Here is a 56,581-nt window from a genome sequence, read left to right on the forward strand (position 1 = left end):
AGGCAAGGCGGAAAAACTCTATGCACGCAAGCAGCGGTACGGAGACGCACTCTGATGGCGAGTTGGAACCTGGACCCCGCCTATCACGAGTTGGCGCAAGACTTCGGCAGTCTGGAAGCGGTATTTTCCCTGCAGGGCGAGCATCTGACCCGGGACCCTCTGTCTGAGGTCATTCGGGTCAAGCGTGCCGGCGTCAATTACTACGTCAAGCGCTATACCGGTGCCGGCAAGAACCTGCGGCGCTACCTGGGCAAGCCCCGGGTCAAGTTCGAATGGCAGAACCTCAAGCGCTTCGCCAAGTGGAGCATTCCCACTGCCGATGTGGTGGCCTGGGGTCTGGAGCGTCGTGGCCTGGCCTATGCCAGGGGGGCGATGATCACACGCGAGCTGCCGCGCACCGAGGACCTGTCGGTGCTGGCCGACCGCAACGATCCGCGGCTCAAGGATCGGCGCTGGGTCGACGGGGTGAGTCGTCAGTTGGCGGCCTATACCCGGGTCATGCATGACCACCGCTTTACCCACAACGATTTGAAGTGGCGCAACCTGCTGATCGACGATCAGGATCGGTTGTACCTGATCGACTGTCCGAACGGCGATTTCTGGCGTGGATTCTGGCTCAAGTACCGGATCACCAAGGACCTGGCCTGCCTGGACAAGGTGGCCAAATATCATCTGTCGGCCACTCAGCGCCTGCGTTTCTATCTGCAGTATCGCCAGCGCGATCGCCTGAGTGCCGCCGACAAGGAGCGTATTCGCCACGTGGTGAGATTTTTCGAGGGGCGCGAATGACTGATTTTCTGGCGTCCGAGGAGCGTGCGCTACTGGAGCGTAACGGTCTCGGCACTTTTGACCAGTTGTGGACCACGCAATTGGATGCGGTGGATGAGCCCAATACCAGTCGCGGCGGCAGCAGCAGTGTCTTTCGCCTGGATGTGGAAGGGCAGGGGTTCTATCTCAAGCGACAGACCAACTACCTGACCCGGACCCTGCATCGGCCTTTCGGCGAACCGAGTTTCGCCCGGGAGTTTCGCAACATCCGGCGTTATCAGCAGTTGGGCATTCCTGCGTTGCAGGCGGTGTTCTTTGGCATGCGCAAGGTCAATGGCGAGTCCCGGGCCATACTCCTGACCCGGGCCCTGGATGGTTGGGACGACCTGGATGCGCTGCTGTTGCGTTGGGATGAACTCAGTGACCTTCAGCACCAGGCGGTGCTCAAGGCTTGTGGGCAACTGGCCCGGCAACTGCACAGTCTGCGTCAGGTGCATGGCTGCTTCTATCCCAAGCATATTTTCCTGCAAGGCCATGGCGAGGGGTATCAGGCGCAGTTGATCGACCTGGAGAAAACCCGGCCCTTGCTGTTCGGTCAGCGCGACCGGGTCAAGGACCTGGAACCTTTGCTGCGCCGGGCTTCGGTGTGGAGTGCCGACGAAGTGCGCTGCCTGTTGGCGGCCTATCTGGATCAACCCCCGGACAGCTCCCTGGTGGGCGCCTGGGCCGATCGCCTCAGTGCTCGCAGCAGTCACAAGGAATCTCGCTGATGCGTTTGTCCGAGCTGAAAAACAGCGGGCGCAGCCCGGCCCTGCCCCTGAGTCTGGAGCTGGCGGACGCCGCCGGCCCGGCACAGTTGCAGTTGCTGACCCTGCTGCGAGTGCTGCCGGGGCAGCGCTATGTTGGCGCCGGGGTCTGGCGTGGGCGTCCGGTGCTGGCCAAGTTGCTGGTGGGGCCCAAGGCTGCGCGGCATTTTCAGCGGGAATTGCAGGGCGTACGCCTGCTGGCGGAGCAGGGGCTGACTACGCCGCTGCTGCTGGCGGACGGCTTGCAGGAAGGCGAGGGCGGCTGGTTGCTCTTCGAGTTCCTGGAAGGGGCACAGAGCCTTGGCGATGCCTGGAAACAGGTGGAAAAGCTGCCGGTGCTGGCCGATGAGCAGGCTGCCGTGCTGGCTGAGGCGCTTGGGGCGATCGCCCTGCTGCACGCCAAGGGCCTGTGGCAGGAAGACCTGCACCTGGACAACCTGCTGCGTCATGGCGGCAAGCTGCACCTGATCGATGGCGCGGGGATCTGTGTCGAAGAGGCTGGCAAACCCCTGTCCCGGCAAAAGGTCCTGGAAAACCTGGGAGTGTTCTTCGCCCAGCTACCCAAGAGCCTGGAGCCCTTCACTGAAGAGTTGCTGGTGCATTACCTGCTGAGCAATGCCGAGCATGCCTTGCCCCTGGAAGCTTTGGAAAAGCAGGTGAGCAAGGTACGTGGATGGCGCCTGCGGGACTTTCTCAACAAGGTTGGCCGTGAGTGCACGCTGTTCAGCGTGCAGCGCGGACCTTTCGCCTTGCGGGCGATCCGTCGCGAGGAAGAGGCGGCGATGCTGCCTGTGCTGGAGCAGGCCGATGCCCTGCTGGAGCAGGGGCATCTGTACAAGACCGGTGGCGCCGCCAGCGTTGGTCGGGTCGAGGTCGCGGGGCGGACCCTGGTGGTCAAACGCTACAACATCAAGGGCTTGGCGCATTGGCTCAAGCGTTTCTGGCGCCCGAGCCGGGCTTGGCACTCCTGGCGTGAAGGCAATCGCCTGGAATTCCTGGGGATTGCCACGCCCAGGCCCCTGGCGGTGCTGGAGCAGCGTTTTCTGTGGTTGCGCCGTCGGGCCTATCTGGTGACCGAGTACCTGCCGGGGCCGGACATCATCGAGCGTTTTGCGCCGTTCGTGGGCAGCGGCGAGGCGCCTGAGTCGGAGTTGCTGGCGCTGGATCAGCTGTTTGCCCAGTTGATCAAGGAGCGCATCAGTCACGGCGACTTCAAGGGCCACAATCTGTTCTGGCAGGAAGATCGCTGGGCCCTGATCGATCTCGATTCCATGTGTCAGCACTCCAGTCTGAGCAGTTTTGCTCCGGCTTTTGCCCGAGACCGCGCACGTTTCATGCGCAACTGGCCCGAAAGCAGCAATTTGTATCAAGTGATTGATCAGCGGCTGCCCAAAACGGTCCATAGCGCCGAGGCCTGATCTGCGACCTATAGCCGCTGCTGCTGGCAGCGGCTGTGGGCCGTGGCGGATGCGGCGCCCTGGCTTGCCGCTTGCCGCTAGAGGCTTGCCCCTGCTTTTACGTTATAATCCCGCCCTTTCGTTGTTTCTCGCCCCTTTGCGAGCACACTTTATTTTCAAGGCGCACTGCGCCCGCATGCAGACTAAACGAGGCTAGACCCCTGTGGCATTGACGATTCTTGGCCTGTCCGGCGCCCTTAGCCATGATCCTTCAGCAGCCCTGTACATCGACGGCAAGCTGATTGCCGCCGCTGAAGAAGAGCGTTTCGTGCGCGACAAGCATGCAAAGAACCGCATGCCCTACGAGTCGGCGAAGTTCTGCCTGGAGCAGGCCGGGATCAAACCTTCCGACGTTGACGTGGTAGCGATCCCGTTCGCCCCTATCAGCCTGTTCGGCAAGGCGCGCTGGCACTACGCCAAGCGGTACTGGTATGCGCCGGACCGCGCCCTGGACGCGATCCTGATGGGCAACCGTCGCTACAAGCGCTATCGCAAGAAGATCGTCTGGTGCCTGGAGCAATTGGGTTTCGATCCGAAGAAGATCAAGATCGAGCCGGTGGAACACCACCTGGCTCACGCTTCCAGTGCCTATCACTGTTCGGGTTTCAAGGAGAAGACCGCGATCCTCGGGATCGACGGCAAGGGTGAGTACGCCACCACCTTCTTTGGCTACGGTGAAAACGGCAAGATCCACAAGATCAAGGAATTCTTCGACCCGGACTCCCTGGGTGGCCTGTATGGCGCTATCACCGAGTTCCTCGGCTTCGAGATGCTCGACGGCGAGTTCAAGGTCATGGGCATGGCGCCTTATGGCGATGCCAGCAAGTACGACTTCTCCCGTCTGGCCAGCTTTGAAAACGGCGAACTGGTGATCAACACTGACTACGCCAACGTCATTGGCCTGCGTCGCTACAAAGAGAAGGGCAAGGGGTTCTACTTCTCGCCAAAACTCATCGAGTGGCTGGGTCCCAAGCGCGAAGGCGACATCGCCGACGAGCCGTACATCCACTACGCCGCGAGCATGCAGGCGCTGTTCGAGAAACTGGCCCTGCAGATGATCGACCACTACCTGGGCGACGTCCTCAAGGAAACCGGCAAGCTGGCCTTCGCTGGCGGCTGCGCGCTGAACGTCAAGCTGAACCAGAAGATCATTGCCCGTCCTGAAGTCAAAGAGCTGTTCGTGCAGCCGGCTTCCGGCGACGCCGGCACTGCAGTGGGTGCTGCTGCGTACGTGTCCCATGCCCGTGGTGTGCCGGTAGAGAAGATGGAACACGTCTATCTCGGCCCGTCCTACAGCAACGAAGACGTGATCGCGGCCTGTGCCCGTCACCCGAACAAACCGGCCTGGCGGCAAATCGACAACACTCCGGAACGCATCGCCAAGATCATGGTGGATGGCAATCCGGTGGCCTGGTTCCAAGGCCGTATGGAGTTCGGTCCACGGGCCCTGGGCGGTCGCTCGATCATCGGTTGCCCGAGCGCCGCGGGTGTTGCCGACCGGATCAACGAGCAGATCAAATTCCGCGAGCGCTGGAGGCCTTTCTGCCCGTCGATGCTCGACACTGTCGGCCCGCAGATGATCAAGGTCGACCATCCGGCGCCATTCATGACCTTCACCTTCGAAGTGGCTGAAGAGTGGAAGACCCGGGTGCCGGAAGTGGTTCACGAAGACGGTACCTCCCGGGCTCAGGTGCTCAAGCGCGAATACAACCCGCGCTACTACGACATGATGAAAGCGTTGGAAGTCCTGACCGGTAACGGCGTGTCGCTGAACACCTCGTTGAACCGCCGTGGCGAGCCGATGATCTGCTCGCCGACCGACGCCCTGAACATGTTCTACGGTTCCGATCTGCAGTACCTGATCATGGAAGACATTTTGGTGGTCAAAGACGGCGTGGACCCTTATGACACGCTCGGCTGAACGCCATGTGCTGCAGTTCTGCCACGGCTATGACGGGCCGTTCCTGGACTGCGCTCGGCAATACGCCAACCTGTTCGCGGGCAGCGGCTATCGGGTGACCACGGTGTTTCTCACCGGGGCCGCCGATGCCGATGTGGCTGCCGGCTGTGCGTCCGATGAAGTGCTGTTCATGGAATACAGCTCCAAGGCCATTCGTGGCCTCAAGCTGGGTGCCATTCGTGACCTGCGCAAGATTGCCGCTTCGCGCAATTTCAGTTTTTGCATCGCTCATCGCTTCAAGCCGATCTATATCGCCTTGCTGGGGACCGCCTTGCCGGTGATCGGAGTTCATCACGCGTTTTCCGACTACAAGCGCCGTAGCCGGCAGATTTTCGCCGGGCTGTTTCGCAAGCGCCTGAGCCTGCTGGGGGTTTCCGACGCGGTACGTGACGACATGCGTGCCTGCCTGCCCAAATGGCCTGCGGCGCGAATCCAGACGTTGTACAACCGCATCGACCTGGACGCCTTGCAGGCCAGCCAGTTGGACGCGGCCCAGGCCCGCAGTGAGCTGGGTCTGTCCGCGGATGCCTGGATTGTCGGCAACGTCGGACGCCTGCACCCGGACAAGGATCAGGCCACTTTGCTGCGGGGCTTTGCCGCCGCCGTGCCGCAATTGCCTCAGCAGAGTCAGCTGGCAATTCTGGGGACCGGGCGCCTGGAGAAGGATCTGAAATCCCTGGCCCGTGAACTGGGTGTGGCTGATCGTGTGTTGTTCCTCGGGCAGGTGCCGGAGGCTCGGCGCTATTTCCGTGCGTTCGACGTATTTGCCTTGAGCTCCGATCACGAACCCTTTGGCATGGTCCTGCTGGAAGCCATGGCGGCCGGTGTGCCGTTGCTGGCCACCGCCTGTGGTGGTGCAAAGGAAGTGGTAGAGGGCGTGGGCATTCTGTTTCCTCTGGGAGACGCCGAGCATATGGCCCAAGGGCTGCAGCACCTGGCCGCGATGGATGATCATCAGCGCCGGGTCTGTGCCGAACTGATGCTCGACCGCCTGCGCGAGTGTTTCTCCGACCGTGCTGTACGCGATGTGTTCTGGCGTTTGCCGCAAGTCACCGATCTGACCGCGAGGGGCTGATGCTCAATCGATTTCAAGGCTGGCGCGAACGTGGCTGGTCAGTCATTGATGCGTCGACCTATGCCGAGGCCTGGCAGCGGTTTGGTGGCAGTGTGGCGACTCATCCGCTGGTGGTGGAGCAACTGGCAGACCTGGCGCAGATTCCCGTGCGTTATTTGGCCTGGGAACAGGACGGCCATCTGCAGGCGGCCATTGCCACCTGGGGGCGGGATCTGGCGCTGTCCAAGGACGTGCTCAAGCGAGCCGGCAAGAAGGGCTTGTTCGACATCGGCAATGCCGAGCTGATCCTGCCGGCCGCCGCCGATGCCCAGGTGCCGCTGCGTCATCGCGGGCGTTACCTTTCTGCGCTTAACGAAGGGCGCTTCAGCACCCTCAAGCCTCAGGCCGAACAATTGGCCATGGCCCGTACCCCTGAAGAGCTGTCGAAGAAATTTCGCTACAACCAGCGTCGCGAACTGCGTCTGCTGGAAGAGGCGGGCGGAGTGGTGCGCGCGGTCAGTGATTTCACCAGTGCTGAACTGGCGGCCATTTACTGTGACCTGTTCCAGCGCCGCTGGGGCTTTCCGGCCACTGGCGCCGAACGTATGGCCGAGGTGTTGGAACGCTTGCGCGAGCTGCTGATCGGCTCGGTGATTTTCCTCAACGATGCGCCGATTGCCGTGCAGTTGATCTACCGGGTCGAAGCGCCGCAGTGGATCAGTGTGGAGTACGTCAACGGCGGTGTTGACCCGCAGACGCGTGAGTTCAGTCCGGGTAGCGTGCTGAGCTTCCTCAACACCCAGAGTGCCTGGGAACAGGCTCGGGCCCTGGACAAACCGCTGCGTTTCTCCTTCGGTCGCGCCGACCGTGAGTACAAGGACCGTTGGTGCAATCCTGTGCCGGTTTTTCAGGTGTGAGTCCATCCATGAGTCGCAAACAGCAACTGCTCAAGCGCCACCGGCGCAATAAACGAATCGCCCTGCTGGCGGGGCTGGTGCTGTTGCTGCTGATTGGCGTGCTGGTGGCCTGGTGGTTGCCGCTGCTGCTGGCCGTTCTCGGCTGGCTGGCCCATGAGGCCTGGTTTGCCGATCACCTGTTCTACTCGCCCAAGGATGACTACTGCTACGACTTCGGCAACGAGGCTCGGCAGGTCGCAGTGCGCCTGGAGGCGGGGCGCCTGCTGGTAGACTCGGCGCAGGAGCTGGCCGCGGATGAGACGCTGATCCTCGGGGTTCAGGTCAAGAGTTCCTGGATCGGACGCTTTCTCGATCCGGCCATTGAAGTGCTGGGCGGCCCAACGCTCGACCGTCAAGCGTTCGAGCGTGGGGTCAATGGCCTGCGTTATCTCAACCTTAGCGGCCTGGCTGGCCCCCTGATCGGTGGCGAGCTGCAACTGCGCGGGCGTTTCTGTCGGATTCGGGTCCAGCCCCAGTTGATGGCCTGGCGCGATCCCGACTACCGGCGCCAGCGAGTGATGGTGATCGCTCCCCATGCCGACGATGCCGAACTGGCAGCCTTTGGCTTGTACAGCCAGGCCGACGAAGCCTGGATCGTGACCCTGACAGCGGGGGAAATCGAGGCCGAGCATTATCAGGCCATGGGTATGAACCCAGTTGAGGCGGCGCGAATCAAGGGTCGCTTGCGGGCCTGGGACAGTATTGCCGTGCCGCGTTGGGCTGGAGTGCCTGAAGCCCAGTGCGTGCAGCTGGGGTACTTCTGCCTGCAGCTACCCGCCATGCAGGCCGCTGCGCAGCAGCCGGTGGCCTCGCGTGAGGCGCAGTTGAGCGATATCCGCCTGTTCCGCCAGTTCAATCCGTTCCCGCTGCCCGCCGATCGAGATGGGTTGCCGACCTGGGACAACCTGTTGGCTGATCTGCGCGAGCTGCTCCTCAAGGCGCGGCCCGAAGTGCTGGTGTTGCCGCACCCGTCACTGGACCCTCATCCCGACCATATCTGCGCCCAGGTGGCGGTGATGCAGGCGCTGGAGGGCTTGGACTGGCAACCGACCACTGTGCTCGGCTATGCCAATCACCTGCATGACAATGATCGTTGGCCGATGGGCGATTCGGGGGCGGGCATTGCTTTGCCGCCGGTGTTCGATTCGACGACAGTGTTGCGTCCCTGGTGCTTGCCACTGTCCCAGGTTGAGCAATATGACAAGGCCATGGCCTTGGGCATGATGCATGACCTGCAGCCGAGAATGCCGTTCAAGCGGCGTCTGCGCAGGTCGATACAATGGCTTCTGGCTAGTAGAGTGCCTTCGACCCTGGGAGAGAATGAGTTCTTTCGCAAGGCAGTACGGCGGCACGAACTGTTCTGGCTGTTGCGGCAGCGATAAAACCGGCATAAACACAGGAATCTGTTGTGCCCCTAACCTGACAGCGAGTCTTTTGTGATCAATCCACGCCCGCGAATCCTGTTTCTCATGCCCTATTTCGGGCGCTGGCCATTCTGGCTGCCGTTTTTTCTCGAAAGCTGCCGACGCAATCCGGATATCGACTGGTTGTTTTTCAGCGATTGCGGGACTCCGGAGAATCTGCCGCCTAACGTCCAGTTTGAAAGCATCAGCTTTGCTGATTACTGCGCTTTGGTATCCCAGCGCCTGAACATCGATTTTGCGCCCAATGCGGCCTACAAGCTCTGTGATATCAGGCCAGCAATGGGGTATATCCATATTGATCGGCTGGAGGGCTACGACTTCTGGGCTTTCGGCGATATCGACCTGGTCTACGGTGACCTGCGGGCCTACTTCACCGCGGATCGTCTGGCGAAGTATGACCTGTTCTCCACCCACGAGCGTCGCGTCGCTGGGCACTTGTGCCTGATACGCAACAGCGCCCGCCAGCTTGAGTTGTTCAGGCAGATCAAGGACTGGCAGACGCGCTTTACCGATCAGCAGCATCACGCACTGGATGAAGGGGCGTTCAGTCGGATTTTTCTCTGGCGCAAGAACTTCCCGAAGCCGCTGTTCAAGCTGGTGGGCAAGTTCAATCCATGGCGCCGTCGCAGCGAGTTCACTGAGGCGTTCAGTACGCCGGGCGGAGTGATCGATTGGCATGACGGCAGTCGTGATTTTCCGACGCGCTGGTACTGGAAGGATGGGCATCTGACCAATGACCGCGACGGCGCCCGCAGTTTTCCGTATTTCCACTTTGTGTGTTGGAAGCGCAATGAGTGGTCGGACTTGCCGGAGCATGATGCCCAGGAAGTCCAGGCCCTGGCCAGCGAGTCGTCCTGGGTCATCGATGCCACAGGTTTTCATCGGGGAGAGTTATGAGCCAGCGCTTCAAGGTCCTGCAGCTGCAGCCGGACTACAACGTCAAGTCTCACGACTTCGCCGATCTGGCCGAGCAGATTGTCAAGGCTTTGCCGGCTGAGCGATATGAAGTCACCGCGGCCTTCCTGCGGGGGCGCCCCGGGCCGAACGATCCGGTAAGCCGGGCTGCGCATTCGGTGTATTTCGAATTTTCCGACAAGTCTCTCAAGGGCATGCGCCTGCGGGCCATGTGGCGGCTGTATCAGTTCTGCCGCAAGGAAAAATTCGACGTGGTGATCTGCAATCGCTTCAAGCCAGTGAACATGATGTTGACCCTCAACCGTTGGTTGAAGGCCCCACTGTGCATCGGCATTTCCCACGGTTTTGGTGAGTACGACAGGTTTTACCGGCGGCGCCAGACACAGCGCCTGATCGACCGGCACTGGCGCTTTGTCGGTGTGTCGCCCGCGGTCAAGCAGTACCTGCTGGATTGCCAGTGCGGCTTCACCGATCAGAACACCTGGGCGATCACCAACGCCATCGATATCGAACAGGCCGAAGCCTTGCAGCATTCCCGCGAGCGCTCTCGTGAACTGTTGGGGTTGGACCCTTCAGTGCGCCTGATCGGCGCTCTGGGGCGCCTGGTGCCAGTCAAGGGCCACACTTACCTGCTGCAGGCATTTGCTCAGCTCAAGGACAAGTACCCACAGACTCAACTGGCGATCATTGGCGCCGGGCGCGAAGAGGCCAATCTGCGCGCCGAGATCGAGCGTCTGGGGCTGCAGGGTCGGGCCCATCTGCTGGGCTTCAAGGAGAACGCCCTGCAGTACGTGCGTGCCTTCGACATCTGGACCATGCCGTCGCTGGCCGAAGGCTTGGGCCTGGCGCTGCTGGAGGGCATGAGCGGGCAGTTGCCGGTGATCGCTTCCAATGTGCCGGCGATGCTGCCGCTGATCGAAGGGGCCGGTGGCCTGGCGGTGGAGCCGGCCAATGTGCCGGCGCTGAAGGCGGCCCTGGACAATTACCTGGGGCTCTCCGATGAGGCGCTGGCCGACAAGGGCCAGCAAGCGTATCGCTATCTGCAGAAAGAACATGATATCGAGGTGTTCCGCGAGGAGTACCTGCAATTGATTGACTCGGGATTGAGTCAGGCGGGCAAGAGGCAGTAATGACAGACCAGCAACCTGTGGTGACGGTAATCATCGCCTCCTACAACCACGCGCCCTATATCGAGCAGAGCATTCTCAGTGTGCTCAACCAGACCTATTCGAACATCGAACTGCTGGTTGTGGATGACGGTTCAAGCGATGACAGCGTCGAGCGTATCCGGCGTTTGCAGGCGTTGCATGGTTTCGACTTCCGCGTCCAGCAGAATCAGGGGCTGACCAATACCCTCAATGGCGCCATCGCTCGGGCCAAAGGCAGCCTGATCGTGCCCTTCGGCTCCGACGACATTATGCTGCCCGAGCGTATCGCGACCCAGGTGGCGTACCTGGACGGCAAGCCTGAAGTCGGGATCTGTGCCGGCAATATCGAGTTGATCGACAGCGATGGCAACCTGTTTCCCGAAAATCGCCAGCGCCGTGACGTGCCGTTCCGGCGTCTGGACTTCGATGACATGTTCCTTGAGCGCAAGCCTTACCCGCCAGCGCCGACGTTGATGATTCGCCGTGAGGCACTGGAGAAGGTCGGTGGTTTCGACCCGAGTATCCGCCTTGAGGACTTGCTGATCGAGCTGAAGATCACCCATGCGGGCTACTTTATCGATGGCTTGAACGTATTGATGGCGCGTTATCGCAAGCACGCCACCAACTCCTACAAGAACCACCGCTTCATGATCGACAACATCCTGCGCACCTACGCTTTGTTCAGTGAGCATCCGCTGTACGAGGAGGTGCGCTACAAGTTCCTCAGCTCGATGTTCCTCAAGGTGTCAAACCGCGATCGGAAACTGGCTCGTGAATTGTTGTCGCAGATCCCGTTCAAGGCCTGGAACAAGAAAACCTGGCGTGGGCTGGGTCGTCTGTATTTTTCGCCGCTGGAAAAAGACTGAAGGGGGCGCCGGAGCATGGGCTGGATTCAACGCTTTCTTGAAAAGCGCGCCAAGCGTGCGATCCGCAAATTGCCGAAAATCGAACGCGGCGTGGTGCGCTTCCAGCAGCGTTATCCGGGTTACAGCATTGGCCGCGGCAGTTATGGCTTGCCTGAGGTGCATGACTGGCAGGAAGGCTCGACCCTGAGCATTGGCGCTTACTGCTCGATCGCCGAAGGCGTGCAGATTTTTCTCGGTGGCCACCACCGTGCGGACTGGGTCAGCACCTATCCCTTTCCCGCAATGCTGCCCCAGGCCGCGCATATCAGCGGTTATGCCGGCACCAATGGCGATGTGCGGGTGGGCAGTGATGTGTGGTTGTGCTCCAACAGCACACTGTTGTCCGGTGTGACCATTGGCCATGGCGCGATTGTCGCGGCGGGGGCCTTGGTCACCAAGGATGTGGAGCCCTATGCGGTGGTCGGTGGCAATCCGGCGCGCTTCCTGCGGTGGCGCTTCCCCGAAGAACAGCGCCAGCAGTTGTTGCAGAGTGCCTGGTGGGACTGGCCGGAAGCCGAGTTGCACGGGCTTGCCGACAAGCTGTGCAGCGATGATATCGACGCCTTCCTGGCCTATGCCCGGCAGCGTCAGGCCTGACGTTCAGCGGCTCAATCCCCTGTGCCCCGATACCCTGGCAGCCTTGTGCGGCTACCAAGGTACGGATGTGGGTGTGCAGGGCTTCAGTGGGCGCCTTGGCGCTCGTCGCTCGCAGGCAGTTGCTTGAGCAGGCCGGTTGCACGGGACATCGAGGTGGGCAGGGCATAACCGGCCTGTAGTGCGTTCAGGTGCTCCTTGAACAGCCAGCCACGATCTTCGGTATAGCGCTGCATGTGTCGCAGATTGCGCTGGCGCAGTGAAGTTCTCAGTGAGGAGGGGTAAACCCGCAGATCGGCAAGATCGATCAGGCCGAACTCGCCATTCTCCAGCACCAGCACATTGGCCAGATGCAGCGAGCGAAAGTACACCCCTTGTTCATGCAGTCGTGCCATGAACGTACCGAAGTCCTTGATCAGCTGCGCGCGCTCGTCTGCCGAGCCTGCCAATTGCAGGCGCTGGCGCAGGGTCTGCCCAGGCAGTGGCTGGTAGCGCACGGCGTTGCTGCCGTCGGCAAGTCGGTACAGGCCCAGGATGACCGGGGTGATAATGCCCAGATCACGTAATTGCTCGCTGTTTGCGGCAAAGCGCTCGGAGTAGGGGTTGAACCCTCCTGAGGTGTACCAGCGACGAGGGCGGAACAGCTTGAAGAAACTGCCATCCTCCAGACGCAGGACCTTGGGCCCCAGGCCATCGGCTTCGATGACCTGGGCATTGGCGAGCAGTTGTTCGGCTGCGGCCGGGGTCAGTGAGGCTACCTGCAGGGGCGGCGAACGTTTGGCGCGCTGGTGAATGCACAGGGCAGCGATCAGGGCCAGGGGGATCCACAGCAGGAACCAGTGCTCCTTTGGACGCGAAAGAATCCCGCCGCCTTCTGTCAGACCGGCGCCAATACCAAAGACCAACCAGCTGGAAGCCAGGATCAGCAAGGGGGTGGCGCGAAGCTGCCAGCTCTTGAGCAGGGCCCAGGCCTGCATGAACAGCCACGGCAGCAGGCCGAAGATGCCCACATAGTAGAGAACCCCCAGGGCAAAGTTGTGTGGCTCCTCCAGGAGGAAGCCGATACCCGGGTCCAGGGACAGGCTGGCGTTATAGCCATGACCGATCCAGGGATGATTGACGATCTGTTCCAGCGCCAGGCGCCAGAGGTCGAAGCGCGAAGAGCTGCCACGCTCCAGAAGCATCTGCGAGAACATGAGCAGGACCGCCGCGCCGCCTACTGCCATGCCCGCAAGCAGCATCAACGAGCGACGGTTCCAGCTGATGAAGCTCAGCCAGAGAGCGGCCAGGGTCAGCGCCACCAAGGGCGTCCTGGAACCGGTGGCAATCAGTGCGGCAAACATGATGGCCATTGCCGGAATGCTCAGCCAGAGCATCTGGTAGCGGCGACAGGTCATGCTCAGGCTCAGCCAGTAGACGCAGAAGAACCCGAAGACGTGGGAGCTCAGCAGCGGATTGTCAAAGGCTCCGGCACCCACCATGCGCAGATCGGGGGTGTGGTAGCGAACGAAGACATACAGATTGAAGATCGAGGCGAGCAGGGCAACGATCGCCGCGCAGAAGATCAGTGGCTGCAATATGTCATTGCGATAGCGAACCAGCAGGGTACAGCCGGCAAACAGCATCAGCGTATGCAAAGGGGTCTTGATCTCTCCCAGCACGCTGTCGACCGGCGGGCTCCAGGCCAGGCTGGCGATGGCCCAGGTACAGAACAGCAGCATGGCGATGAAGATAGGTTCGCGCAGCAGTCCTTTCAGTTCGCTGGGGCGTATGCATAGGGCAATCAGCGTCGGGATGCTGAACAGGCCGTAGTACAGCTTGTGCAACAGGCTGCGGCCGGGGAGGAAAAACAGCGCGCAGAGCAGTAATAGATACCCTAGCGGCAGAATCCACAGGCAAATGAAATCGAATACTCGATTCGACGTGTTGCGAAGAGCATTGGGTTGCATGCTTAGACGTTCATCCCGGAAGTTAAGCTGGCAATCATAACGATTAATACCGGGCGGTGTCGTTGGTCAGCTGAACAATCTCGGCCCCTTGGGAGTGCCGGTACCTCGAACAAGCTGTGCTAAAGTCAGCCTCCTTTTTGACGACATTCCCGTGATATGACCGACTCCAGTCCCAGCGCAAGCCCCTCGAGCTTGAAAATCTACTTCCGTCTGCTTGGCTATGTGCGGCCCTATATTGGTCTGTTTCTCATCAGCATCGTCGGGTTCCTGATCTTCGCTTCGACCCAGCCCATGCTCGGCTACATCCTCAAGTATTTCGTCGATGGCCTGTCCAATCCCGAGGCTGCGCTGTTTCCCACTGTGCCCTACTTGCGAGACATGCGGTTGCTGCAGGCGGTGCCGCTGTTGATCGTGCTGATCGCTGCCTGGCAGGGCCTGGGCTCCTACTTGGGGAACTACTTCCTGGCCAAGGTTTCCCTGGGGTTGGTGCATGACCTGCGGGTGCAGTTGTTCAACAACCTGCTGACCCTGCCCAATCGCTACTTCGACAAGCACAACTCCGGACACCTGATCTCGCGGATCACGTTCAACGTGACCATGGTCACGGGGGCGGCGACAGATGCGATCAAGGTGGTGATCCGCGAAGGCATGACGGTGATCTTCCTGTTCGCCTCGCTGTTATGGATGAACTGGCGCCTGACCCTGGTGATGATTGCCATCCTGCCGCTGATTGCGATCATGGTGCGTACCGCCAGCAAGAAATTCCGCAAGCAAAGCAAGAAGATCCAGGTTGCCATGGGCGACGTGACCCACGTTGCCTCGGAAACCATCCAGGGCTATCGGGTGGTGCGCAGCTTTGGCGGCGAGACCTATGAGCAGCAGCGCTTTCTGGCAGCCAGCCAGGGCAACACCGACAAGCAACTGCGCATGACCCGCACCGGCGCGATCTACACGCCGCTGCTGCAACTGGTGATCTACAGCGCCATGGCGGTGCTGATGTTCCTGGTCCTGTACCTGCGTGGCGATGCGTCGGCGGGGGAAATGGTGGCTTACATCACCATGGCCGGGCTGCTGCCCAAGCCGATCCGTCAGCTGTCGGAAGTCAGCTCCACCATCCAGAAAGGCGTGGCCGGTGCGGAAAGCATCTTCGAACAGTTGGACGTCGAACCTGAGGTCGATCGTGGCACGGTGGAGCACGCCAGCATCAGTGGGCACTTGGAAGTGCGTAACCTGAGTTTCACTTATCCTGGTACTGAGCGTCAGGTGCTGGATGACATCAGTTTCAGCGTCGAGCCGGGAAAAATGGTCGCCCTGGTGGGGCGTTCCGGCAGCGGCAAGTCGACCCTGGCCAACCTGATCCCGCGCTTCTATCACCACGACAAGGGCCAGATCCTCCTGGATGGCACCGAGGTCGAAGATTACCGTCTGTTGAACCTGCGCCGGCATATCGCTCAGGTTACCCAGCACGTCACCCTGTTCAGCGACACCGTGGCCAATAACATTGCCTATGGCGATCTGGCCGGCGCACCACGGGCGGACATCGAAAAAGCAGCGGCCGACGCCTATGCCATGGACTTTATCGCCCAGTTGCCAGAAGGCCTCGACACTCAGGTCGGGGAGAACGGCGTGCTGCTTTCAGGTGGCCAGCGTCAGCGCCTGGCGATTGCCCGGGCCTTGTTGAAGAATGCACCGCTGCTGATTCTCGACGAGGCCACCTCGGCCCTGGACACCGAGTCCGAGCGGCATATCCAGGCCGCCCTGGACAAGGTCATGAAGGGACGCACCACCCTGGTGATCGCGCACCGTCTGTCCACTATCGAGAAGGCGGACATGATCCTGGTCATGGATCAGGGACGGATTGTCGAGCGCGGCACTCACGCCCAGTTGCTGGCCCAGAATGGCTACTACTCGCGGTTGCATGCCATGGGCCTGGAAGAGCCCGCACCCAGCGGTATCGCCTGAGTCTTCCCGGGGAGCGGGCCCGCTCGCTCCCCGGAGCCTCCAGGGTGTGCAAGGCACCTTGGCATCATTTGTATAACCCGCCTTACAGTCTTGACCAAGGCTAAATAATTCTGCGTTTCTCGCTTGTTATGGTTCCCGCCTGAATCTTCGAACGGATCGAGAGGGCCATCCTTCTCGCGTGGGTATCGCAATGCTGCAACGTTTTGTGTGGAAGTTATTACCCAAGACCCAGCGTCATTTCCTGTTGGGTCGCCTGTCGGTGGTGGATCGTCAGGTGGTGAACAAGTCCATGTCCGCCAATGTGCGTTTTCCCGATGCTTTTGCCCGTCATTCCTGCCTGTTTATCCACGTTCCCAAGTGTGCCGGCAGCAGCGTCTGCTCGGCCTTGTTCGATGGCTGGATGCCGGGTCACCTGCCGCTGTACTGGTATGAGCAACAGTTCCCACAGGCGTTTTCCAGCAGTTTCAAGTTCGCCTTCGTCCGTGATCCCCTGGAACGTGCCTACTCGGCCTATGCCTTTTTACGGGGCAACCGCCTGGGGCGACGGGATCAGGCGGCCCAGAGTCTGGTGACGCACTACCGGGACTTCGACGACTTCGTCGGCCGCTGGCTGCATTCGGAGAATATTCACAGGCAGATGCATTTTGCGCCCCAGAGCGACTTCCTCACCGACTCCCTGGGGCGCCTGGCCCTGGACTTCGTCGGCTATCAGGAGCACCTGCAACGTGACTTCCAGCTGCTGTGCCAGCAGTTGGGGGTCGATGCCCAACTGCCCCACGTCAACGGCACTGCACAACGCCGCACCACGCCTGTCAGGGAATTCTGCTCGGTACGCACTCGTCGCCTGGTGCGCCGTGTCTATCAACGCGACTACGAGATGCTGGGTTATGAATAAGCTCGCTTGTGCACCTCAGGAACAACTACAGATCCGCCCCTACAGCCTGTCGCTGTCCATCGAGGCCCGGGCCGCGCTCAAGCAGCAGAAGCCCTGTTGCCTTTGGCTGACCGGCTTGTCGGGGGCCGGCAAGTCGACCCTGGCCAACCTGTTGGAACTGCGCCTCAACGAGTTGGGCATGCATACCTTCGTCCTCGATGGCGACAATGTGCGCAGTGGCCTGTGCCGTGACCTGGGAATGGGGGCAGAGGCGCGCAAGGAAAACATCCGCCGCATGGCCGAGGTGGCGCGACTGATGGTGGAGGCTGGGCTGCTGGTGATCGTGTCGGCGATTTCACCGTTTCGCGCCGAGCGTGATGCTGCCCGGGCGCTGTTCGGGGCCGGACAGTTTATCGAGGTGTACATCAGCACACCGTTCGATGCCTGTGCCCGGCGCGACCCCAAGGGCCTGTATCAGGCGGCCCTGGAGGGCCGTATCAAGGATTTCACCGGCCTCGACAGTCCCTATGAAGCGCCACTGCAAGCCGATTGCGAGATCGATACCTCCAGCGTGGAGTTGCCGGAGGCGATCCGCCGGCTGCTGCAACTGTTGCCGCGCAAATGAACCGCAGGAAATCTTCGCAGGCCTCACTCAAGGCATAGAACTAGGCGGCGCCAACCCTGTGTTAATATCGCGCCCCTGTTCATTTTGTATGTGGGATGCTCCATGAAGTTGTCCATGCCGCGATTCGATCAAGCCCCTGTCTTGGTGGTCGGCGATGTCATGCTCGACCGTTACTGGCATGGTGGTACCTCACGGATTTCCCCTGAGGCGCCGGTGCCGGTGGTCAAGGTCGAGCAGATCGAGGACCGCCCGGGCGGTGCCGCCAACGTTGCCCTGAACATCGCCGCCCTCGGTGCGCCTGCTTCCCTGGTGGGCGTGACCGGTGATGATGAGGCTGCCGACAGCCTGGCTAACAGCCTGCAAGGTGCGGGTGTACGTGCACTGTTCCAGCGCATTGCCCACCAGCCGACCATCGTCAAGCTGCGGGTCATGAGCCGTCACCAACAGCTGCTGCGCATCGATTTTGAAGAACCCTTCGCCACCGACGCCCTGGCCCTGGCGGCCGAGGTTGACGCTCTGCTCGATGGCATCAAGGTGCTGGTGCTGTCCGACTACGGCAAAGGCGCTCTGCGCAACCACCAGGTGCTGATCGCGGCCGCGCGGGCCCGTGGCATTCCGGTGCTGGCGGACCCCAAGGGCAAGGATTTCTCCATCTACCGTGGTGCCAGCCTGATTACGCCGAACCTCAACGAGTTCGAAACCATCGTCGGCGGCTGCGCCGACGAGCACGAGCTGGTGAGCAAGGGCGCCAAGCTCATGCACGATCTGGAGCTGGGGGCACTGCTGGTGACCCGTGGCGAGCACGGCATGACCCTGCTGCGTCCGGAGCATCCGGCCCTGCATCTGCCGGCCCGTGCCCGTGAAGTGTTCGACGTCACCGGGGCCGGTGATACCGTGATCTCCACCCTGGCGGCAGCGATTGCCGCCGGTGAAGAGCTGCCCCACGCCGTGGGCCTGGCCAATCTGGCCGCGGGCATTGTGGTCGGCAAGCTGGGTACGGCGGCCATCAGTGCACCGGAGCTGCGTCGGGCGATCCAGCGCGAGGAAGGTTCCGAGCGTGGCGTCCTGAGTCTCGACCAGCTGTTGCTGGCCATCGATGATGCCCGGGCGCACAACGAGAAGATCGTGTTCACCAATGGCTGCTTCGACATCCTCCATGCCGGGCATGTGACCTACCTTGAGCAGGCCCGGGCCCAAGGTGACCGATTGATCGTGGCGATCAACGACGATGCTTCGGTCAGCCGCCTGAAGGGGCCTGGACGTCCGATCAACAGTGTCGACCGGCGCATGGCGGTGCTGGCGGGGCTGGGAGCCGTGGACTGGGTGATCAGCTTCCCTGAAGGCACTCCGGAAAACCTGCTGTCCCAAGTCCGCCCGGACGTGCTGGTCAAGGGCGGTGACTACGGCATCGATCAGGTGGTAGGCGCCGATATCGTCACGGCCTACGGCGGTACGGTGAAGGTGCTGGGATTGGTGGAGAACAGCTCCACCACCGCCATCGTCGAGAAGATCCGCAAGACCGACAAGGCCCAGTAACGGCTACAGTCTGAAAAAAGGCGCCTGTTCCAGGCGCTTTTTTTTGCCTCAGCCTTGGCGCCTGGCCTTGGCGGGAACCATCTTGCGCAGGATCTGCCGGGCCTTGCCGGTCAGGCGCGAAAGTTTCGAGTCCTTTTCCGGTTCGCTCAGGCCTCGTTGCCTGAGCCAGTCCTTCCAGCGAATCCGCTCCTCACGCACCACCCAGCCGTCCTGCTGGGCGAAGCTTTCCGCCAGGTACAGGCCGCGGGTGCTGGCCGGGTGCAGTTGGTCTTTCTTCAAGGTGTACAGCTCGGCGCAGGGCTGGCCATTGTCCAGGGGCATCAGGTAGAGATCCGGACGCTTGCGGTCCAGCCGCGCCACCAACTGGTCTCCCTCCAGCCGCTCGTCTACGTGGAACAGGCTCAGCGACTTGGCTTCCTTGGGGACGTCCAGGCGCAGGTCGTAGATCAGTTGCAAGGAGGCGGTGGGCAGGTGCACATAGGCCCGGGGTCGCTCCAGCAGTTGCAGGTTGGCGCAGCGTACCGGTCGCGCGGCTCCGGACAGCGGAGTCAGGCGAAAGGGCAGAGCCTCGCGGTAATGCAGGGCCCCGGCGTAAGGGGCGGGTAGCCAAGTGTCGTTGAAGCGCCCGCCGAGCCAGCCTTCCGGGGTTTCCAGCAGGCATTCCTCGGCGATTTCCTGGATGGCCGTGTGCAGCGGCAGGTTCAGTTCATGGGCGGGCACGTAGCCGGAGATCAGCTTGAGCACCACGTCACCGCGGTCCTGGCGTCGCTGGCGCACCAGCACCCAGTAGTCACGGTTCTGCCAGTGCAGGGTCAGGCGTACCGAAACCCCGAGGTTGGCCAGTTCCAAGGCAAACCTTTCGTTGTCGGCTACCGTCACTGCGCGTCGGCGCTGCAAGGTCTGAGCGAAGTTCAGCGGCATCCCGACGCTCTGGTAGCAGAGGCCTTCGGGAGTCGCTTCGACGAACAGGGGCAGGGTCTTGAAGTTGCTGGGATTCTTTCTAATCAGCGGTCGCGACATCTCGGCTCCTTCTTGCGTCGGGGTCGGCCGCGTCGGCGGCATCAGTTTTTGCCTAGAACCTGTGCCACGGTCGCCACGTTATGGGCCAGGTGTAACGGATTGATGGTCCCGACAATAGCACTGGCAACACCGGGCCGGTCAAACAGCAGTTCGAAGCTGGCCCGCACCGGATCGATGCCCGGGCTCAGGCAGGCGTGGCCGCTGGCCAGGGCCTTTTTCACCAGGATGCCTTTGTGGTGGGCGGCGGCATAGTCAATGACCGCCCGCTCAGCCTGTTCGTTCAGATTGTAGGTAACCATGGCGCAATCGCCTTGCTCCAGAGCCTTCAAGCCGCCATCGACGGTTTTGCCGGAGAAGCCGAAGCCGCGGATCTTGCCCTCTTGCTTGAGCTGCGCCAGGGTCAGGTAGACCTCGCTGTGGTCGAGAATGGCCAAGTCGTTGCCGTCGGAATGCACCAGCACCAGGTCGATGAAGTCGGTTTCCAGGCGTTGCAGGCTGCGTTCCACGGACAGTCGGGTGTGAGCGGCACTGAAGTCGTGGCGGGACACGCCGTGGGCAAACTCTTCACCGACCTTGCTGACGATCACCCATTCCTGGCGCTGGCCGCGTAGCAGGGGGCCCAGGCGCTCTTCGCTGCGGCCGTAGGCGGGGGCGGTGTCGATCAGGTTGATGCCCAGGTCGCGGGTCAGCTTGAGCAGCATGCGGGCTTCCTGGTCATCCGGAATCTGGAAACCGCTGGGGTACTTCACCCCTTGGTCGCGGCCAAGCTTGACCGTGCCCAGGCCCAGGGGCGAAACCATCAGTCCGGTGCTGCCGATGGGGCGATGCAGGTGGTGCAGGGTTGGCTGGCTCATGGCAGCAGTTGCTCCCAGGCCGGTTGTGCCAGGGGGGGCTTGGGCAGGGGGGGGAGGGGATCACTGTGGCCTGGACGAATGCCGTCGCGCTCCAGGGCTGCGAGGACTCGATCGGCGAAGTCCGGCGCCAGGGCCAGTTTGGTCGGCCAGCCCACCAGCAGGCGATCCTGCTCGGCGAGGTAGGCGTTGTCCGGCCGAGTCAGCCCCGATTGCGCCGGCTCGGCCCGGTCCACCCGCAAGGTGGCCCATTGCGCTTGGCTCAGATCGACCCAGGGCAGCAACTGAGAAAGCTCTTTGCGGGCTGCAGCGATCTGCGCCGCTGGTTCCCGGGCCACGCCTTCGGCCTCGGCGATGTCGCCACCCAGGTACCAGACCCACTGACCATCGGCAGCTGGGTGAGTGGTGACGGTGATCCGGGGTTTGGGGCCGCCACCCAGGCAATGGGCGTACAGGGGTTTCAGGCTCGGTCCCTTGACCAGCACCATGTGCAACGGACGTCGTTGCATGGCCGGCTGGCTCAGGCCGACGGCCTTGAGCAGGTCGGCATTGCCGGCGCCGGCGCTGAGGACGATGCGTTGCGCGCGAATCTCGCGCTCATCGACCCGCAGGCCCACCAGTTGATCATTTTCCAGCAGAGGTTCGATTTTCTGCCCGGCCAGCAGGCTGTCGCCGCCCAGGTCCGCCAGACGCTGGATGACGCTGGGCACATCCACTACCAGTTCAGCCAGGCGATAGACCTTGCCTTTGAAGCGCTTGTCCTGCAGGGCCGGGGGCAGTTGCTCGCCCTTGACCTGATCGACCCGGCCGCGCACGGCCTTGCTGGCAAAGAAGCTGGTGAGGTTGCCGGCCAGAGTGCCAGGTGACCAGAGGTAGTGGGCCTCGGACAGCAGGCGCACGCCGGACAGGTCCAGCTCGCCGGTGCCGGCCAGGGCTTCGCGCCAGCGCCGCGGCATGTCGGCAATGGCTTCCGAAGCACCGGTGAGGGCGCCATGCAGGGCGTATTTGGCGCCTCCGTGGATGATCCCCTGGGATTTCACGCTCTGTCCGCCACCGAGGCTGGCGCTTTCCACCAGCACAGTGGAAAAGCCCTGGCGCCGCAGGCGGGCGTTGAGCCAGAGACCGGCGACGCCTGCGCCGACAATCAGCACATCGGTGGAAATAGCGGATGGCATGCAGCGACCTCAGTGTTCAAAACGAGAGGCGCAGTATACAGGCTCATGAATCTGTAGGAGCGGCCGGGCGAACCGCGTGACAGGTTGTCACGGGGTGGGCTGTTCGCCGGCAAGCCGGCTCCTGCATGAGGCGAGGGTCAGTGCCCGGCGGTTTTCGAGAACAGCTGGATCACCACGACCCCAAGGACGATCAGCGCCATGCCGAGCATGGCCGGGATATCCAGCTTCTGACCGTAAAGAAACAGCGCGGCGATGCTGACCATGACGATGCCCATGCCGGCCCACACTGCATAGGCCACGCCTACCGGGACGGTGCGCACCACCAGGGTCAACATCCAGAAGGCCACGCCGTAGCCGACGATGATCAGCGCCAGGGGCAGCGGTGTGCTCAAGCCCTTGACCGCTTTCATTGAAACAGTGGCAATTACTTCCGCGCAGATGGCGATAGCCAGGTAGTAGTAAGCGTTCATGGGAGGGTTCCTCGTGTCTGGGGCTGCTTTTCTGAGGTCGGCATTCTAGAGGCTGATCAGATGGGGTAAAGTCATTACCTATCTGTTATGGAGATAGGTTGCTCTATGAACATGCAATGGAACCTGGAGCAGCTGCGGCTGTTTGTCAGTGTCGCCGAATTGCGCTCGTTTTCTGCGGTGGCCCGCCAGCAGCGCAAGGCTCAGTCCGCCATCAGCAACGCCATTGCCCTGCTGGAGGAGGACTTGGGAGTCAGCCTGTTCGAACGCAGCAGCGGTCGTCAGCCAAAGCTCACCGAAGCGGGCAGTGCCTTGTTGCAGGAGGCCCGAGAAATCCTGCGCCAGTGTGATCGCCTCAATGGCCGTGCGCTGGCCTTGATGCGAGGCCAGGAGGCTCGGTTGCGCCTGGCCCAGGACGAGGCGATGCCCTATCAGCCGGTGCTCGACAGCCTCGAAGCCCTGGCCGAGCGCTTTCCCAGCCTGGAAGTGCAACTGGCCAGCGGTGCCCAGGGGGACGTGGCACGCAAGCTGGTGGAGCGCCGTGCCGACTTGGGGCTACTGTTTCACCATGAGCAGATGCCGGAGACTCTGGAGCGTCGGGCCCTGGGGAGCGTCGAGATGGTCACCGTCTGCGCCGTGGGGCATCCGCTGGCCCATGAGAAGCGGGTCAACCGCCAGCTTCTGGCCCGGCACCGGCAGTTGCTGATCGCTCCCCAACTCAGTGGTTATCCCGGTGGGGAGCAGGTCAGCCCCCAGGTCTGGCGGGCTGACAGCTTTTATGTAATGGCTGAATGGCTGATGCGGGGCCTGGGCTGGGCCTGGCTGCCGCGGCATGTGGTGCAGTACCCGGCTTACCAGCAACAGATGGTCGAATTGGTCAGCGAATGGACCCCGCCGGCGCTGGTGGTGGAGTTGGCCTGGCGTCGCGATGAACCTTTAGGGCCGGCGGCGCGCTGGCTGGCGGAACGTTTTGCCGTGCACTTGAAGGCGATCGGCTAAAAAACCGATAAACTCCGCCGCCATGAATAGAACTCTCTATACCGCACTGTTTTACCTGGGGCTGCCATTGGTAGCGATTCGCCTGTGGCTGCGTTCGCGCAAGGCCCCGGCTTATGCCAAGCGCATTGGCGAGCGTTTCTCCCTGGGCTTGCCGGCCATGCAGACTGGCGGCATTTGGGTGCATGCGGTGTCTGTGGGCGAGAGCATCGCCGCCGCGCCGATGATTCGTGCCCTGTTGGCGCGTTATCCCCAGTTGCCGATCACTGTGACCTGCATGACGCCCACCGGCTCCGAGCGTATCCAGGCGCTGTTCGCCAATGAGCCGCGAATCCAGCATTGCTACCTGCCTTACGATCTGCCCTGCGCCGCGGCGCGGTTTCTTGACCGGGTGCAGCCCAAGCTGGCGGTGATCATGGAGACCGAGCTTTGGCCCAATCACATTGACCAGTGCGCCCGGCGCGGGATTCCGGTGGCCCTGGCCAATGCCCGGTTGTCCGAGCGTTCGGCCAAGGGCTATGGACGTTTTGCCCGGCTGACCGCGCCCATGTTGGGGCAAATGAGCCTGTTCGCGGTGCAGACCGAAGCCGAAGCCGAGCGTTTCCGTCAATTGGGTGCACGTCCCGAGACGGTCGAGGTCACAGGCTCGATCAAGTTCGACCTGAGCATTGACTCGCAACTGCTGGAGCGTGCCCGGGCGCTGCGCCAGCAATGGCAGGCCATGGAGCGCCCGGTGTGGATCGCCGCCAGTACCCACGAGGGTGAAGACGCCGTGGTACTCGACGCCCATCGGCAACTGCTGGCCAGTTACCCGAACGCCTTGCTGATCCTGGTGCCACGGCACCCGGAGCGCTTCAACTCGGTGTTCGAACTGTGCCAACAACAGGGTTTTGCGACGGTTCGTCGGTCTTCCGGGGAGCCGGTAAGTGCCACCACTTCGGTCTTGCTGGGGGACACCATGGGCGAGTTGCTGTTCCTTTATGCCCTGGCCGACAGCGCTTTTGTCGGTGGCAGTCTGGTCGCCAATGGCGGGCACAACCTGCTGGAACCGGCGGCGCTGGCCAAGCCGGTGATCAGCGGACCGCACCTGTTCAACTTCCTGGAAATCGCCGCGATGCTGCGCGAGGCCGGTGCCCTGCAGGAGGTGGATGACGCTGAAGGGCTGGCGGTGGCGGTGCAGCGTCTGTTCGAGCTGCCCCGGGATGCGCAGAAGATGGCCGAGGCCGGGCTCAAGGTGCTCAAGGCCAATCAAGGGGCGTTGCAGCGTTTGCTCGAGGGTCTCGATCGCTTGCTCAAGGGGCGCTGAGCCTTAGCTCCGAAAGGGCTTTGCCGGCATGCAAAAAGGCCACCCATTTGGGTGGCCTTTTTTATTGCTTCAGGCTTCAGGGACGAGCCTTGAGTTGCTCTTGCGCGGCCTTGGCCAGGTCCGGCGGCAGGAAGTCGCGGTCCGGGTTGTAGTCGGCCTTGAGGTAGCGCGACAGGTCCTGCAGATCCCCGGGGTTGAGGGTGCCGGCGGCCTGCTTCAGGCGCAGGTTGTCGAGGATGTAGTCGTAGCGGCTGTTGTTGTAGTTGCGCACCGAGGTGTACAGCTGGCGCTGGGCATCGAGCACGTCGACGATATTGCGCGTCCCCACTTGGTAACCGATTTCCGTGGCTTCGACTGCGCTCTGGTTGGAGATGATCGACTGACGTCGGGCCTGGACCTGCTCGACATCGGTGTTCACTGCGCGGTGCAGGTTGCGGGTGTTCTCCACCACCTGGCGGCGCAGGGATTCACGCTGCTGTTCGGTCTGGCTCAGGCGCGAATAGGACTCGCGAACCTGGGAGCTGGTCAGGCCGCCGCTGTAGATCGGGATGTTCAACTGCAGGCCGATTGAGCGTTGTTCGACATCGCTGCCATAGCGCGTCAACGGATTGGGGTTGCTGAAGCCCAGGGCGTCGTTGTCGCCTTTCTTGTACTGCGCCACGGCGTCCAGGGTCGGGGCGTGCCCGGCCTTGCGCTGCTTGAGGGTTTCCTCGGCGGCGCTGACGGCGTAGTTGCTGGCCAGCAGGTTGAGGTTCTGCTTGGCGGCGGTGTCGACCCAGGCCTTGGCATCGTTGGGCGTCGGCGCGAGCACCGGCAGGGTATGGACGATGCCCTGGATCGAGTTGTAATCACGATTGGTCAGGGTGATCAGGGCTTCGAAGGCGTCGTCCACCTGACGCTGGGCAAGGATGCGGTTGGCCCGGGCGGTGTCGTAGCTGGCCTGGGATTGCAGCACGTCGGTCTTGTCCGACAGGCCCACATCGAAGCGCTCGTTGGACTGGTCCAGTTGGCGTTTGAAGGCGGCTTCCTCGGCCTTGGTCGAGGCCAGGTTGTCCTGGGCGCGCAGCACGGCGAAGTAGTTCTCCGCGCTTTGCAGGATCAGGTTCTGTTCGGTGGCCGAGAGTTGCAGCGAGGCCTGTTCGTTGATGTCCTTGGCCGCTTGCAACTGGAACCAGCGATCGGCGCGGAACAGCGGCTGGGCCAGGGTTGCCTGGTAGACGTTGCCGCTGCGGGTCGAGGTCATGGACGGTTCATCGAACTTGGTGCGGGTGTTGCTCATGTCCGCGCCGGCCGAAAGATTGGGCAGCAACCCGGCGCGAGCCTGGGGCACCACTTCCTTTTGGGCGCCGTACTGGGCGCGTGCAGCGGCCAGATCGGCATTGTTGTCCACCGCTTCCTGGTAGACGCTGACCAGGTCGGTCTTGGTGGTCAAAGGCGCTTCTGCTGCCCAGGCCATTCCATTGGACGCACAAGACACGGCAACAGCCAGTGAGAGTTTGCGCAGCATTCGGCGATCCCTAGAGTTGATATTACGGAGATAATCCAGGCGCCAAGGCTAAGGCGCGACCCATAGAGCGTCAAGGTTCGACACAGGGCAAAGAGTGTAGAGCCGCTGGCAGGTCGCAACAATCCGCTGATTACGCCATTCATCCTGCTTATTGCACGGGGGTTGGCGTTCTGTCCCGGCTTTGTCTAGACTGGCCCGGTTCTTGTCGGGGTGCCTTGCTGTGAGGCTGAGATCGGATAATCCGGATCCCGTTGAACCTGATCAGGTTAGCGCCTGCGTAGGGAACAAGATTTCTCGTCACCCGGCGAGTCCTCTTGTGCTTCGTCCGGGATGTTGTTCGACAATCGAACACCCCTCGAGTACCAAGCACTGCACTCACTAGTTGCTTAGACAGGGTGCGTCCGTCCGTTACAGGTTCGCTCCGACAAAATTCCACTGCCTGGATGCTGTCTGGAGAGCCCGTGATGACGACAAAACTAAAAAACGCTAGCAACCTCAGTGAGTCGGCCCAAGTCGACCAACAATCGGTTCAGCCCTTTACCCGCTCGCAAAAAGTCTATGTCCAGGGTTCCCGCCCGGACATCCGCGTGCCCATGCGCGAAATTACCCTGGACGTGACCCCCACCGATTTCGGCGGCGAGATCAACGCGCCGGTTACTGTGTATGACACCTCCGGTCCCTACACCGATCCCAATGTGGTGATCGACGTGCGCAAGGGCCTGGGCGATGTGCGTTCGGCGTGGATCGAGGACCGTGGCGACACCGAGCGCCTAGCGGGCCTGAGCTCCAACTTCGGCCAGCAGCGCCTGGCGGACCCGGAGCTGACCAAGCTGCGTTTTGCCCACGTCAACAACCCGCGCCGGGCCAAGGCCGGGGCCAACGTCAGCCAGATGCACTACGCGCGCAAAGGCATCATCACCGCCGAGATGGAATACGTCGCCATCCGCGAAAACATGAAGCTGCAGGAGGCCCGCGCCGCCGGCCTGCTGAAGCAGCAACACGCCGGTCACAGCTTCGGCGCCAGCATTCCGAAAGAAATCACCCCAGAGTTCGTCCGCGAAGAAATCGCCCGCGGCCGCGCCATCATCCCGGCCAACATCAACCATGTTGAGCTGGAGCCGATGATCATCGGCCGCAACTTCCTGGTGAAGATCAACGGCAACATCGGCAACAGCGCCCTGGGTTCCTCCATTGAGGAAGAAGTGGCGAAACTGACCTGGGGCATCCGTTGGGGTTCGGACACGGTGATGGACCTGTCCACCGGCAAGCACATCCATGAAACCCGCGAGTGGATCATCCGTAACTCGCCGGTGCCGATTGGTACCGTGCCGATCTACCAGGCCTTGGAAAAGGTCAACGGCGTGGCCGAAGACCTGACCTGGGAGCTGTTCCGCGACACCCTGATCGAGCAGGCCGAGCAGGGCGTGGACTATTTCACCATCCACGCCGGCGTGTTGCTGCGCTATGTGCCGCTGACCGCCAAGCGCGTGACCGGCATCGTTTCCCGGGGCGGTTCGATCATGGCCAAGTGGTGCCTGGCGCACCACAAAGAGAACTTCCTCTACACCCACTTCGACGAAATCTGCGAAATCATGAAGGCCTACGACGTCAGCTTCTCCCTGGGGGATGGTCTGCGTCCGGGGTCGATTGCCGACGCCAACGACGAAGCCCAGTTCGGTGAGCTGGAGACCCTCGGCGAGCTGACCAAGATCGCCTGGAAGCACGACGTGCAGTGCATGATCGAAGGCCCTGGCCACGTGCCGATGCAGTTGATCAAGGAGAACATGGACAAGCAGCTGGAGTGCTGCGACGAAGCACCGTTCTACACCCTGGGTCCGCTGACCACCGACATCGCTCCGGGCTACGACCACATCACCTCCGGCATCGGCGCGGCGATGATCGGCTGGTTCGGCTGCGCCATGCTCTGCTACGTCACGCCCAAGGAACACCTGGGCTTGCCGAACAAGGATGACGTGAAGACCGGGATCATCACCTACAAGATCGCCGCCCATGCGGCCGACCTTGCCAAAGGTCATCCTGGCGCGCAGATCCGCGACAACGCCCTGTCCAAGGCGCGTTTCGAGTTCCGCTGGGAAGACCAGTTCAACCTGGGCCTGGACCCGGACACCGCCCGTTCCTACCACGACGAAACCCTGCCCAAGGACTCGGCCAAGGTGGCGCATTTCTGCTCCATGTGCGGGCCGAAGTTCTGCTCGATGAAGATCACCCAGGAGGTTCGTGAGTACGCGGCCAACCAGCGCATCGAAGCGGTGGACGTGGACGTCGCCAATGGACTGGCCGAGCAGGCCGAGCGCTTCAAGCAGGAAGGCAGCCAGCTGTACAAGAAAGTCTGACCCCCCTCTGTAGGAGCGGGCTTGCCCGCGAACCAGGCGCCGCGCTCTCAACGAGGTGGCGCTTTCGCCGGCAAGCCGGCTCCTACAGACCCTATTCCTTCGAGATAACAACCTTGAGCAGTCCAAGTACCTACTCTCCCAATCTCGCGGTGCCGGCCGACAAGCGTGTGTTTGGCGCCCGCGATCTGTTTTCCCTGTGGTTCTCCCTGGGCATCGGCCTGATGGTGCTGCAGACCGGTGCGCTGCTGGCGCCGGGCCTGGGGTTGTCCCACTCTTTATTGGCGATTTTCCTTGGCACCGCAGTGGGCGTCCTGCTCCTGGCGGCGGTGGGGGTGATCGGCAGTGACACCGGCCTGTCGTCCATGTCCGCGCTCAAACTGAGCCTGGGGCGGCGCGGCGCGAGCTTGCCGGCGGTGCTGAACCTGCTGCAATTGGTGGGCTGGGGCTCGTTCGAGATCATCGTCATGCGCGATGCCGCCAGCCTCCTGGGTGCCCGTGCTTTCAGTGAGGGCAGCCTCTGGACCAGTCCCTTGCTCTGGACCCTGTTTTTCGGCGCCTTGGCCACCTTGCTGGCGGTCAGTGGTCCCTTGACCTTCGTCCGTCAGATCTTGCGCAAGTGGGGCATCTGGCTGTTGCTGGCGGCCTGTCTGTGGCTGACCTGGAACCTGTTCGCCCGGGCCGACCTGGCGGCGCTCTGGGCTCAGGCGGGTGACGGCTCCATGCCGTTCGCTGTGGGCTTCGACATCGCCATTGCCATGCCCTTGTCCTGGTTGCCGTTGATCGCGGATTACTCGCGTTTCGGCAAGCGCGCCAAGAGCGTGTTCGGCGGCACCGCCCTGGGGTTCTTCATCGGCAATTTCTGGCTGATGAGCTTGGGCGTCGCTTACATCCTGGCGTTCGCTCCCAGCGGTGAAGTGAATGCACTGTTGCTGGCGTTGGCGGGAGCCGGCCTGGGGATTCCGCTGTTGTTGATCCTGCTGGACGAATCGGAAAACGCCTTTGCCGACATCCACTCGGCGGCGGTCTCCAGCGGCATTCTGCTGCGCCTTAAAGTCGAGCACCTGGCCCTGGCCATCGGCGTGCTCTGCACCCTGATCGCGTGTCTGGCGCCATTGGCCCAGTACCAGAATTTCCTGCTGTTGATCGGCTCGGTATTTGCGCCGTTGTTTGGCGTGGTGCTGGTGGATCACTTCATCCTGCGTCGCCGCAGCGGGCAGATCCCGGAGTCAGCCCTGCGCTGGACGGCGTTGCTGGCCTGGTTGGGTGGGGTGAGTACCTATCACGTGCTGGCCAATCTGTACCCGGATGTCGGTGCAACCCTGCCGTCGCTGGTGCTGGCAGGGCTGCTGCAGTGGCTGCTGGGGCGGGCGTTCAGTTCCCGGGAAACAGCTCGGGCTTGAGTACGCCCTTGAGGCGGTCGTAGGGAATCTGCAATTCGATATGGCCCAGGACCGAGGGCGCGATGGTGGTGACGTCGTACTTGAGGGTCACGGCTTTCTGGGTCAGGGCTACATTCGGGGTTTTCTGGAACGGCCAGGTCTTCACGAATTCGGCTTCGCGATCCAGGTGGGTGCTGATCAGCCAGTTGTTGTGGGCAACCCGCGCAGCCTTCCAGAACATGTCTTCCTGGCCGGGCAGGAGCATGTCCGCCAGGTTCAGGGACTTGTGCTGCTGACGCGAGTAGTTGACGAAGCCCCGTCCCGGAGTGCCATTGGCGGCGCCGGTGTCCAGGTAACTGGCCAGCTCGATGATCACCAGGCCGTCATGCTGCTCGCGTACCTTGGATTGCAAGTACATGCCGTGGCGGTCCGCTGCGCTGCGCAGGAACTGTTCGCGGTAGGCGCTGAGGCTGGCCGGCAATGGTGCGTCGGGGCTGGTGCGGGTCATTTGCAGCAAGCGTTTTTCAACGATGGCATCCAGTTGCGGCTCGGCGGGAAAGTGCACGGTGTCGAGGTTGACCAGTGGGCAGTCGGCGCCGCTGCAGCCGGGCTTGAGTTGCTCGGACTTCTCGCGCTTGGTTTCCAGTGGGGTGTTGTAGCTTGGCTGAAACAGGCTTTGGCACGCGCCCAGGGTCAGGGCGATACAGGCCACGGAGGCGATTTTGACAAGCGACATGGGCGTCCTTCATAAACCAGGGGGAGGCAAAAGTTACCGGCTTCGACTGTCTGCGAGGCAGTCGGTTCGCCACTAAGCTCAATAGAGGCAATTAGAGTAGGTTTAGCCCCTCGCCGTCTATCCCGCTGAGGGCAAAGGGGCTGCATCGGCAGCCGCGAGCGCGTTAGGATGGCGCGAAGTCGAGGGGGATCCTCGGGTCGAACACGCTGTACACGAGGATTGTTATGACTGACTTTGCCAACTCCACGCCCAGTGCCGTTGAGATCATCCGGCGTGAAAACTGCTTCCAGGGGTTCTACCGGCTCGATCGCTTGCAACTGCGCCACGAGCTGTTCGCCGGCGGCATGGGGCGGGAAATCAATCGTGAGGTCGTTGTCCGTCACGATGCGGTCTGCGTACTGCCGTACGATCCGCAACGCGATGAAGTGGTGCTGATCGAACAGTTCCGCGTCGGTGCCATGGGCAAGACCGCTACGCCCTGGCTGGTAGAACTGGTGGCCGGACTGATCGACAAGGACGAGCAGCCGGAACAGGTTGCTCGGCGTGAAGCACAGGAGGAAGCTGGCCTGGACATTTGCGCGCTGTGGCCGATGACCCAGTATTTTCCGTCGCCGGGGGGCAGCACCGAGTTCGTCCACCTGTTCCTGGGTCGTTGCGACAGCAGCGCTGCCGGCGGGCTGCATGGGCTGGAAGAAGAGGCGGAAGATATCCGGGTTTCGGTGATGGCCTACGAGGATGCCTTGCAGGCCATGCGTGACGGGCGGATCTGCAATGCCGCCAGCATCATTGCCTTGCAGTGGCTGGCGCTCAATCGCGCTGAAGTGAGGGGGTTATGGTTGTAAACAAGGCTCGCGACCGCTATCGGGTTGATCTCGCGGGGCTGCAAGCTTCCTGCGAGGCCAACTACGCTCGGCTGATGCGCTTGTTGCCCGACATGCGCAACCAGCCTGTGGCGCGGCGCATTGCCGTGACCCAGGGTGATCAGATGCTCGGCGTACTGGCTCTGGAAGTGGTGCTGGCCTGCCCCTACACCACCACCTTGCAGGTGCGTCAGGAGCACAGCTTGCCGTGGCTGCCGGTGCCGCAACTGGAAGTGCAGGTCTATCACGATGCACGCATGGCGGAAGTCATCAGTGCCGAGCATGCCCGGCGTTTTCGCAGCATCTATCCCTATCCCAATGCCTTCATGCATCAGCCGGATGAAAAGGCTCAGTTGAATGTCTTTCTTGGGGAGTGGCTGAGCCATTGCCTGGCCTGTGGTCACGAGTTCGAAGCCGTGCGCTAGATGTGAACTGGGTCCGTTTCCCAGGTTTCCTCTTTTCCATTTCCCCCAGCATAATTGCCACCTTCATCATGCTTTGTGCCCTTGCTCCGGGAGAACGCCGTGCCAAGCGTATCCGCACTGACTGCCGACGATTCCGTACTGCTGGTGCAACTGTCTGACAGCCACCTGTTTGCCGACACTGACGGCACCTTGCTGGGCATGAACACCGCCGACAGTCTGCAGCGGGTTATCGAGCAGGTGCTGGCGCAGCAGCCGCGGATCGACCTGATACTGGCCACGGGCGATCTGTCCCAGGACGGCAGCCTGGAGTCCTATCAGCGCTTTCGTCAGTTGACCCGGCAGATTCCGGCACCGGGCCGCTGGCTGCCGGGCAACCATGACGAGCCGCAGATCATGCAACTGGCGACGCGGGACAGTGACTTGCTGGAGCCGGTAGTGGATATCGGCAACTGGCGCATCACCCTGCTGGACTCAGCGGTGCCTGGCTCGGTGCCGGGTTATCTGCAGGATGACCAACTGCAATTGCTGGCCCGCTCCCTGAGCGAGGCTCCGGAACGCCATCACCTGATCTGTCTGCACCATCACCCGGTATCCATCGACTGCGCCTGGATGGAGCCCATTGGCCTGCGCAACGCCGAGGCGCTGTTCGCCGTGCTCGACGCTTTCCCTCAGGTCCGTGCCTTGCTCTGGGGGCATGTGCACCAGGAGATCGACCGCCAGCGCGGCGCCGTGCGGCTATTGGCCTCACCCTCGACCTGCATCCAGTTCGAGCCCGGCAGCGACGACTTCAAGGTCGAGGAGCAGGTGCCGGGCTATCGCTGGCTGCGGCTGTGGCCCGATGGACGGTTGCAAACCGGAGTGGAGCGGGTCCTGGGCTACGAATTCACCATCGATTACGGCAGCAACGGCTACTGAAGCGGCTTCGTAACCTGCCTTCATCCCTGTAAACTGCGGCTTTTGCCCAGGTACACAGGGAGTTCGCATGTCCGGTTCGATCCTTTATATCCACGGCTTCAACAGTGCTCCCGCGTCGACCAAGGCCTCCCAGTTGCGGCGCGTCATGGAGCAGTTGGGGCTGGCTGAACAATTGCGGGTGCCGGCCCTGCATCATCATCCGCGACAGGCCATTGGCCAGCTGGAGCAGGCGATTGCCGAACTCGGTCGACCATTGCTGGTCGGCAGCTCGCTCGGCGGCTACTATGCGACTCACCTTGCCGAGCGCTACGGGCTCAAAGCCCTGCTGATCAACCCTGCTGTCAGCCCGCACCGGATGTTCGACGGTTATCTGGGCACGCAGAAAAACCTGTATACCGATGAAACCTGGGAGCTGACCCATGACCATGTGGCGGCTCTGGCAGCGCTGGAAGTAGCGCCGCCCCAGGACCCACAGCGTTATCAGGTGTGGTTGCAGACCGGGGACGAGACGCTGGACTATCGCAGCGCCGAGCGCTATTACCGTGCCTGTGCCTTGCGCATCCAGGCCGGCGGCGATCATAGTTTCCAAGGTTTTGCCGGACAATTGCCGGCGATGTTGAATTTTGCCGGCATCACTGCCGATCAGTACCAGGCGATCGACTTCACTGCACTGTGAAAGCCTCGCCCCATATTCATTGAACGACTAACGACGAGAACCCATGGCCACTCCCAGCGCTAGCTCTTATAACGCAGACGCCATCGAAGTCCTCTCGGGACTCGACCCGGTGCGCAAACGCCCGGGCATGTACACCGACACCACGCGGCCCAACCATTTGGCCCAGGAAGTCATCGACAACAGCGTCGACGAAGCCCTGGCCGGCCATGCGAAGTCGATACAGGTCATCCTGCATGCCGACCACTCCCTGGAAGTCTCCGACGACGGCCGCGGCATGCCCGTGGACATCCACCCGGAAGAAGGCGTGTCCGGGATCGAGCTGATCCTCACCAAGCTCCATGCGGGCGGCAAGTTTTCCAACAAGAACTACCAGTTCTCCGGCGGTCTGCACGGGGTAGGTATTTCCGTGGTCAACGCCTTGTCGAACCAGGTGCGGGTGCGGGTCAAGCGCGACGGCAACGAATACCAGATGACTTTCGCCGACGGCTACAAGGCCACCGAGCTGGAAGTGGTCGGCACCGTGGGCAAGCGCAACACCGGTACCAGCGTGTACTTTGCCCCGGACCCGAAATACTTCGATTCGCCGAAATTCTCCGTCAGCCGCCTCAAGCATGTGCTCAAGGCCAAGGCTGTATTGTGCCCGGGGCTGTTGGTGAGCTTCGAGGACAAGTCCAGCGGCGAAAAGGTCGAATGGCATTACGAAGACGGCCTGCGCTCCTATCTGGTGGATGCGGTCAGCGAGTTCGAACGCCTACCGGACGAGCCGTTCTGCGGCAGCCTCGCGGGTAACAAGGAAGCGGTGGACTGGGCCCTGCTGTGGCTACCGGAAGGTGGCGACAGTGTTCAGGAAAGCTACGTCAACCTGATCCCCACGGCCCAAGGCGGTACCCACGTCAATGGTTTGCGCCAGGGTTTGCTGGATGCCATGCGTGAGTTCTGCGAATTCCGCAACCTACTGCCCCGTGGTCTGAAGCTGGCTCCGGAAGATGTCTGGGAGCGGATTGCCTTCGTCCTGTCGATGAAGATGCAAGACGCGCAGTTCTCCGGCCAGACCAAAGAGCGTTTGTCGTCCCGTGAGGCGGCGGCTTTCGTTTCCGGTGTGGTCAAGGACGCCTTCAGCCTGTGGCTCAATGCCAATCCCGAGCTGGGCATGCAACTGGCTGAACTGGCCATTAGCAACGCCGGTCGCCGCTTGAAGGCCAGCAAGAAGGTCGAGCGCAAGCGCATTACCCAAGGCCCGGCACTGCCCGGCAAGCTGGCGGACTGCGCGGGCCAGGACCCGATGCGTTCCGAACTGTTCCTGGTGGAGGGTGACTCCGCCGGTGGTTCGGCCAAGCAGGCACGGGACAAGGAATTCCAGGCGATCCTGCCGCTGCGGGGCAAGATCCTCAACACCTGGGAAGTGGACGGCAGCGAAGTCCTGGCCAGCCAGGAAGTGCACAACATCGCCGTGGCCATTGGCGTCGATCCGGGCGCCGAGGACATGAGCCAGCTGCGCTACGGCAAGATCTGCATCCTCGCCGACGCCGACTCCGACGGCCTGCACATTGCCACCTTGCTCTGTGCCTTGTTCGTCCAGCATTTCCGCCCCTTGGTGAATGCCGGTCACGTCTATGTGGCCATGCCGCCGCTGTACCGCATCGACCTGGGCAAGGAAATCTACTACGCCCTGGACGACGCCGAGCGTGATGGCATTCTCGACCGCCTGGTGGCCGAGAAGAAACGCGGCAAGCCCCAGGTCACTCGATTCAAAGGCCTGGGCGAAATGAACCCGCCGCAACTGCGCGAGACCACCATGGACCCGAACACTCGGCGCCTGGTGCAGTTGACCTTGGAAGACGTCGAGGCGACTTCGGAAATGATGGACATGCTGCTGGCGAAAAAACGCGCTGGCGACCGCAAGACCTGGCTGGAGTCCAAAGGCAACCTGGCCGAGGTGCTGGCCTGATGCACAGAGGTTTTGCCTTGGCCCTAGCGCTATTGGCAACCTCGGTGGTGGCCGCGCCAGTGCCCGAACTGACCTTGTTGTCCGAGCATCCTGTTGAAGGCATGCGCGGTGGCAATCTGTCCGGGCTGGCACTCTGTGGCGAGGATTTGTGGACGGTTTCCGACCGCGATGACGATCAAATCTACAAGCTCGATACCCGCGACAGCGTCTGGCAGGCCGAGACCGTCAAGCTGGAGGTGCCTGCAGTACCCGACACCGGCTTGCCCTGGGGCTTGAAGTCGCGAACTTGGGCGGCGTCCTTCGTGCGTGGCGGCGACCTGGATTTCGAAGGCATCTCCTGCGATGCAGCCGGCAACAAATATGTGGTCAGCGAAGCGCATGCGACGGTGCTGCAAGTGCCGGTGCAAGGCGCACCGGCCTGGTTGAAGATCTCCCCGATCATGGTCCGTGAGGCTCGGGCCAGTGGCATGCTCCTGCATTTCAACGCCTTGTTCGAAGGCCTGGCGGTGAACCCCGCCGGCGACCGGATCTGGCTGGCGGCGGAGCGTGAGCGGCGCGGGTTGTTGTTGATCAAGCGCGGGCAGACCACCTGGGACTGTGACGGTGGTTGCGTGCTACTCAGTGAGGCCGGCTCGGAAATGCAGCCGGAGCAGGTGCCCAACGCCAAGGCGGTGTCCCGGGATTTTGCCGACCTGTCGCTGTTCGACGGCAAGCTGTTCACCCTGGAGCGCAACGCCTATCAGATCTGTCGCCGGGATGCGCAGACCGCCAAGGTCGAGCAGTGTTGGTCCTATGCCGCCGGTGCGCTGGTGGAACATCGACGTTATCCACAGCCCTATGGGCTGGCGGAAGCCTTGGTGGTGGACGCCAAGGGTGCCTGGATCGGTGTGGACAACAACAACGGAGCCCGCGCCGATGGCGAGGCCCGTCCGATCGTCTGGCGTTTTGCCGCGCCTGAAGGTGGTTGGAGTAGCAAGTCATGAGCCAGCAACCGGGCAAGAGTGCCGGGCGTGTGATGCTGATCATGGCCTGGGCCGCGGCGCTGTTCCTGGCCACGCGGTTCTTCGCCGATTGGGAGGCCCGTCAGGAAAACCCGAACACGGTCGTCAGTTCGCAACAACATGAGGGTTACATCGAAGTGAAACTGGTCGGCAACGGCCAGGGGCATTTCGTCGCCAGCGGCCATATCAACGGGCAGCCGGTGCAATTCATGCTCGATACCGGCGCGACCGAGGTGTCGATTCCTTCTGGGCTGGCCGAGCGCCTGGGCCTGGAACGCGGGGTGCCGGTCACCCTGAGCACGGCCAATGGGCGCAGCGAGGGTTACCGGACCCGCATCGAGCGTTTGCAACTGGGGGATATCGTTCTCCAGGATGTCAGGGCCTTGGTGGCCCCGGGGCTCGATGGCGATCAGATTTTGCTGGGCATGAGCGCTTTGAAGAAACTTGAATTTACTCAGCGCGGCGGCACCATGCTGCTGCGCCAGACAACGAACCAATGAGGCCCGCATGAGCGACTCCCTTGATCTCAGCCTGGATGGCGTAGAACGCCGGTCACTGGCTGACTTCACCGAAAGTGCCTACCTCAACTACTCCATGTACGTGATCATGGACCGTGCTTTGCCGCATATCGGCGACGGCCTGAAACCGGTACAGCGGCGTATCGTCTACGCCATGAGTGAGCTGGGGCTGGATGCCGATTCCAAGCACAAGAAATCCGCGCGTACCGTGGGTGATGTGCTCGGCAAGTTCCACCCCCACGGGGACTCCGCCTGCTACGAAGCCATGGTGCTGATGGCGCAGCCGTTCAGCTATCGCTACACACTGGTGGACGGCCAGGGCAACTGGGGTGCGCCGGACGATCCCAAGTCCTTCGCGGCCATGCGTTATACCGAGGCGCGTCTGTCGCGCTATTCCGAAGTGCTGCTCAGCGAACTGGGCCAGGGCACCGCGGATTGGGGGCCGAACTTCGACGGCACGCTCCAGGAACCCCTGGTGTTGCCGGCCCGTTTGCCGAATATCCTGCTCAATGGCACCACTGGTATTGCCGTGGGCATGGCCACCGACGTACCGCCCCATAACCTGCGGGAAGTGGCTTCGGCCTGTGTGCGTCTGCTGGACGAGCCCAAGGCCACGGTGGAACAGCTCTGCGAACACATCCAGGGTCCGGACTACCCCACCGAAGCGGAAATCATCACCCCGCGCGCCGACCTGCTGAAAATCTATGAAACCGGCCGTGGCTCGGTGCGCATGCGCGCCGTGTATCGCGTCGAAGATGGCGACATCATCGTCACCGCGTTGCCGCACCAGGTCTCCGGGGCCAAGGTGCTGGAGCAGATTGCCGCACAGATGCAGGCCAAGAAGCTGCCGATGGTGGCTGACCTGCGTGACGAGTCGGACCATGAGAACCCTTGCCGCATCGTGATCATCCCGCGCTCCAACCGGGTCGATCCCGAGGAGCTGATGCAGCATTTGTTTGCCACCACCGAGTTGGAGTCGACCTACCGGGTCAACATCAACATCATCGGTCTGGACGGCAAACCGCAGTTGAAGAACCTGCGGGCGTTGCTGGTGGAATGGCTGGAGTTCCGAGTTGCCACCGTGCGCCGGCGTCTGCAGTTCCGCCTGGACAAGGTCGAGCGTCGCCTGCACCTGTTGGATGGTTTGCTGATCGCTTACCTCAACCTGGATGAAGTGATCCACATCATCCGTACCGAGGAGCATCCGCGGGCCAAGCTGATCGAGCGTTTCGCCCTCAGCGAAATCCAGGCCGACTATATCCTCGACACCCGCCTGCGGCAGTTGGCGCGTCTGGAAGAGATGAAGCTGCGGGCCGAGCAGGATGAATTGCTCAAGGAGCAGGCCAAGCTGCAAGCCCTGCTCAACAGCGAGACAAAGCTGAAGAAGCTGGTGCGTACCGAGTTGTTGCAAGACGCAGAAACCTACGGCGACGACCGTCGCTCCCCGATCGTCGCCCGCGCGGAAGCCAAGGCACTGTCGGAAAACGAGCTGATGCCAACCGAGCCGGTGACCATCGTTCTGTCGGAAAAAGGCTGGGTTCGCTGTGCCAAGGGGCATGATATTGACGCCACTGGTTTGTCCTACAAGGCAGGTGACGGCTACAAGACCGCTGCTGCGGGGCGTTCCAACCAGTTTGCGGTGTTCATCGACTCCACCGGCCGCAGTTACTCGGTGGCGGCCCATACGTTGCCATCGGCCCGTGGTCAGGGCGAGCCGTTGACCGGTCGTCTGACGCCGCCGCCGGGGGCGACGTTCGAGTGTGTACTGCTGCCCGATGACGATGCCTTGTATGTGATCGCTTCCGACGCGGGCTATGGCTTCGTGGTCAAGGGCGAAGATCTGCAGGCCAAGAACAAGGCGGGCAAGGCGCTGCTGAGCCTGCCGAACAACGCCAAGGTCCTGGCGCCACGGCCGGTGGCCGACCGCGAGCAGAACTGGCTGGCCTCGGTGACCACTGAGGGTCGTCTGCTGGTGTTCAAGATCAGCGATCTGCCGCAGTTGGGCAAAGGCAAGGGCAACAAGATCATCGGCATTCCCGGTGAGCGCGTGGCCAGCCGCGAAGAGTACGTCACCGACATCGCGGTACTGCCGGATGGCGCGACCCTGGTGTTGCAGGCGGGCAAGCGCACCTTGTCGTTGAAGGCCGATGACCTTGAACACTACAAGGGCGAGCGCGGACGTCGCGGCAACAAACTGCCTCGCGGTTTCCAGCGGGTCGATGCGTTGTTGGTAGAGCCTCTCAGTTAAGGGCGGGCTAGAGCGTTCGATCTGGGATTTAAGCGCCAGATCGACGCTAGAACACTGGAGTCACGGCGCATATTCACGGATGATATGCGCTTTCAAACGCCGGCGTGGCCGGGCGTTATTCAATTTTTTTGAGTATTTACACTGTGGCCAGCCTTGTGGCCGCCACTTGGATGGGATGATGACTGCTCTGCGCCTTCCTCTTGTTTTCTTGCTCGCGGGCGTTCTTGGCCTGGCGGGTTGCAGCGTTCACCAGCCGGTGTCGCTGTATCAGCTGGACAGCGGAAGTCCAGCCCAGCCGGCCAGTGCCGGCATGTCGGTATTGTTGGGGCCGGTGTTGATCGCCGACTACCTGCAACGTGAAACACTCCTGCAACGCCAGGACGATGGCAGCCTGCAAGCCTCCACCGATGGTCGTTGGGCCGGCAGCCTGTCTTCGGACATCGACCAGTTGCTGCTGCGCCAGGTGGCCGGTCATCTGGACAGCCAGCGCGTGGTACTGGCTCCGGCGACCAGCGGCTTCACTCCGGATGTGCAGGTGTTGCTGTCGATCACCCGGCTGGACTCCGGTAAGTCGCAACCCGCGGTGCTGGATGCGCAGTGGCGCCTGATCGATCGTCGTGGTCAGGTGCGGGACAACCGTATTGTTCACCTGCAGGAGCAGCACGCAGGGACCACGGCTTCCCAGGTCCAGGCTCAGGGCGTGCTGTTGCAGCGTCTGGCCGAGCAACTGTCGGGCGCTCTCAAGCCCCTGGCCAATCAGCCGGCCGTAGCGGAAGTGCCACGCAAGGCAACACCGGCGCCAGCGCCCAAGCCTGTCGAGCACGAGAAACAGCCGAAGATTCCGATGGCCACGCCGATCCGTACGGATATGGAAGTGTTCAGGTTCTGAGGTCAATGGCTGCAAGACAAGGCCCGCCCATTGGCGGGCCTTGTTGTTTCTGCCGTGGGGTGGATGTGTAGCCGATAGTGTTCGCTGGCAAGCCAGCTCCTACGGAGTTTGCGGGGCTGTTGTAGGCGCTGGCTTGCCAGCGAAGGGCAGAACGCCGCCCGCCAGTCGGGCACAAAAAAGCCCGCACTGAGCGGGCTTTTTCTTGCACGGTTTCGGCCTTACAGCTTGGCCCGTGTCTCATGCATGCGCGCCAGTTGCCGTTCCAGCATCGACGGATAAGGCTCCATCAATCGCTCCACGCAGCAAGCCCCTTCCGGGCTGGCGATTGGGCGAATACGTGCTCGCTGACGAATCAGCGCGTCGTCATTGATCTTGCGCTCCACCAGCAGCAGGTTGCGGCTGTGCTGGGACAGTGCCAGGGCATCCTGGGCGGTCTCGGTCAGCAGCAGGTCGATCTGGCTGAGGCCGAACAGCTCCTCGCCCAGCGTCAGGCCCAATTGCAGTTGCAAGGTGATGCCGCTGTCCGCCACTTCGATCTGCAGGGCATGGCCCAGGGCGCGCAACAACTCGCCGCAGCAGATGGCGTTGGTGAGGTAATCGTCGCCGCTGTCTTCGCTATGGAACAACATCAGCGTGCTGCCGTCGTTCAGGGTGTGCAGTTCGCTCTGGTACAGCGAGGCCGCCTGGTCGAGGCAATCGCGATAGCGCTCCAGCAGTTCCATCAGGCGTGCGCGGGGCAGGCGGCGCAGCTGTTCCTGGGCTCCCAGCTGCACGGCGAGTACTGCGCTGTGCTGAGGCTGGCTCGGGACCTGGGGCTGCAGCGCAGGTTTGGGGGCGGGAGTCGACGAGTGATCACGCAGGTCGGCGAACGGATCTTCTTCGTCCAGTTCGTCTTCCTCGGCGCTGACCAGATGCCGTGGCGCAGGCTTCAGGCCGGCGACCGGGGCGCTTTCGTCAAAGCTTGGGTCACGCAGGTTGCGTACTTCGAACGCGGCTTCGTGTTCCTCGTCATCCTGCTCTTCGAGTTCTGGCTGCGGCTCTGGCTCGGGCTTTTCCGGTACCAGGCGAGCGTGCAGCTGACGCGCCAGATCGCCGATCTCGTCCTGGCGCTGGGTCGCTGGGGTGTGTTCATCCAGATCCCGCAGCCAGACCCGCAGTTGCAGCAGCGGGGTGGAGATGTGGCGCCCCAGGCGCAGGCTCAGGGCCAGAGCCAGAGCCAGCAGGATGGCGCCGAGAATGCCCATGCTCTGCAGGCTGATGGTCATCGGCTGCTGGAACTGCGCCATGTCCAGGCTGATCCGCAGGTTGCCGGCGGTCACATCCTGGAAGGTGATCTTGGTCTGGTACACACCTTCGGTTTCACCCAGCAGGCTGCTCTTGGGCCGCTGACCGGCTTCGGCGAGGATACGGTTGTCGACGCTGTAGATCGCCGCATGGGCCACCAGCGGGTTTTTGGTCAGGTTGTTGAGCAGGACATTGAGGCTGAGGATGTCATTGGACACCAGCAGCTCGGTGGCCGAGGTAGCGGTCTGGGTGGTCAGGCTCTGACCCAGGGCGTCGGCTTGTTCGTGCATGGCTTGCTTGAACTGCAGGCCCATCACGCCGGCATAGATCACCAGGGCCAGGGCGACCAGGATCACGTTATGGCTGGCAATGCGCAATGCAATCGGCACACGGCGGTGGCGCAGTGCACGGAAGATCAGCAGGAAGAAGTTATCGGTTTTAACTGGCGTGGGCCGGTTCACTGAGCTCGGCTCTTTTGTCCGTGAAGTTGACGCGCAGTATAGCGACAGGCCCTAGACCGGCAAAGCGCTGGCTGTGCCCGATGGTCACCGAAAGTGGGTAGAATGCGCTTTTTTTCCACCTCGGGGGTGCGCCTTGCGCGAAATTGTCCTGATAAACATCACCGGCGAAGATCGTCCCGGTCTGACTGCGGCCATTACGGGTGTTCTGGCCCAGGGTGGTGTGAACATTCTCGACATCGGTCAGGCGGTGATTCACGACACCTTGTCGTTCGGCATCCTGGTTGAAATTCCCAGCAACGAGCAGAGTTCGTCGGTGCTCAAGGACATTCTGTTCACCGCCTACAAGCTCGACCAGCAGGTGCGTTTCACACCGGTGTCCGAGGACGATTACCAGCAGTGGGTCGCCGGGCAAGGCAAGCAGCGCCATATCGTCACCCTGCTGACGCGCAAGGTCACCGCCGAGCAGTTGCAGCGGGTGAGCTCGATCACCGCCAAGTACGGCTTGAACATCGACCATATCGATCGGCTGTCCGGGCGCATGCCCTTGGATATGCCAGCGGATCAGGGCAAGGGTTGCATCGAGTTCTCGGTGCGTGGCGAGGCCGCCGATCCGCAAGCCCTGCGCGCCGAGTTCCTTAGTGTGGCCCAGGAGCTGAACGTCGATATCGCCTTCCAGGAAGATTCGCTGTTTCGCCGCAACCGGCGCTTGGCGGTGTTCGATATGGACTCGACCCTGATCGAGGCCGAAGTCATCGACGAACTGGCCAAGGCGGCTGGGGTGGGTGAGCGGGTGGCAGAAATCACCGAGCGGGCCATGGCCGGCGAGCTGGATTTCCGTGCCAGCTTCAAGGAGCGCCTGGCCTTGCTCAAGGGCCTGGACGTCAGCGTGCTGGACTCCATCGGCGCTTCCCTGCGCCTGACCGAGGGTGCTGAAACCCTGTTCGCCGAGCTTAAGCGCCTGGGTTACAAGACCGCGATTCTCTCTGGTGGCTTCACCTATTTCGCCAAGCAGTTGCAAGCCAAGCTGGGTATCGACTACGTGTTCGCCAACGAACTCGAGGTGGTGGACGGTAAGGTTACCGGCGTCGCCATCGAGCCGATTGTCGACGCTCAGCGCAAAGCCGATCTGCTGCGCGAGCTGGCCCACAAGGAAGGCCTGCGTCTGGAGCAGACCATCGCTGTGGGTGACGGCGCCAACGACTTGCCGATGCTGGGAATTGCCGGCTTGGGCGTGGCCTTCCGTGCCAAGCCGCTGGTCAAGCAATCGGCCAAGCAGGCGATCTCGACCCTGGGCCTGGATGGCGTGCTTTATCTGCTGGGTTTCCGCGATCGCGACGGGCAGCTCTGAGTCGCCGGGAAAAATCCCCGCCGATAAAAAACGCCGCTGATCAGCGGCGTTTTTTGTGTCCGGCATTCAGGCCTCAAGCCTTGGGTAGACCCAGACCCTGGCCCATACGCACTGGCGAACCGGCGGCCAGTTCTTCAGCCCACTGCACCTGATCCGGGCCAAACAGCACGATTGCCGTGGAGCCCAGTTTGAAGCGACCCATCTCTGCGCCTTTTTCCAGATGGATCGGGGCACGGGCCGCTTCGTCGTAGCGAACGGTCTTGAGCTCGCGCTTGGGCGGCGTTACCAGGCCGGCCCAGACGGTTTCGATCGAAGCGACAATCATTGCGCCGACCAGTACCAGCGCCATCGGGCCGCGCTCGGTGTCGAAAATGCACACCACGCGCTCGTTGCGGGCGAACAGTTCCGGGACGTTCTCGGCGGTGGTCTGGTTGACCGAGAAGATCCGTCCAGGCACGTAGACCATTTCCCGTAGGGTGCCGGCCAGGGGCATGTGCACCCGGTGGTAATCCTTGGGCGACAGGTAGACGGTGGCGAAGTCGCCGCCCATGAAAGGCGCGGCCAGGGCCGGATCGCCACCCAGCAGTTCCAGTACGCTGTAGCTGTGGCCCTTGGCCTGGAATACCCGGCCGTGCTCGATCGGACCCAGTTGGCTGATGGCTCCGTCGGCGGGGCTGAGGATTGCCCCAGGGGTCGGGTCCAGCGGTCGTGCGCCCTCTTTCAGGGCGCGAGTGAAGAAGGCATTGAAATGTTCGTAGGCCGTTACGTCCTCCACTTGGGCTTCGGACATGTTCACTTGGTACTGCTTGGCGAACCAGCTGGTGAACGCATTCTTGAACCAGCGCACGCGGCACTCGGCAATGCAGCCGGCCAGGCGCGACAGCAGGTGATGAGGCAGCAGGTACTGGCTGAGGATGAACAAACGCTTTTTCATTGGGTGTCCTTAAAAACCTTAAATCTCTACGGGCGTATCGGGATGATTGCCCCATTCGCCCCAGGAACCGGCGTAGCCCTTGACCCGCGGGTAGCCCAGCGCCTTGGCCACCAGATAGGTGAAGCCCGAGCGGTGGTGGGTCTGGCAGTGGGTGATCACTTCTTTGTCTTTGCTGATGCCTAGATCCGCGAGGATCTGCGGCATGTCGCGGCGAATGCGCAGATGACGCGCCTGGTCCATGCCGGCGGTCCACTCGAAGTTCACCGCGCCGGGAATGTGTCCGCCCTTGGCGGCCAGGACTTTCTCCCCGGAGTATTCCAACGGTCCGCGGGCGTCCCAGATTGCAAGGTCGGCTGCACCGAGGCGGCTTTGCAGGTATTCGCGGGTGGCGGTGGGTTCGTCATGCAGGGTCAGCGGCACTGGGCGGCCTGCCGCGGCCGGTACTTCGGTGGTCACCGGCAGGCTTTCTGCCAGCCAGGCCGGCAGGCCGCCGTCCAGGTAGTGGTAGCCAGTGTGGCCGATCACGTCCAGCAGCCAGATGAAGCGGCCGGCCCAGCCACCGCCTTCGTCGTCATAGACCACGTAGACCGCGTCAGGGTTGTGTCCGAGTTCGCCGAACAGTGCTTCGAGAGCGGTCTGCGGCGGCAGCAGTCCAGGGGCGGGAGCCTGGCCGAGTTGAGTGCGTTTGGGATCGACGAAGCGCGCCCCGGGAATATGCCCGGTTGCATAGCGGGCAGCGCTGGTCAGGTCGACCAGGATCAGTTCGCGGGCGTCAAGGCGGGCGAGCAAGTCGCTCGGTTCGATGACCAGCGGCAAGCCAGAGAGGTCAGACATGTCAGGTCCCCAGGGCACAAAGGGAAGGATTGTAGCGCAAGCGTCATTGGCTGCGGTTGGTAAAGCTATGCAAGGCTTTTTCGATGCACTGAGCGGTCTTGCCGAACGCCTGGACGCTGATTTCCGAGAAGGGAACACCACCCTGATCGGCCACGGCCAGCATCAGTACCCGGCCGTTGCACGACAGGGAGCGTATTAGCAGGTGTTCGCCCCGAAACAACTGGCGCAAGGAAGTTGGCAGGTGGGCGGAAAACTGCCCATTGTTGACCGGCGTCAGACGCACCTGGGCAGACTTTTCCAGCAGGCGTTGCAGCACCGTGCTCTGCTTGGCCTGCAGTGTCAGCCCTGCTGTTTCCTGGGGCAGACCATACAGTTGCTGCACCCGCAGGTGGCTCTGGCTGCGGTCGACCATCAGTAGCAGCACTCGATGCATGCCGCAGGCCACCAGGGCATCTCGGGCAAAGCCGGTGAGGTGCACGGCATTGGTGAATGGGCTGGGCTCCAGTAGAAGTTCGCCGCAGAGCTTGCGCCATTTGGCCAGCTCCTCGGCTGTCGGAGCCGGTGCCGGCTGTTCGCCGTTGTGCAGGCGCCGCACATCCCAGGGCCAGATCAGGGCCTGGGCCGGGTGCCAGAGATCGGGCTGGCTGTCATTGCGGGCACTGGTTGCCGCCTGCTGGTGCAGCTGTTGCTGGACCTGTGCGACCGGCATTTGCAGGTACAGGCCGGTGAGGTTTTGCCAGCGTCGGCCATGAGCGTTGTTCCAGGAATGCTGCGCCGCCAGGGCCAGGCCGTTGGCCAGCAGGACGCAGTTGGCCGGCTGGTTCAGCCAGCGCTGCAGGTCCGGGTCCGCATCCAGGCGTTGTTGCTGGCGCAGCGGATGTTCGCTGTCGCGGGCGATCAGCATGACCTTGGCCAGTTGATGCTGCTCCTGGGTCAGCAGGCGATAACCCTGCTGCACCCAGATCGGCAAGTGCCAGGCATGGACCAGGGCCTGGCACAACTCCATCAGCCGAACACCGAACAGTTGCATTTCTACCTGGCGAGCCGACTCGTGCTTATAGATGACCCGCAGTTCCCATTCTTCCACGAGCTTGGGGTAGACCAGGGCCATGGCCCACAGTGGCGAGAGAAACAGCAGGCTGCCCCAGTGAATGTCCTGCCACAGTCGTGCCAGGCGCCCGGCGAAAAAACCGTTGGCTTGCTGGGTGGCGTGCTGGCTGATCAGTTGCAACTGACGCAGTGCCTGGGGGATCTGTTGCTCTGGCAGGGTGGGCAGTTGCTCGAGCAGTTCTTCGGTGCGCTTGAGTCCCAGGCGGTTGACCGCGACCTCCAGGTTTTCTGCCGGTTCGCTCATGCTGCCGTGGGAGTGTCGATTGGCTTCGCGGATCACACTCAAGGCCAGCGCCGGGCTGTTTTGCATCAGTTCGGCAATGTCGCGTAGCGAACTGCGATTGTTGGCGATGGCTTTGCACACTCGATCATGACTGGCTTGCGGCACGGGCAAGCGCACGCCATTGAGGAGCTTTACCCAGGCGTCGAGAGAGGCGGGCGGGGAATGTGGGACGTTGGTTTCATTAGACATGGTCGGGCGCAATCATCGTCTGCTGTGAACACGCCCAGAGCGGGCCAAACTGGCTTTTCGCCTTAACTGGCTATAGTCTGGCGCAGTTTTGCCGATAAGTAGAAGAAGAGTTTTAAGAACTTCCGAATATGACCTTGAACCCGACTCAATAAGTACTCTCCTACCTATGGCTAAAATTATCGGCATCATCGTCGTATTCGCGAGCGTGCTCGGCGGATACGTGCTTTCACACGGCAAAATCGCGGCACTGATCCAGCCCTTCGAGGTTCTGATCATTGGCGGTGCTGCCTTTGGCGCATTCCTCCAGGCCAACCCGGGCTACATGACGATGCACGTCGTCAAGAAATCCCTGGGCATGTTCAGCTCGCGCTTCACCCACACCTTCTATCTGGAAGTGCTGGGTCTGATCTACGAGATACTCAACAAAAGTCGTCGCGAAGGCATGATGGCCATCGAAGGGGACATCGAGGACGCTGCCGCCAGCCCGATTTTCGCCAAGTATCCGGCAGTGCTCAAAGACGAACGCATGACCGCTTTTGTCTGTGACTACCTGCGCATCATGTCCTCCGGCAACATGGCTCCCCACGAGCTGGAAGGCCTGTTCGACATGGAGCTGTTCAGCCTCAAGGAAGACCTTGAGCATCCTTCTCATGCGGTCAACGGGATTGCCGACGGCATGCCGGGCTTCGGTATCGTTGCGGCGGTACTGGGGATCGTGGTGACCATGGCCTCCCTGGGCGACGGCGACCAGAAGTCCATCGGCCTGCACGTAGGTGCGGCGCTGGTAGGTACCTTCTTCGGTATTCTCGCGGCCTATGGTTTCTTCGGCCCGCTGGCCCATTCCCTGGCCCACGATGCCAAGGAAGAACTGAACGTCTACGAAGCCATCAAGGCGTCCCTGGTAGCTTCGGCTTCCGGCATGCCGCCGTCCCTGGCGGTGGAGTTTGGGCGCAAGGTTCTGTACCCGGCGCACCGTCCTAGCTTCGCCGAGCTGGAACAAGCGGTTCGCGGTCGCTAAGTCATGGAAAATAATCAGCCGATTATCATCAAGCGCGTCAAGCGCTTCGCTGGCGGACATCACGGGGGCGCCTGGAAAATCGCCTTCGCCGACTTCGCCACGGCGATGATGGCGTTCTTCCTGGTGCTGTGGCTCTTGTCCACCGCGACCCCGGAACAGAAGATCGCCATCGCCGGTTACTTCAAGGACCCGATCGGCTTCTCGGAAAGCGGCACGCCCTACATCATCGACCTGGGCGGCTCTCCTGAGCTGGCGCCGGACAACACCCTCAACCCCGAGATCAAGTCCCAGCCGCAGCCGGACAAGGTCACGGTGGATGCCGATCAGGTGGAGGGCATGGCCGAGCAGGTTGAGCGCGAGCGTCTCGAACTGCTGCTGCAAGAGTTGCAGAACAAGGTTGAAGAGAATCCCCAGCTGCAGAAGTTCAAGGATCAGATCCTCTTCGAAATCACTCCGGACGGCTTGCGGATCCAGATCATGGATGCCGAGAACCGGCCGATGTTCGACTCTGGCAGCGCCCGTCTGAAGCCGTATTTCGAAGACATCCTGCTGGCCATGGCCGACACCATCAAGGCGGTGCCGAACAAGATCAGCATCAGCGGCCATACCGATGCCACGCCTTATGCCGGCAGCGGTGAGTTCGGCAACTGGGAACTGTCCGCCAACCGTGCCAACGCTGCGCGTCGGGCTCTGGTGGCTGGCGGTTATCCCGATCCGCAAGTGGCGCGGGTGGTGGGTTTTGCCTCCTCGGCGCTGTTCGACCGCAAGAATCCGTTCAACCCGGTCAACCGGCGGATCGACATTGTGGTGCTGACCAAGAAGGCCCAGCGCGCCATTGAAGGCGAGCAGACGGATCCCAACGCTCCAGTGCCCAATCAGGGGAGTGGGGCGCCAGGTGAAGTGCCGGGTGCGGCGGCGGATCCGAATGCCTTGCCGCCGGGCAGCGAGCCATTGCCGGCCCATGAAGTGCGCCAGCGCATGAACATCTTCGAGGATGGTGTATTGAAGATGGATGAGCAGGGATCGGCCGGCCAGGCGCCGGCTCCCAAGCCGGTTGCGCCGGCGTCCCAGCCTGCGACCCCAGCGGCCGCACCGGGAACTGTCAGGTGACAAACAACAAGGCCGCGAAGATCGCGGCCTTGTTGTTTCTACGGCGGTGGGTTCAGTAGCTGCTGTCTGGCAGGCTGGCGAGGATCGAACGGTAGCTGTTCATCCGTTGCTGCTGGATGCGCCCGTCTTCCAGAGCCTTGAGCAGTGCACAGCCCGGCTCGCGATCGTGCTTGCAGTCGCGGAAACGGCAGGTGCCCAGCAAGTCGTTGAACTCAATGAAGCCGGCTTCGACATCGGCGCGGCTGACATGCCCCAGGCCGAATTCCCGGATACCGGGGGAGTCGATCAGTTCACCGCCGCCCGGGAAGTGGAACAGTCGCGCAGTTGTGGTGGTGTGGGTGCCCTGTCCGGAGTATTCCGACAGCGGGCCGACCCGGGTTTCGACTTCCGGCAGCAGGCTATTCACCAAAGATGACTTGCCCACCCCCGATTGCCCCACGAATACGCTGATGCGCCCGTCCAGCAAGCCTTGCAGTTGCTCCATGCCGTCGCCGTGGTGGGCCGAGACTTCCAGCAGCGGATAGCCCAGCTGGCGATAGACCGCCAGCAACGCGTTGAGCGCTGGGGCGTTCTGCTCGTCGATCAGGTCGGCCTTGTTCAGCAGCAGCAACGGCCGGATCCCGGCGTGCTCGGCGGCAACCAGGTAGCGGTCGATAAGATTGGCATGGGGCTCGGGCACGGGGGCAAACACGATCACGATCATGTCGACGTTGGCGGCCACCGGCTTGAGCTGGCCACGGCTGTCCGGTCGGCACAGCTCGGTGCTGCGCGGCAATTGCGCGACGATTACCCCGATGCCTTGATTGCCGGCGCGCCAGACCACCTGATCACCGGTCACCAGGGCCGGCAGGTTGGCTCGCAGGTAGCAGCGGAACACTTGGCCGGCCAGCTCGCCTTCCCGGGCCTCGACCTCGACCTGTACGCCGAAGTGAGCAATGACCAGTCCGGTCTGTTCCGGGCCCAAGTCGCCCCCCTCTAGCGCCTCTACGGCGGAGGACTCGCGTTTGGCGGCGCGGGCAGCGCGCTCACCTTGAATCTTTTCGATGCGCCAGTTTTGGCGGCGATTGAGCTGGCGTTTGGCCATTGGTGTTCCGTGTCGATAGTTACGGCGGATAGGTAAAACGGCGGCGAGTTTAGCACGCCGGACAGGCCCTCTAGGCTAAACTGCGCAACTACGCCGAGGAGCCCTCCCCATGCAAAACCCGCAGAACCTGATTTGGATCGATCTGGAAATGACCGGTCTGAACCCCGACACCGACGTCATCATCGAGATGGCGACCATTGTCACTGACAGCAATCTGAACACCTTGGCTGAAGGACCGGTCATCGCAATCCACCAGAGCGACGAGATTCTTGCCGGCATGGACGAGTGGAACACTCGCCAGCACGGTGGTTCCGGCCTGACTCAGCGGGTTCGCGAAAGCCGCATCAGCATGGCCGAAGCCGAAGCCCAGACCATTGCCTTTCTGGAGCAGTGGGTACCCAAGGGCAAGTCGCCCATCTGTGGCAACAGCATCTGCCAGGACCGACGCTTCCTCTATCGCCACATGAAGGCCCTGGAAAGTTACTTCCACTACCGCAACCTGGACGTCTCGACCCTCAAGGAACTGGCCGCCCGCTGGGCCCCGGACGTGCGCGACAGCTTCAAGAAAGGCAGCACTCACCTGGCTCTGGACGACATCCGCGAATCCATCGCCGAGCTGCAGCATTACCGCAAGCACTTCATCAAATTCTGACCTGCAGGAGCCGGCTTGCCGGCGAACGGGCGCGCGCTGTTGGCGGCGCCCGTACCCGCCCTCTTTTGGTGCTCGCTTCAACTGAGTAGACTGCGCGCCTTCCTGTAAGGACCGCCATCATGCTGTTGATGCTTTATCTGATCGCCATTACCGCCGAAGCCATGACCGGCGCCTTGTCTGCCGGCCGTCGCGGCATGGACTGGTTCGGCGTGGTGCTGATCGCCTGTGTCACTGCCCTTGGCGGTGGTTCGGTGCGTGATGTGCTGCTGGGCCATTACCCGCTGACGTGGGTCAAGCACCCGGAATACCTGGTGCTGACCTCGGTGGCGGCCCTGGTGACAATCTTTATCGCGCCGCTGATGCGCCATCTGCGTTCGCTGTTTCTGGTGCTCGACGCCGTGGGCCTGGTGGCTTTTACCCTGATCGGTTGCATGACAGCCCTGGAAATGGGGCACGGCATGCTGGTGGCGGCGGTCAGTGGGGTGATCACTGGGGTCTTTGGCGGCATCCTTCGGGATATCTTCTGCAACGACATTCCCTTGATCTTCCGCCGTGAGCTGTACGCCAGCGTGTCCTTCGCAGCGGCCTGGTGCTACATGCTATGCATTTATCTGCAGTTGCCCAGCGAGCAGTCGATCCTGGTCACCCTGTTCGGCGGCTTTCTGTTACGGCTGTTGGCCATCCGCTTTCATTGGGAAATGCCCAAGTTCGTCTACAACGACGAACATTGACGCTTGGCGTGCTGGCTCAGGGCCCACTGCACGTGCTCACGGACCAGTTCAGAGGGGTAGTCCTGGCGCGCCTTCAGGGCTTCAAGTACCGGAATGCTGGAAGGGGCGTTGCCCAGGCCTACCGCTAGGTTGCGAAGCCAGCGCTCATAACCGGCGCGGCGCAGGGGCGAGCCTTCGGTGCTGCTGAGGAATTTGTCCTCGTCCCACATGAACAGTTCTGCCAGTTCGGCATTGTCCAGGTTGTGCCGGGGTTTGAAGTCGCCTTCTCCCGAGGGGCGGGCGAAGCGGTTCCAGGGGCAGACGATCTGGCAGTCATCGCAGCCGAATACCCGATTGCCGATCAGGGGGCGCAGGTCTTCGGGAATGGCGCTTTTCAGTTCGATGGTCAGGTAGGAAATACAGCGCCGGGCATCCAGTACATAGGGGCCGACGAAGGCGTTGGTCGGGCAGATGTCCAGGCAGGCGGTGCAGCGCCCGCAGTGTTCGGTGGCGTGGGGCTCGTCCACTGGCAGAGGCAGGTCGACGAACAGCTCGCTGAGGAAGAAGTAGCTGCCGGCCTTGCGGTTGAGTACCAAGGTGTTCTTGCCGATCCAGCCGAGCCCGGCCTGCTCAGCGATGGCTTTTTCAAGCACCGGCGCGCTGTCGACGAATGCGCGGTAGCCAAAGGGGCCAATGGCTTGCTGGATGCGTTCAGCCAGTTGCTGCACACGCTTGCGGATCAACTTGTGATAGTCGCGGCCCAGGGCGTAGCGCGAGACATACGCCTTGGACGGCTCGGCCAGGCGCTGGGCCATCTGGGTGTCGCCGGGCAGGTAGTCCATGCGCAGCGATACCACCCGCAGCGTGCCGGGCACCAACTGATCAGGATGGGAGCGTTTGCTGCCATGGGCGCCCATGTATTCCATTTCGCCGTGGTAGCCGGCGGCGAGCCAGCGTTCCAGGTGCTGCTCATGCTCGGCCAGGTCCAGGCCGCTGATGCCGACTTGCTGAAAGCCCAGTTCGCGGCCCCAGTCCTTGATCGATTGGGCGAGAGCGGGGAGATCCTGGGTAATAGCGGGCATGAGGCGAGAGAAACCGGAGCTGAGGTGCGTATAATTCTGCCAGACATCGGAGCCCGAAGACGCATGCCGCAGACAAAACACCCTTTACCCGACGTTCAGTTGCTGACTGGCGCCCATTTGCCGCGACTACAGGCTCGTCCTCTGGACGCTCATAAGGGCCAGTTCGGTCATTTATTGCTGATCGGTGGCGACTGCGGCTTTGCCGGCGCCGCGTTACTGAGCGCGGAAAGTGCCTTGCGCAGTGGTGCGGGACTGGTGTCCCTGGCGACTCGCAGTGAACACGTGGCGGCCGCCGCCGCACGGCTGCCGGAAGTCATGACCCAGGGCACCCATTCGGCCAACCAACTGATGGGGTTGTTGGCGCGGGCCACGGTGTTGGTGGTCGGTCCCGGGCTGGGGCAGGGCGCCTGGGGGCGCAGCCTGTTGTCGGCAGCGGCCAACGCACCTTTGCCACAGGTATGGGATGCCGATGCCTTGAACCTCCTGGCTCTGGGCGGCCTACAACTGCCGGCGGCCAGCGTGATCACCCCTCATCCTGGGGAGGCGGCCCGTCTTCTGGGGGTTTCCATCGCCGAGATCCAGGGTGATCGTCCGGCGGCGGCCCGAGCCTTGAGCGCAAAATACTCGGCGGTTGCCGTGCTCAAGGGCGCCGGTAGCCTGATCGCCAGTCCCGACGGGCAAGTGGCCCGTTGTGAAGGTGGGCATCCGGCGATGGCCACGGCGGGGTTGGGGGATGTGCTCGCGGGGTTGATCGGTGCGTTGATGGCGCAGGGACTTTCGACATTCGATGCAGCTTGCCTGGCGGTCTGGGTACACGCCCGCGCTGGCGAGCAGCAAGGCAAATTGGGCCGAGGGCTGGCGGCCAGTGATCTGATTCCAGCCATTCGTCAGTTGTTGGAGGAGCAATCACCGTGTCTGAGTTAACCCTTTATCTGGCCGATGAGCAGGCCATGGTGGAATTTGGTGCACGCATTGCTCAGGTCACTCAGGGCGTGGGGGTGATCTTTCTTGAAGGCGATCTGGGGGCGGGTAAAACCACCTTGTCCCGTGGGATCATCCGGGGGCTAGGGCATAAAGGGGCGGTAAAAAGTCCGACCTTTACCCTGGTGGAGCCCTACGAGATAGGCCCGGTGCGGGCTTTTCACTTCGACCTGTACCGTCTTGTGGACCCGGAAGAGCTGGAATTCCTGGGGATTCGCGACTACTTCGAAGGCGATGCATTGTGTCTGTTGGAGTGGCCCCAGCGTGGTGCAGGCTTTTTGCCAAAGCCCGACCTGACCATTACCATTACCCCGCATAACAATGGGCGTTCTGTGCATCTGTTGTCTCAAGGCTCGCGAGGCGAGTCCTGGTGTGCCGCTTTGGCGTTGGAATTCAAATAATTGATGGGGTTAGGTATGCGCATTCGCGCGTTGGTTGCTGTCGTAGGACTGTTGCTTACGGCATTGGCCGTCGATGCTGTGGCCGCTACACAGGTTCGCAGCGTCCGCCTGTGGCGGGCACCGGATAACACGCGACTGGTATTCGATCTGTCCGGCCCGGTTCAGCACAGCGTCTTTACCCTGACGGCCCCGGATCGTCTGGTGATCGATATCAATGGCGCGACTCTCGGCGGTCCGCTGAATGTTGCCACGGCCAATACGCCGATTACTGCCATGCGCTCGGCGCAGCGTACCCCCAGTGACCTGCGGGTGGTCATCGACCTGAAAAAGGCCGTCACCCCCAAGAGTTTCACCCTGGCGCCCAACGCCCAGTACGGCAATCGCCTGGTAGTCGATCTGTTCGACAACCCGGCTGATGCCGCGCCGCCTGTTGCTCCGCCCCCTGCTGTGGCTACCGTTCCAGCCGTGCCAGTCACGCCTGCGGAGCCGGCGATCAAGCTGCCGCCGGCCCCGGCGGGCAAGCGCGACATTATTGTGGTGATCGATGCCGGTCACGGCGGTGAAGACCCGGGTGCCTCCGGTTCGCGTGGCCAGCATGAGAAGGACGTGGTGCTGGCCATTGCCCGCGAACTGCAGCGCCAGGTCAATGGCCTCAAAGGGTTCCGCGCCGAGCTGACTCGTACTGGCGACTACTTCATTCCGTTGCGCGGTCGCACCGAGATCGCTCGGAAGAAGGGGGCTGACCTGTTCGTTTCGATCCACGCCGATGCCGCACCTTCTGCTGCGGCCTTTGGCGCCTCGGTATTCGCCTTGTCCGAGCGCGGCGCGACATCGGAAACTGCTCGCTGGCTGGCGGACAGTGAAAACCGCTCCGACCTGATCGGTGGTGCGGGCAACGTCAGCCTGGATGACAAGGACCGGATGCTGGCCGGGGTGCTGCTGGATCTGTCGATGACCGCATCCCTGACCTCCAGCCTCAATGTCGGGCAGAAAGTCCTGAACAACATCGGCCGAGTCACCCCGCTGCACAAACAGCGTGTGGAACAGGCCGGGTTCATGGTGCTCAAGTCCCCGGACATTCCATCGATCCTGGTGGAAACCGGCTTTATCTCCAACTCTAATGAAGCTTCGAAGCTGGCCACCGCCAGCCACCAGCAGGCCTTGGCTCGCTCCATCAGCAGCGGCGTGCGGCAGTTCTTCCAGCAGAACCCGCCACCGGGCACTTATATCGCCTGGCTGCGGGACTCCGGGAAGATTGCCCAGGGCCCTCGTGATCACCGGGTCAACCCGGGGGAAACCCTGGCGATGATCGCGGTGCGCTACCAGGTATCGGCGGCCACCCTGCGCAGTGCCAACAATCTGAAAAGTGATGAATTGAAAGTGGGGCAGGTCCTGACCATCCCCGGTACTGAATTGGCGGCCAAGGAATGAGTGACTCGGTAATCAGCAGCGCGCGCATCGAGCTGCTCAGCCCGCGCCTGGCCAACCAGATCGCCGCGGGCGAGGTGGTTGAGCGCCCGGCTTCGGTGATCAAGGAGCTGTTGGAAAACAGCCTGGACTCCGGCGCCAAGCGCATTGATGTGGATGTCGAGCAGGCTGGAGTCAAGTTGCTGCGGGTCCGTGATGATGGCAGTGGCATTTCCTCCGACGATCTGCCCCTGGCGCTGGCGCGGCACGCCACCAGCAAGATCCGCGACCTGGAAGACCTGGAGCGGGTGATGAGCCTGGGGTTTCGTGGGGAAGCCCTGGCCTCCATCAGTTCCGTGGCGCGCTTGACTCTGACTTCACGTACCCGTGATGCCGATCAGGCCTGGCAGGTAGAAACCGAAGGCCGTGACATGGCGCCGCGAGTGCAGCCTGCGGCCCACCCGGTAGGCACCTCGGTGGAAGTACGTGACCTGTTCTTCAATACTCCGGCCCGACGCAAGTTTCTCAAGGCGGAGAAAACCGAGTTCGATCACCTGCAGGAAGTGATCAAGCGTTTGGCTCTGGCGCGTTTCGATGTGGCTTTCCACTTGCGCCACAACGGCAAGAGCATCCTTAGTCTGCATGAAGCCAAGGACGACGCAGCTCGCGCCCGGCGCGTGGCGGCGGTCTGTGGCTCGGGCTTTTTGGAGCAGGCGCTGCCCATTGAGGTCGAACGCAACGGCCTGCATCTGTGGGGCTGGGTGGGCTTGCCGACCTTCTCCCGCAGTCAGGCGGATTTGCAGTATTTCTACGTCAACGGTCGTGCGGTACGGGACAAACTGGTGGCCCACGCGGTGCGTCAGGCTTATCGCGATGTACTGTTCAACGGCCGGCATCCGACTTTTGTGCTGTTCTTTGAAGTCGACCCCTCGGTGGTCGACGTCAACGTGCACCCGACCAAGCATGAAGTGCGTTTCCGTGACGGGCGCATGGTCCATGACTTCCTTTATGGCACCTTGCACAGGGCCTTGGGCGATGTGCGCCCCGAGGACCAGTTGGCAGCGCCGGCGGCGGTCGCAGGTATTGTGCGGCCCAGCGGTATCGAAGCCGGTGAGTTCGGACCTCAGGGTGAAATGCGCCTGGCTGCGAACCTGGCGCTGGAACAGCCGCAGGCCCAGCCGAGCTTCAGTGCGCCGGGTTCCGGTGTTGGCAGTGGCTATCAATATCAGTACACGCCACGGCCCCAGCCGGTGCTGCCGGCGGCGGAGTCCCAGGGAGTCTATCGCGAGTTCTTCGCACCTTTGCCGGGGGCTGCGGCGACAGCGCTGCCGGAAGGGCAGGAGGATATTCCGCCGCTGGGCTATGCCCTGGCACAGCTCAAGGGTATCTATATCCTCGCGGAAAACGCTCTGGGCCTGGTGCTGGTGGATATGCACGCCGCTCATGAGCGAATCATGTACGAGCGCCTGAAGGTGGCCATGGCCAGCGA

The 56,581-nt window shown here is 62.1% G+C and carries 51 protein-coding genes and 1 riboswitch (2 of these 52 only partly in view); of the genes, 38 read left to right on the forward strand and 13 right to left on the reverse strand.

What is annotated here, in order from left to right; translation table 11 throughout:
• The 12 genes from rfaP to P7C00_RS03140 all read left to right on the forward strand — a co-directional run.
• Positions 1-55, forward strand: the 3' end of a protein-coding gene (rfaP, locus tag P7C00_RS03085; RefSeq protein ID WP_404938115.1) for a lipopolysaccharide core heptose(I) kinase RfaP. 752 nt of this gene lie to the left of the window's left edge; only the last 55 of its 807 coding nucleotides appear in the window; its start codon lies beyond the left edge, outside the window; it ends in the stop codon at positions 53-55.
• The gene (locus P7C00_RS03090; protein WP_404938116.1) at positions 55-789 is read left to right on the forward strand and encodes a lipopolysaccharide kinase InaA family protein; all 735 of its coding nucleotides are present in this window, start codon (positions 55-57) and stop codon (positions 787-789) included. The genes rfaP and P7C00_RS03090 overlap by 1 nt, the downstream gene beginning before the upstream one ends.
• On the forward strand, positions 786-1,538 hold the full coding sequence (locus tag P7C00_RS03095; RefSeq protein WP_346634519.1) for a lipopolysaccharide kinase InaA family protein: 753 nt from the start codon (positions 786-788) through the stop codon (positions 1,536-1,538). Before P7C00_RS03090 ends, P7C00_RS03095 begins: the two co-directional genes overlap by 4 nt.
• Complete coding sequence (locus P7C00_RS03100) at positions 1,538-2,992, forward strand: lipopolysaccharide kinase InaA family protein (RefSeq protein WP_346634520.1); 1,455 nt, start codon at positions 1,538-1,540, stop codon at positions 2,990-2,992. Before P7C00_RS03095 ends, P7C00_RS03100 begins: the two co-directional genes overlap by 1 nt.
• 202 nt (positions 2,993-3,194) lie before the next feature.
• Positions 3,195-4,952 carry a carbamoyltransferase gene (locus P7C00_RS03105; protein WP_346634521.1) on the forward strand — a complete coding sequence of 586 codons (1,758 nt, stop codon included), beginning with the start codon at positions 3,195-3,197 and terminating at the stop codon, positions 4,950-4,952.
• A complete protein-coding gene (locus P7C00_RS03110) occupies positions 4,936-6,066 on the forward strand; it encodes a glycosyltransferase (RefSeq protein WP_404938117.1) in 1,131 nt (376 codons plus the stop codon). The genes P7C00_RS03105 and P7C00_RS03110 overlap by 17 nt, the downstream gene beginning before the upstream one ends.
• Positions 6,066-6,962: an antimicrobial resistance protein Mig-14 gene (locus tag P7C00_RS03115; RefSeq protein ID WP_346634523.1), complete on the forward strand. Its 897-nt coding sequence runs from the start codon at positions 6,066-6,068 to the stop codon at positions 6,960-6,962. The genes P7C00_RS03110 and P7C00_RS03115 overlap by 1 nt, the downstream gene beginning before the upstream one ends.
• 8 nt (positions 6,963-6,970) lie before the next feature.
• Positions 6,971-8,383, forward strand: a complete 1,413-nt coding sequence (locus P7C00_RS03120) for a PIG-L family deacetylase (RefSeq protein WP_346634524.1) — start codon at positions 6,971-6,973, stop codon at positions 8,381-8,383.
• A 54-nt stretch (positions 8,384-8,437) separates the two neighbouring features.
• The gene (locus P7C00_RS03125; protein WP_346634525.1) at positions 8,438-9,322 is read left to right on the forward strand and encodes a DUF6625 family protein; all 885 of its coding nucleotides are present in this window, start codon (positions 8,438-8,440) and stop codon (positions 9,320-9,322) included.
• On the forward strand, positions 9,319-10,470 hold the full coding sequence (locus P7C00_RS03130; protein ID WP_346634526.1) for a glycosyltransferase: 1,152 nt from the start codon (positions 9,319-9,321) through the stop codon (positions 10,468-10,470). The genes P7C00_RS03125 and P7C00_RS03130 overlap by 4 nt, the downstream gene beginning before the upstream one ends.
• Complete coding sequence (locus P7C00_RS03135) at positions 10,470-11,354, forward strand: glycosyltransferase (RefSeq protein ID WP_346634527.1); 885 nt, start codon at positions 10,470-10,472, stop codon at positions 11,352-11,354. Before P7C00_RS03130 ends, P7C00_RS03135 begins: the two co-directional genes overlap by 1 nt.
• Before the next feature lie 15 nt (positions 11,355-11,369).
• Positions 11,370-11,990, forward strand: coding sequence for a CatB-related O-acetyltransferase (locus P7C00_RS03140; RefSeq protein ID WP_404938118.1), 621 nt, complete (start codon positions 11,370-11,372; stop codon positions 11,988-11,990).
• An 83-nt stretch (positions 11,991-12,073) separates the two neighbouring features.
• On the opposite strand, the gene P7C00_RS03145 is transcribed toward P7C00_RS03140, so the two are convergent.
• Positions 12,074-13,936: an O-antigen ligase family protein gene (locus P7C00_RS03145; RefSeq protein WP_404938119.1), complete on the reverse strand. Its 1,863-nt coding sequence runs from the start codon at positions 13,934-13,936 to the stop codon at positions 12,074-12,076.
• 156 nt (positions 13,937-14,092) lie between these two features.
• On the opposite strand from P7C00_RS03145, the gene msbA reads away from it, so the two are divergent.
• From msbA to hldE, 4 genes are all read left to right on the forward strand, one after another.
• The gene (gene msbA, locus P7C00_RS03150) at positions 14,093-15,898 is read left to right on the forward strand and encodes a lipid A export permease/ATP-binding protein MsbA (RefSeq protein WP_346634530.1); all 1,806 of its coding nucleotides are present in this window, start codon (positions 14,093-14,095) and stop codon (positions 15,896-15,898) included.
• Between the two features lie 190 nt (positions 15,899-16,088).
• Positions 16,089-16,793: a sulfotransferase family 2 domain-containing protein gene (locus P7C00_RS03155; protein WP_346634531.1), complete on the forward strand. Its 705-nt coding sequence runs from the start codon at positions 16,089-16,091 to the stop codon at positions 16,791-16,793.
• Entirely contained in the window at positions 16,786-17,397 is a 612-nt protein-coding gene (gene cysC, locus P7C00_RS03160; RefSeq protein WP_346634532.1) for an adenylyl-sulfate kinase, read from the forward strand. Before P7C00_RS03155 ends, cysC begins: the two co-directional genes overlap by 8 nt.
• 102 nt (positions 17,398-17,499) lie before the next feature.
• Complete coding sequence (hldE, locus tag P7C00_RS03165; RefSeq protein ID WP_346634533.1) at positions 17,500-18,933, forward strand: bifunctional D-glycero-beta-D-manno-heptose-7-phosphate kinase/D-glycero-beta-D-manno-heptose 1-phosphate adenylyltransferase HldE; 1,434 nt, start codon at positions 17,500-17,502, stop codon at positions 18,931-18,933.
• A gap of 48 nt (positions 18,934-18,981) precedes the next feature.
• Here hldE and P7C00_RS03170 read toward each other — a convergent pair whose 3' ends face one another.
• The 4 genes from P7C00_RS03170 to P7C00_RS03185 all read right to left on the reverse strand — a co-directional run bounded on the left by P7C00_RS03170 (position 18,982) and on the right by P7C00_RS03185 (position 22,449).
• Positions 18,982-19,953, reverse strand: coding sequence for a metal ABC transporter ATPase (locus P7C00_RS03170; RefSeq protein WP_404938120.1), 972 nt, complete (start codon positions 19,951-19,953; stop codon positions 18,982-18,984).
• 41 nt (positions 19,954-19,994) lie between these two features.
• Positions 19,995-20,807 (reverse strand): aldo/keto reductase, encoded by an 813-nt coding sequence (locus tag P7C00_RS03175; RefSeq protein WP_404938121.1) that lies wholly within the window; start codon positions 20,805-20,807, stop codon positions 19,995-19,997.
• On the reverse strand, positions 20,804-21,979 hold the full coding sequence (locus P7C00_RS03180; protein WP_404938122.1) for an NAD(P)/FAD-dependent oxidoreductase: 1,176 nt from the start codon (positions 21,977-21,979) through the stop codon (positions 20,804-20,806). The genes P7C00_RS03175 and P7C00_RS03180 overlap by 4 nt, the downstream gene beginning before the upstream one ends.
• A gap of 137 nt (positions 21,980-22,116) precedes the next feature.
• On the reverse strand, positions 22,117-22,449 hold the full coding sequence (locus P7C00_RS03185) for a multidrug efflux SMR transporter (protein WP_011058907.1): 333 nt from the start codon (positions 22,447-22,449) through the stop codon (positions 22,117-22,119).
• A 111-nt stretch (positions 22,450-22,560) separates the two neighbouring features.
• On the opposite strand from P7C00_RS03185, the gene P7C00_RS03190 reads away from it, so the two are divergent.
• Together P7C00_RS03190 and waaA are read left to right on the forward strand one after the other, a co-directional pair.
• Entirely contained in the window at positions 22,561-23,445 is an 885-nt protein-coding gene (locus tag P7C00_RS03190) for a LysR family transcriptional regulator (RefSeq protein WP_404939901.1), read from the forward strand.
• A gap of 22 nt (positions 23,446-23,467) precedes the next feature.
• Positions 23,468-24,748 carry a lipid IV(A) 3-deoxy-D-manno-octulosonic acid transferase gene (waaA, locus tag P7C00_RS03195; protein ID WP_404938123.1) on the forward strand — a complete coding sequence of 427 codons (1,281 nt, stop codon included), beginning with the start codon at positions 23,468-23,470 and terminating at the stop codon, positions 24,746-24,748.
• Positions 24,749-24,824: 76 nt separating this feature from the next.
• On the opposite strand, the gene P7C00_RS03200 is transcribed toward waaA, so the two are convergent.
• Positions 24,825-26,255, reverse strand: a complete 1,431-nt coding sequence (locus tag P7C00_RS03200; RefSeq protein ID WP_346634538.1) for a TolC family outer membrane protein — start codon at positions 26,253-26,255, stop codon at positions 24,825-24,827.
• Positions 26,256-26,451: 196 nt separating this feature from the next.
• Positions 26,452-26,556: riboswitch (TPP riboswitch) on the forward strand.
• Positions 26,557-26,719: 163 nt separating this feature from the next.
• Between P7C00_RS03200 and thiC the strand changes: the two genes are divergently transcribed.
• Positions 26,720-28,609, forward strand: coding sequence for a phosphomethylpyrimidine synthase ThiC (gene thiC / locus P7C00_RS03205; protein ID WP_404938124.1), 1,890 nt, complete (start codon positions 26,720-26,722; stop codon positions 28,607-28,609).
• Positions 28,610-28,722: 113 nt separating this feature from the next.
• A complete protein-coding gene (cytX, locus tag P7C00_RS03210) occupies positions 28,723-30,009 on the forward strand; it encodes a putative hydroxymethylpyrimidine transporter CytX (RefSeq protein ID WP_404938125.1) in 1,287 nt (428 codons plus the stop codon).
• Here the strand turns inward: cytX and P7C00_RS03215 are convergent.
• The gene (locus P7C00_RS03215) at positions 29,981-30,724 is read right to left on the reverse strand and encodes an RsiV family protein (RefSeq protein WP_346634541.1); all 744 of its coding nucleotides are present in this window, start codon (positions 30,722-30,724) and stop codon (positions 29,981-29,983) included. The genes cytX and P7C00_RS03215 overlap by 29 nt on opposite strands.
• 224 nt (positions 30,725-30,948) lie before the next feature.
• Between P7C00_RS03215 and P7C00_RS03220 the strand changes: the two genes are divergently transcribed.
• The 9 genes from P7C00_RS03220 (at position 30,949) to P7C00_RS03260 (ending at position 40,204) form a co-directional block, all read left to right on the forward strand.
• The gene (locus P7C00_RS03220) at positions 30,949-31,566 is read left to right on the forward strand and encodes an NUDIX domain-containing protein (RefSeq protein ID WP_346634542.1); all 618 of its coding nucleotides are present in this window, start codon (positions 30,949-30,951) and stop codon (positions 31,564-31,566) included.
• Positions 31,557-32,009 (forward strand): DUF1249 domain-containing protein, encoded by a 453-nt coding sequence (locus P7C00_RS03225; protein ID WP_346634543.1) that lies wholly within the window; start codon positions 31,557-31,559, stop codon positions 32,007-32,009. The genes P7C00_RS03220 and P7C00_RS03225 overlap by 10 nt, the downstream gene beginning before the upstream one ends.
• 99 nt (positions 32,010-32,108) lie before the next feature.
• Positions 32,109-32,924, forward strand: coding sequence for a 3',5'-cyclic-AMP phosphodiesterase (gene cpdA, locus P7C00_RS03230; protein WP_404938126.1), 816 nt, complete (start codon positions 32,109-32,111; stop codon positions 32,922-32,924).
• Between the two features lie 67 nt (positions 32,925-32,991).
• Positions 32,992-33,600, forward strand: coding sequence for a YqiA/YcfP family alpha/beta fold hydrolase (locus P7C00_RS03235; protein ID WP_102862890.1), 609 nt, complete (start codon positions 32,992-32,994; stop codon positions 33,598-33,600).
• Positions 33,601-33,643: 43 nt separating this feature from the next.
• The gene (parE, locus tag P7C00_RS03240; protein WP_123723378.1) at positions 33,644-35,548 is read left to right on the forward strand and encodes a DNA topoisomerase IV subunit B; all 1,905 of its coding nucleotides are present in this window, start codon (positions 33,644-33,646) and stop codon (positions 35,546-35,548) included.
• On the forward strand, positions 35,548-36,531 hold the full coding sequence (locus P7C00_RS03245; RefSeq protein WP_346634545.1) for an esterase-like activity of phytase family protein: 984 nt from the start codon (positions 35,548-35,550) through the stop codon (positions 36,529-36,531). Before parE ends, P7C00_RS03245 begins: the two co-directional genes overlap by 1 nt.
• Complete coding sequence (locus P7C00_RS03250) at positions 36,528-37,049, forward strand: TIGR02281 family clan AA aspartic protease (protein WP_102862893.1); 522 nt, start codon at positions 36,528-36,530, stop codon at positions 37,047-37,049. Before P7C00_RS03245 ends, P7C00_RS03250 begins: the two co-directional genes overlap by 4 nt.
• Positions 37,050-37,056: 7 nt before the next feature.
• Positions 37,057-39,315, forward strand: a complete 2,259-nt coding sequence (parC, locus tag P7C00_RS03255) for a DNA topoisomerase IV subunit A (protein ID WP_346634546.1) — start codon at positions 37,057-37,059, stop codon at positions 39,313-39,315.
• Between the two features lie 178 nt (positions 39,316-39,493).
• A complete protein-coding gene (locus tag P7C00_RS03260) occupies positions 39,494-40,204 on the forward strand; it encodes a membrane integrity-associated transporter subunit PqiC (RefSeq protein ID WP_123723382.1) in 711 nt (236 codons plus the stop codon).
• A gap of 218 nt (positions 40,205-40,422) precedes the next feature.
• Here P7C00_RS03260 and P7C00_RS03265 read toward each other — a convergent pair whose 3' ends face one another.
• On the reverse strand, positions 40,423-41,949 hold the full coding sequence (locus P7C00_RS03265) for an AhpA/YtjB family protein (protein ID WP_346634547.1): 1,527 nt from the start codon (positions 41,947-41,949) through the stop codon (positions 40,423-40,425).
• 133 nt (positions 41,950-42,082) lie between these two features.
• Here P7C00_RS03265 and serB point away from each other — a divergent pair, with 133 nt between their 5' ends.
• Positions 42,083-43,297: a phosphoserine phosphatase SerB gene (serB, locus tag P7C00_RS03270; protein ID WP_346634548.1), complete on the forward strand. Its 1,215-nt coding sequence runs from the start codon at positions 42,083-42,085 to the stop codon at positions 43,295-43,297.
• Positions 43,298-43,370: 73 nt separating this feature from the next.
• Here the strand turns inward: serB and asd are convergent, their stop codons facing one another.
• Genes asd through P7C00_RS03285 form a run of 3 tightly spaced genes read right to left on the reverse strand, consistent with a single transcriptional unit; the run spans position 43,371 to position 46,647 of the window.
• On the reverse strand, positions 43,371-44,231 hold the full coding sequence (asd, locus tag P7C00_RS03275; RefSeq protein ID WP_402889899.1) for an archaetidylserine decarboxylase: 861 nt from the start codon (positions 44,229-44,231) through the stop codon (positions 43,371-43,373).
• A gap of 18 nt (positions 44,232-44,249) precedes the next feature.
• Positions 44,250-45,065, reverse strand: a complete 816-nt coding sequence (gene rhdA / locus P7C00_RS03280) for a thiosulfate sulfurtransferase (RefSeq protein WP_404938127.1) — start codon at positions 45,063-45,065, stop codon at positions 44,250-44,252.
• Positions 45,066-45,108: 43 nt separating this feature from the next.
• Positions 45,109-46,647 (reverse strand): HDOD domain-containing protein, encoded by a 1,539-nt coding sequence (locus P7C00_RS03285; RefSeq protein WP_346634551.1) that lies wholly within the window; start codon positions 46,645-46,647, stop codon positions 45,109-45,111.
• Positions 46,648-46,813: 166 nt separating this feature from the next.
• Between P7C00_RS03285 and motA the strand changes: the two genes are divergently transcribed.
• Together motA and motB are read left to right on the forward strand one after the other, a co-directional pair.
• Positions 46,814-47,665: a flagellar motor stator protein MotA gene (gene motA, locus P7C00_RS03290; protein WP_011058928.1), complete on the forward strand. Its 852-nt coding sequence runs from the start codon at positions 46,814-46,816 to the stop codon at positions 47,663-47,665.
• Positions 47,666-47,668: 3 nt separating this feature from the next.
• Positions 47,669-48,775, forward strand: a complete 1,107-nt coding sequence (gene motB / locus P7C00_RS03295; RefSeq protein WP_346634552.1) for a flagellar motor protein MotB — start codon at positions 47,669-47,671, stop codon at positions 48,773-48,775.
• Between the two features lie 52 nt (positions 48,776-48,827).
• Here motB and rsgA read toward each other — a convergent pair whose 3' ends face one another.
• The gene (gene rsgA, locus P7C00_RS03300) at positions 48,828-49,859 is read right to left on the reverse strand and encodes a small ribosomal subunit biogenesis GTPase RsgA (protein WP_404938128.1); all 1,032 of its coding nucleotides are present in this window, start codon (positions 49,857-49,859) and stop codon (positions 48,828-48,830) included.
• 109 nt (positions 49,860-49,968) lie between these two features.
• Here rsgA and orn point away from each other — a divergent pair, with 109 nt between their 5' ends.
• The gene (gene orn, locus P7C00_RS03305) at positions 49,969-50,511 is read left to right on the forward strand and encodes an oligoribonuclease (RefSeq protein WP_011058931.1); all 543 of its coding nucleotides are present in this window, start codon (positions 49,969-49,971) and stop codon (positions 50,509-50,511) included.
• 116 nt (positions 50,512-50,627) lie between these two features.
• Positions 50,628-51,242: a trimeric intracellular cation channel family protein gene (locus tag P7C00_RS03310; protein WP_177330307.1), complete on the forward strand. Its 615-nt coding sequence runs from the start codon at positions 50,628-50,630 to the stop codon at positions 51,240-51,242.
• Here P7C00_RS03310 and queG read toward each other — a convergent pair.
• Positions 51,224-52,303: a tRNA epoxyqueuosine(34) reductase QueG gene (queG, locus tag P7C00_RS03315; RefSeq protein WP_346634554.1), complete on the reverse strand. Its 1,080-nt coding sequence runs from the start codon at positions 52,301-52,303 to the stop codon at positions 51,224-51,226. The genes P7C00_RS03310 and queG overlap by 19 nt on opposite strands.
• 63 nt (positions 52,304-52,366) lie before the next feature.
• Here queG and P7C00_RS03320 point away from each other — a divergent pair, with 63 nt between their 5' ends.
• The 4 genes in view from P7C00_RS03320 to mutL are tightly spaced (at most 3 nt apart) and all read left to right on the forward strand, a layout consistent with a single transcriptional unit that may run on beyond the window.
• Complete coding sequence (locus P7C00_RS03320; protein ID WP_404938129.1) at positions 52,367-53,227, forward strand: NAD(P)H-hydrate dehydratase; 861 nt, start codon at positions 52,367-52,369, stop codon at positions 53,225-53,227.
• Entirely contained in the window at positions 53,215-53,685 is a 471-nt protein-coding gene (gene tsaE, locus P7C00_RS03325) for a tRNA (adenosine(37)-N6)-threonylcarbamoyltransferase complex ATPase subunit type 1 TsaE (RefSeq protein ID WP_346634556.1), read from the forward strand. Before P7C00_RS03320 ends, tsaE begins: the two co-directional genes overlap by 13 nt.
• A gap of 3 nt (positions 53,686-53,688) precedes the next feature.
• Positions 53,689-55,116: an N-acetylmuramoyl-L-alanine amidase gene (locus tag P7C00_RS03330; protein ID WP_346634557.1), complete on the forward strand. Its 1,428-nt coding sequence runs from the start codon at positions 53,689-53,691 to the stop codon at positions 55,114-55,116.
• A protein-coding gene (gene mutL, locus P7C00_RS03335) for a DNA mismatch repair endonuclease MutL (RefSeq protein WP_346634558.1) crosses the window boundary here: on the forward strand, positions 55,113-56,581 show its 5' portion. It continues 442 nt past the right edge of the window; 1,469 of the gene's 1,911 nt are visible here — the first part of the coding sequence; it begins with the start codon at positions 55,113-55,115; the stop codon falls past the right edge of the window. The genes P7C00_RS03330 and mutL overlap by 4 nt, the downstream gene beginning before the upstream one ends.

Source organism: Pseudomonas sp. JDS08PS003 (genome assembly GCF_045013505.1).
Taxonomy (GTDB): domain Bacteria; phylum Pseudomonadota; class Gammaproteobacteria; order Pseudomonadales; family Pseudomonadaceae; genus Aquipseudomonas; species Aquipseudomonas protegens_B.

What these genes read in the sequence shown, in the direction of transcription:
- P7C00_RS03090 (WP_404938116.1), top strand. Translation starts at nt 55, where the DNA reads ATGGCGAGTTGGAACCTGGACCCCGCCTATCACGAGTTGGCGCAAGAC.
- P7C00_RS03095 (WP_346634519.1), top strand. Translation starts at nt 786, where the DNA reads ATGACTGATTTTCTGGCGTCCGAGGAGCGTGCGCTACTGGAGCGTAAC.
- P7C00_RS03100 (WP_346634520.1), top strand. Translation starts at nt 1,538, where the DNA reads ATGCGTTTGTCCGAGCTGAAAAACAGCGGGCGCAGCCCGGCCCTGCCC.
- P7C00_RS03110 (WP_404938117.1), top strand. Translation starts at nt 4,936, where the DNA reads ATGACACGCTCGGCTGAACGCCATGTGCTGCAGTTCTGCCACGGCTAT.
- P7C00_RS03115 (WP_346634523.1), top strand. Translation starts at nt 6,066, where the DNA reads ATGCTCAATCGATTTCAAGGCTGGCGCGAACGTGGCTGGTCAGTCATT.
- P7C00_RS03120 (WP_346634524.1), top strand. Translation starts at nt 6,971, where the DNA reads ATGAGTCGCAAACAGCAACTGCTCAAGCGCCACCGGCGCAATAAACGA.
- P7C00_RS03130 (WP_346634526.1), top strand. Translation starts at nt 9,319, where the DNA reads ATGAGCCAGCGCTTCAAGGTCCTGCAGCTGCAGCCGGACTACAACGTC.
- P7C00_RS03135 (WP_346634527.1), top strand. Translation starts at nt 10,470, where the DNA reads ATGACAGACCAGCAACCTGTGGTGACGGTAATCATCGCCTCCTACAAC.
- P7C00_RS03140 (WP_404938118.1), top strand. Translation starts at nt 11,370, where the DNA reads ATGGGCTGGATTCAACGCTTTCTTGAAAAGCGCGCCAAGCGTGCGATC.
- P7C00_RS03145 (WP_404938119.1), bottom strand. Translation starts at nt 13,936, where the DNA reads ATGCAACCCAATGCTCTTCGCAACACGTCGAATCGAGTATTCGATTTC.
- msbA (WP_346634530.1), top strand. Translation starts at nt 14,093, where the DNA reads ATGACCGACTCCAGTCCCAGCGCAAGCCCCTCGAGCTTGAAAATCTAC.
- P7C00_RS03155 (WP_346634531.1), top strand. Translation starts at nt 16,089, where the DNA reads ATGCTGCAACGTTTTGTGTGGAAGTTATTACCCAAGACCCAGCGTCAT.
- cysC (WP_346634532.1), top strand. Translation starts at nt 16,786, where the DNA reads ATGAATAAGCTCGCTTGTGCACCTCAGGAACAACTACAGATCCGCCCC.
- hldE (WP_346634533.1), top strand. Translation starts at nt 17,500, where the DNA reads ATGAAGTTGTCCATGCCGCGATTCGATCAAGCCCCTGTCTTGGTGGTC.
- P7C00_RS03170 (WP_404938120.1), bottom strand. Translation starts at nt 19,953, where the DNA reads ATGTCGCGACCGCTGATTAGAAAGAATCCCAGCAACTTCAAGACCCTG.
- P7C00_RS03175 (WP_404938121.1), bottom strand. Translation starts at nt 20,807, where the DNA reads ATGAGCCAGCCAACCCTGCACCACCTGCATCGCCCCATCGGCAGCACC.
- P7C00_RS03180 (WP_404938122.1), bottom strand. Translation starts at nt 21,979, where the DNA reads ATGCCATCCGCTATTTCCACCGATGTGCTGATTGTCGGCGCAGGCGTC.
- P7C00_RS03185 (WP_011058907.1), bottom strand. Translation starts at nt 22,449, where the DNA reads ATGAACGCTTACTACTACCTGGCTATCGCCATCTGCGCGGAAGTAATT.
- P7C00_RS03190 (WP_404939901.1), top strand. Translation starts at nt 22,561, where the DNA reads ATGCAATGGAACCTGGAGCAGCTGCGGCTGTTTGTCAGTGTCGCCGAA.
- waaA (WP_404938123.1), top strand. Translation starts at nt 23,468, where the DNA reads ATGAATAGAACTCTCTATACCGCACTGTTTTACCTGGGGCTGCCATTG.
- P7C00_RS03200 (WP_346634538.1), bottom strand. Translation starts at nt 26,255, where the DNA reads ATGCTGCGCAAACTCTCACTGGCTGTTGCCGTGTCTTGTGCGTCCAAT.
- thiC (WP_404938124.1), top strand. Translation starts at nt 26,720, where the DNA reads ATGACGACAAAACTAAAAAACGCTAGCAACCTCAGTGAGTCGGCCCAA.
- P7C00_RS03215 (WP_346634541.1), bottom strand. Translation starts at nt 30,724, where the DNA reads ATGTCGCTTGTCAAAATCGCCTCCGTGGCCTGTATCGCCCTGACCCTG.
- P7C00_RS03220 (WP_346634542.1), top strand. Translation starts at nt 30,949, where the DNA reads ATGACTGACTTTGCCAACTCCACGCCCAGTGCCGTTGAGATCATCCGG.
- P7C00_RS03225 (WP_346634543.1), top strand. Translation starts at nt 31,557, where the DNA reads ATGGTTGTAAACAAGGCTCGCGACCGCTATCGGGTTGATCTCGCGGGG.
- P7C00_RS03235 (WP_102862890.1), top strand. Translation starts at nt 32,992, where the DNA reads ATGTCCGGTTCGATCCTTTATATCCACGGCTTCAACAGTGCTCCCGCG.
- parE (WP_123723378.1), top strand. Translation starts at nt 33,644, where the DNA reads ATGGCCACTCCCAGCGCTAGCTCTTATAACGCAGACGCCATCGAAGTC.
- P7C00_RS03245 (WP_346634545.1), top strand. Translation starts at nt 35,548, where the DNA reads ATGCACAGAGGTTTTGCCTTGGCCCTAGCGCTATTGGCAACCTCGGTG.
- P7C00_RS03250 (WP_102862893.1), top strand. Translation starts at nt 36,528, where the DNA reads ATGAGCCAGCAACCGGGCAAGAGTGCCGGGCGTGTGATGCTGATCATG.
- parC (WP_346634546.1), top strand. Translation starts at nt 37,057, where the DNA reads ATGAGCGACTCCCTTGATCTCAGCCTGGATGGCGTAGAACGCCGGTCA.
- P7C00_RS03260 (WP_123723382.1), top strand. Translation starts at nt 39,494, where the DNA reads ATGACTGCTCTGCGCCTTCCTCTTGTTTTCTTGCTCGCGGGCGTTCTT.
- asd (WP_402889899.1), bottom strand. Translation starts at nt 44,231, where the DNA reads ATGAAAAAGCGTTTGTTCATCCTCAGCCAGTACCTGCTGCCTCATCAC.
- rhdA (WP_404938127.1), bottom strand. Translation starts at nt 45,065, where the DNA reads ATGTCTGACCTCTCTGGCTTGCCGCTGGTCATCGAACCGAGCGACTTG.
- P7C00_RS03285 (WP_346634551.1), bottom strand. Translation starts at nt 46,647, where the DNA reads ATGTCTAATGAAACCAACGTCCCACATTCCCCGCCCGCCTCTCTCGAC.
- motA (WP_011058928.1), top strand. Translation starts at nt 46,814, where the DNA reads ATGGCTAAAATTATCGGCATCATCGTCGTATTCGCGAGCGTGCTCGGC.
- motB (WP_346634552.1), top strand. Translation starts at nt 47,669, where the DNA reads ATGGAAAATAATCAGCCGATTATCATCAAGCGCGTCAAGCGCTTCGCT.
- rsgA (WP_404938128.1), bottom strand. Translation starts at nt 49,859, where the DNA reads ATGGCCAAACGCCAGCTCAATCGCCGCCAAAACTGGCGCATCGAAAAG.
- orn (WP_011058931.1), top strand. Translation starts at nt 49,969, where the DNA reads ATGCAAAACCCGCAGAACCTGATTTGGATCGATCTGGAAATGACCGGT.
- queG (WP_346634554.1), bottom strand. Translation starts at nt 52,303, where the DNA reads ATGCCCGCTATTACCCAGGATCTCCCCGCTCTCGCCCAATCGATCAAG.
- P7C00_RS03320 (WP_404938129.1), top strand. Translation starts at nt 52,367, where the DNA reads ATGCCGCAGACAAAACACCCTTTACCCGACGTTCAGTTGCTGACTGGC.
- P7C00_RS03330 (WP_346634557.1), top strand. Translation starts at nt 53,689, where the DNA reads ATGGGGTTAGGTATGCGCATTCGCGCGTTGGTTGCTGTCGTAGGACTG.